61 protein-coding genes and 2 pseudogenes (1 of these 63 only partly in view) are annotated in these 55,973 nt (G+C 60.1%); 50 read left to right on the top strand and 13 right to left on the bottom strand.

Features of this window, described 5'->3' with window-relative positions; translation table 11 throughout:
- The 16 genes from ASE89_RS12560 to ASE89_RS20470 all read left to right on the top strand — a co-directional run.
- Positions 1-1,492: the 3' portion of a ParB/RepB/Spo0J family partition protein gene (locus ASE89_RS12560; protein ID WP_056678226.1), read on the top strand. 767 nt of this gene lie to the left of the window's left edge; 1,492 of the gene's 2,259 nt are visible here — the last part of the coding sequence; its start codon lies off the left edge, out of view; the stop codon is at positions 1,490-1,492.
- A gap of 95 nt (positions 1,493-1,587) precedes the next feature.
- Entirely contained in the window at positions 1,588-2,496 is a 909-nt protein-coding gene (locus ASE89_RS12555; RefSeq protein ID WP_056678224.1) for an ArdC family protein, read from the top strand.
- 15 nt (positions 2,497-2,511) lie between these two features.
- Positions 2,512-3,150, top strand: coding sequence for a DUF6927 domain-containing protein (locus ASE89_RS12550; protein ID WP_056678223.1), 639 nt, complete (start codon positions 2,512-2,514; stop codon positions 3,148-3,150).
- Complete coding sequence (locus tag ASE89_RS12545) at positions 3,147-3,353, top strand: hypothetical protein (protein ID WP_156363476.1); 207 nt, start codon at positions 3,147-3,149, stop codon at positions 3,351-3,353. Before ASE89_RS12550 ends, ASE89_RS12545 begins: the two co-directional genes overlap by 4 nt.
- Positions 3,344-3,877, top strand: coding sequence for a thermonuclease family protein (locus ASE89_RS12540; RefSeq protein WP_056678219.1), 534 nt, complete (start codon positions 3,344-3,346; stop codon positions 3,875-3,877). Before ASE89_RS12545 ends, ASE89_RS12540 begins: the two co-directional genes overlap by 10 nt.
- A gap of 51 nt (positions 3,878-3,928) precedes the next feature.
- On the top strand, positions 3,929-4,534 hold the full coding sequence (locus tag ASE89_RS12535) for a DUF7007 domain-containing protein (protein ID WP_056678218.1): 606 nt from the start codon (positions 3,929-3,931) through the stop codon (positions 4,532-4,534).
- Between the two features lie 230 nt (positions 4,535-4,764).
- Complete coding sequence (locus ASE89_RS12530) at positions 4,765-5,409, top strand: hypothetical protein (protein ID WP_236701759.1); 645 nt, start codon at positions 4,765-4,767, stop codon at positions 5,407-5,409.
- 13 nt (positions 5,410-5,422) lie between these two features.
- Positions 5,423-5,719, top strand: coding sequence for a hypothetical protein (locus ASE89_RS12525; protein ID WP_056678510.1), 297 nt, complete (start codon positions 5,423-5,425; stop codon positions 5,717-5,719).
- 82 nt (positions 5,720-5,801) lie between these two features.
- Positions 5,802-6,062: a hypothetical protein gene (locus tag ASE89_RS12520; protein WP_236701758.1), complete on the top strand. Its 261-nt coding sequence runs from the start codon at positions 5,802-5,804 to the stop codon at positions 6,060-6,062.
- 146 nt (positions 6,063-6,208) lie between these two features.
- On the top strand, positions 6,209-6,469 hold the full coding sequence (locus ASE89_RS12515; protein WP_056678214.1) for a hypothetical protein: 261 nt from the start codon (positions 6,209-6,211) through the stop codon (positions 6,467-6,469).
- Positions 6,470-6,855: 386 nt separating this feature from the next.
- A complete protein-coding gene (locus ASE89_RS12510) occupies positions 6,856-7,146 on the top strand; it encodes a hypothetical protein (protein ID WP_056678212.1) in 291 nt (96 codons plus the stop codon).
- The gene (locus ASE89_RS12505; protein WP_156363475.1) at positions 7,130-7,630 is read left to right on the top strand and encodes a hypothetical protein; all 501 of its coding nucleotides are present in this window, start codon (positions 7,130-7,132) and stop codon (positions 7,628-7,630) included. Before ASE89_RS12510 ends, ASE89_RS12505 begins: the two co-directional genes overlap by 17 nt.
- 180 nt (positions 7,631-7,810) lie before the next feature.
- Entirely contained in the window at positions 7,811-9,262 is a 1,452-nt protein-coding gene (locus ASE89_RS12500; RefSeq protein ID WP_082451476.1) for a serine hydrolase domain-containing protein, read from the top strand.
- Positions 9,263-9,456: 194 nt separating this feature from the next.
- Positions 9,457-10,347: a hypothetical protein gene (locus ASE89_RS12495; RefSeq protein ID WP_056678204.1), complete on the top strand. Its 891-nt coding sequence runs from the start codon at positions 9,457-9,459 to the stop codon at positions 10,345-10,347.
- Positions 10,348-10,413: 66 nt separating this feature from the next.
- Positions 10,414-10,860 carry a hypothetical protein gene (locus ASE89_RS12490; protein ID WP_056678202.1) on the top strand — a complete coding sequence of 149 codons (447 nt, stop codon included), beginning with the start codon at positions 10,414-10,416 and terminating at the stop codon, positions 10,858-10,860.
- A gap of 55 nt (positions 10,861-10,915) precedes the next feature.
- Positions 10,916-11,185, top strand: a complete 270-nt coding sequence (locus ASE89_RS20470; RefSeq protein ID WP_156363474.1) for a hypothetical protein — start codon at positions 10,916-10,918, stop codon at positions 11,183-11,185.
- 212 nt (positions 11,186-11,397) lie between these two features.
- Here ASE89_RS20470 and ASE89_RS20465 read toward each other — a convergent pair.
- Positions 11,398-11,616 (bottom strand): annotated as a pseudogene (locus ASE89_RS20465) (MafI family immunity protein); the annotation flags it as partial.
- A 353-nt stretch (positions 11,617-11,969) separates the two neighbouring features.
- Here ASE89_RS20465 and ASE89_RS12485 point away from each other — a divergent pair.
- Positions 11,970-12,269, top strand: a pseudogene (locus ASE89_RS12485) (aspartate/glutamate racemase family protein); the annotation flags it as partial.
- Here ASE89_RS12485 and ASE89_RS20460 read toward each other — a convergent pair.
- The 5 genes from ASE89_RS20460 to ASE89_RS12470 form a co-directional block, all read right to left on the bottom strand.
- On the bottom strand, positions 12,236-12,589 hold the full coding sequence (locus ASE89_RS20460; RefSeq protein ID WP_156363472.1) for a hypothetical protein: 354 nt from the start codon (positions 12,587-12,589) through the stop codon (positions 12,236-12,238). The pseudogene ASE89_RS12485 and the gene ASE89_RS20460 overlap by 34 nt on opposite strands.
- Before the next feature lie 299 nt (positions 12,590-12,888).
- On the bottom strand, positions 12,889-13,236 hold the full coding sequence (locus ASE89_RS20455; protein ID WP_156363471.1) for a TetR/AcrR family transcriptional regulator: 348 nt from the start codon (positions 13,234-13,236) through the stop codon (positions 12,889-12,891).
- Between the two features lie 54 nt (positions 13,237-13,290).
- Positions 13,291-14,112: a tetratricopeptide repeat protein gene (locus ASE89_RS12480; RefSeq protein ID WP_056678201.1), complete on the bottom strand. Its 822-nt coding sequence runs from the start codon at positions 14,110-14,112 to the stop codon at positions 13,291-13,293.
- The gene (gene bamE, locus ASE89_RS12475; protein WP_056678199.1) at positions 14,109-14,552 is read right to left on the bottom strand and encodes an outer membrane protein assembly factor BamE domain-containing protein; all 444 of its coding nucleotides are present in this window, start codon (positions 14,550-14,552) and stop codon (positions 14,109-14,111) included. Before bamE ends, ASE89_RS12480 begins: the two co-directional genes overlap by 4 nt.
- Positions 14,553-14,601: 49 nt before the next feature.
- Positions 14,602-18,693: a beta strand repeat-containing protein gene (locus ASE89_RS12470; protein WP_330219057.1), complete on the bottom strand. Its 4,092-nt coding sequence runs from the start codon at positions 18,691-18,693 to the stop codon at positions 14,602-14,604.
- Positions 18,694-20,425: 1,732 nt separating this feature from the next.
- Between ASE89_RS12470 and ASE89_RS19885 the strand changes: the two genes are divergently transcribed.
- The 5 genes from ASE89_RS19885 to ASE89_RS12450 all read left to right on the top strand — a co-directional run bounded on the left by ASE89_RS19885 (position 20,426) and on the right by ASE89_RS12450 (position 24,295).
- Positions 20,426-21,151, top strand: coding sequence for a Crp/Fnr family transcriptional regulator (locus tag ASE89_RS19885; protein ID WP_168427663.1), 726 nt, complete (start codon positions 20,426-20,428; stop codon positions 21,149-21,151).
- A gap of 45 nt (positions 21,152-21,196) precedes the next feature.
- On the top strand, positions 21,197-21,532 hold the full coding sequence (locus ASE89_RS12465; RefSeq protein WP_330219056.1) for an ABC transporter ATP-binding protein: 336 nt from the start codon (positions 21,197-21,199) through the stop codon (positions 21,530-21,532).
- Between the two features lie 823 nt (positions 21,533-22,355).
- Positions 22,356-22,856 (top strand): hypothetical protein, encoded by a 501-nt coding sequence (locus ASE89_RS12460; protein ID WP_056678195.1) that lies wholly within the window; start codon positions 22,356-22,358, stop codon positions 22,854-22,856.
- Between the two features lie 29 nt (positions 22,857-22,885).
- A complete protein-coding gene (locus ASE89_RS20975; protein WP_056678194.1) occupies positions 22,886-23,290 on the top strand; it encodes a hypothetical protein in 405 nt (134 codons plus the stop codon).
- Between the two features lie 75 nt (positions 23,291-23,365).
- On the top strand, positions 23,366-24,295 hold the full coding sequence (locus tag ASE89_RS12450; RefSeq protein WP_056678192.1) for a hypothetical protein: 930 nt from the start codon (positions 23,366-23,368) through the stop codon (positions 24,293-24,295).
- 132 nt (positions 24,296-24,427) lie between these two features.
- Here ASE89_RS12450 and ASE89_RS12445 read toward each other — a convergent pair whose 3' ends face one another.
- Positions 24,428-25,486, bottom strand: a complete 1,059-nt coding sequence (locus tag ASE89_RS12445; protein ID WP_082451473.1) for a serine hydrolase domain-containing protein — start codon at positions 25,484-25,486, stop codon at positions 24,428-24,430.
- Positions 25,487-25,711: 225 nt separating this feature from the next.
- Here ASE89_RS12445 and ASE89_RS12440 point away from each other — a divergent pair, with 225 nt between their 5' ends.
- From ASE89_RS12440 to ASE89_RS12410, 8 genes are all read left to right on the top strand, one after another.
- On the top strand, positions 25,712-27,004 hold the full coding sequence (locus ASE89_RS12440) for a hypothetical protein (protein ID WP_056678188.1): 1,293 nt from the start codon (positions 25,712-25,714) through the stop codon (positions 27,002-27,004).
- A 114-nt stretch (positions 27,005-27,118) separates the two neighbouring features.
- A complete protein-coding gene (locus ASE89_RS12435) occupies positions 27,119-27,550 on the top strand; it encodes a DUF3768 domain-containing protein (protein ID WP_082451472.1) in 432 nt (143 codons plus the stop codon).
- Positions 27,551-28,812: 1,262 nt separating this feature from the next.
- Positions 28,813-29,739: a DNA/RNA non-specific endonuclease gene (locus ASE89_RS12430; protein ID WP_056678187.1), complete on the top strand. Its 927-nt coding sequence runs from the start codon at positions 28,813-28,815 to the stop codon at positions 29,737-29,739.
- A gap of 75 nt (positions 29,740-29,814) precedes the next feature.
- Complete coding sequence (locus ASE89_RS20450; protein ID WP_156363470.1) at positions 29,815-29,985, top strand: hypothetical protein; 171 nt, start codon at positions 29,815-29,817, stop codon at positions 29,983-29,985.
- Between the two features lie 26 nt (positions 29,986-30,011).
- Positions 30,012-31,031 (top strand): hypothetical protein, encoded by a 1,020-nt coding sequence (locus tag ASE89_RS12425; protein ID WP_156363469.1) that lies wholly within the window; start codon positions 30,012-30,014, stop codon positions 31,029-31,031.
- Between the two features lie 10 nt (positions 31,032-31,041).
- Positions 31,042-31,803, top strand: a complete 762-nt coding sequence (locus ASE89_RS12420) for a hypothetical protein (protein ID WP_056678183.1) — start codon at positions 31,042-31,044, stop codon at positions 31,801-31,803.
- A 19-nt stretch (positions 31,804-31,822) separates the two neighbouring features.
- Entirely contained in the window at positions 31,823-32,902 is a 1,080-nt protein-coding gene (locus ASE89_RS12415; RefSeq protein WP_056678181.1) for a M4 family metallopeptidase, read from the top strand.
- On the top strand, positions 32,902-33,252 hold the full coding sequence (locus ASE89_RS12410; RefSeq protein WP_056678180.1) for a protealysin inhibitor emfourin: 351 nt from the start codon (positions 32,902-32,904) through the stop codon (positions 33,250-33,252). The genes ASE89_RS12415 and ASE89_RS12410 overlap by 1 nt, the downstream gene beginning before the upstream one ends.
- 22 nt (positions 33,253-33,274) lie before the next feature.
- On the opposite strand, the gene rpsU is transcribed toward ASE89_RS12410, so the two are convergent.
- Positions 33,275-33,475, bottom strand: coding sequence for a 30S ribosomal protein S21 (gene rpsU, locus ASE89_RS12405; protein ID WP_056483632.1), 201 nt, complete (start codon positions 33,473-33,475; stop codon positions 33,275-33,277).
- Between the two features lie 204 nt (positions 33,476-33,679).
- On the opposite strand from rpsU, the gene ASE89_RS12400 reads away from it, so the two are divergent.
- From ASE89_RS12400 to ASE89_RS12380, 5 genes are all read left to right on the top strand, one after another.
- Positions 33,680-33,901 (top strand): hypothetical protein, encoded by a 222-nt coding sequence (locus ASE89_RS12400; RefSeq protein ID WP_056678179.1) that lies wholly within the window; start codon positions 33,680-33,682, stop codon positions 33,899-33,901.
- Positions 33,902-33,960: 59 nt separating this feature from the next.
- Complete coding sequence (locus tag ASE89_RS12395) at positions 33,961-34,230, top strand: DUF1488 family protein (protein WP_056678177.1); 270 nt, start codon at positions 33,961-33,963, stop codon at positions 34,228-34,230.
- Positions 34,231-34,326: 96 nt separating this feature from the next.
- Complete coding sequence (locus tag ASE89_RS12390) at positions 34,327-35,172, top strand: D-alanyl-D-alanine carboxypeptidase family protein (protein WP_056678175.1); 846 nt, start codon at positions 34,327-34,329, stop codon at positions 35,170-35,172.
- A 297-nt stretch (positions 35,173-35,469) separates the two neighbouring features.
- On the top strand, positions 35,470-35,736 hold the full coding sequence (locus ASE89_RS12385) for an antitoxin (protein ID WP_056678505.1): 267 nt from the start codon (positions 35,470-35,472) through the stop codon (positions 35,734-35,736).
- A 14-nt stretch (positions 35,737-35,750) separates the two neighbouring features.
- Positions 35,751-36,140 carry a type II toxin-antitoxin system VapC family toxin gene (locus tag ASE89_RS12380; protein ID WP_056678503.1) on the top strand — a complete coding sequence of 130 codons (390 nt, stop codon included), beginning with the start codon at positions 35,751-35,753 and terminating at the stop codon, positions 36,138-36,140.
- Between the two features lie 447 nt (positions 36,141-36,587).
- On the opposite strand, the gene ASE89_RS12375 is transcribed toward ASE89_RS12380, so the two are convergent.
- Complete coding sequence (locus ASE89_RS12375) at positions 36,588-37,121, bottom strand: hypothetical protein (protein ID WP_156363468.1); 534 nt, start codon at positions 37,119-37,121, stop codon at positions 36,588-36,590.
- A gap of 93 nt (positions 37,122-37,214) precedes the next feature.
- Between ASE89_RS12375 and ASE89_RS12370 the strand changes: the two genes are divergently transcribed.
- From ASE89_RS12370 to ASE89_RS12360, 3 genes are all read left to right on the top strand, one after another.
- Complete coding sequence (locus ASE89_RS12370) at positions 37,215-37,463, top strand: type II toxin-antitoxin system Phd/YefM family antitoxin (protein WP_056678172.1); 249 nt, start codon at positions 37,215-37,217, stop codon at positions 37,461-37,463.
- The gene (locus ASE89_RS12365; protein ID WP_056678170.1) at positions 37,463-37,888 is read left to right on the top strand and encodes a type II toxin-antitoxin system VapC family toxin; all 426 of its coding nucleotides are present in this window, start codon (positions 37,463-37,465) and stop codon (positions 37,886-37,888) included. The genes ASE89_RS12370 and ASE89_RS12365 overlap by 1 nt, the downstream gene beginning before the upstream one ends.
- Before the next feature lie 175 nt (positions 37,889-38,063).
- On the top strand, positions 38,064-38,477 hold the full coding sequence (locus tag ASE89_RS12360) for a response regulator (RefSeq protein WP_236701757.1): 414 nt from the start codon (positions 38,064-38,066) through the stop codon (positions 38,475-38,477).
- Between the two features lie 20 nt (positions 38,478-38,497).
- Here ASE89_RS12360 and ASE89_RS12355 read toward each other — a convergent pair whose 3' ends face one another.
- Both ASE89_RS12355 and ASE89_RS12350 read right to left on the bottom strand, forming a co-directional pair.
- Positions 38,498-38,710, bottom strand: a complete 213-nt coding sequence (locus tag ASE89_RS12355) for a hypothetical protein (RefSeq protein WP_156363467.1) — start codon at positions 38,708-38,710, stop codon at positions 38,498-38,500.
- Positions 38,711-38,982: 272 nt separating this feature from the next.
- On the bottom strand, positions 38,983-39,525 hold the full coding sequence (locus tag ASE89_RS12350; RefSeq protein WP_156363466.1) for a hypothetical protein: 543 nt from the start codon (positions 39,523-39,525) through the stop codon (positions 38,983-38,985).
- A gap of 908 nt (positions 39,526-40,433) precedes the next feature.
- On the opposite strand from ASE89_RS12350, the gene ASE89_RS12345 reads away from it, so the two are divergent.
- The 4 genes from ASE89_RS12345 to ASE89_RS12330 all read left to right on the top strand — a co-directional run bounded on the left by ASE89_RS12345 (position 40,434) and on the right by ASE89_RS12330 (position 43,831).
- Positions 40,434-40,880, top strand: coding sequence for a DUF736 domain-containing protein (locus ASE89_RS12345; RefSeq protein WP_056678165.1), 447 nt, complete (start codon positions 40,434-40,436; stop codon positions 40,878-40,880).
- Between the two features lie 79 nt (positions 40,881-40,959).
- A complete protein-coding gene (locus tag ASE89_RS12340; RefSeq protein WP_082451469.1) occupies positions 40,960-42,048 on the top strand; it encodes a DUF2493 domain-containing protein in 1,089 nt (362 codons plus the stop codon).
- Between the two features lie 576 nt (positions 42,049-42,624).
- Positions 42,625-42,933, top strand: a complete 309-nt coding sequence (locus tag ASE89_RS12335) for a hypothetical protein (RefSeq protein WP_056678162.1) — start codon at positions 42,625-42,627, stop codon at positions 42,931-42,933.
- A 388-nt stretch (positions 42,934-43,321) separates the two neighbouring features.
- Complete coding sequence (locus ASE89_RS12330; RefSeq protein WP_056678161.1) at positions 43,322-43,831, top strand: hypothetical protein; 510 nt, start codon at positions 43,322-43,324, stop codon at positions 43,829-43,831.
- 248 nt (positions 43,832-44,079) lie between these two features.
- On the opposite strand, the gene ASE89_RS12325 is transcribed toward ASE89_RS12330, so the two are convergent.
- The gene (locus ASE89_RS12325) at positions 44,080-44,304 is read right to left on the bottom strand and encodes a hypothetical protein (RefSeq protein WP_056678159.1); all 225 of its coding nucleotides are present in this window, start codon (positions 44,302-44,304) and stop codon (positions 44,080-44,082) included.
- Positions 44,305-44,848: 544 nt separating this feature from the next.
- Between ASE89_RS12325 and ASE89_RS20445 the strand changes: the two genes are divergently transcribed.
- From ASE89_RS20445 to ASE89_RS20440, 8 genes are all read left to right on the top strand, one after another.
- Positions 44,849-45,136, top strand: a complete 288-nt coding sequence (locus tag ASE89_RS20445; RefSeq protein WP_156363465.1) for a hypothetical protein — start codon at positions 44,849-44,851, stop codon at positions 45,134-45,136.
- Complete coding sequence (locus ASE89_RS12315; RefSeq protein WP_056678155.1) at positions 45,126-47,459, top strand: type IV secretion system DNA-binding domain-containing protein; 2,334 nt, start codon at positions 45,126-45,128, stop codon at positions 47,457-47,459. Before ASE89_RS20445 ends, ASE89_RS12315 begins: the two co-directional genes overlap by 11 nt.
- Positions 47,460-47,461: 2 nt before the next feature.
- Complete coding sequence (gene mobF, locus ASE89_RS12310) at positions 47,462-50,722, top strand: MobF family relaxase (RefSeq protein ID WP_056678153.1); 3,261 nt, start codon at positions 47,462-47,464, stop codon at positions 50,720-50,722.
- Positions 50,723-50,774: 52 nt separating this feature from the next.
- Positions 50,775-51,278 (top strand): DUF2726 domain-containing protein, encoded by a 504-nt coding sequence (locus ASE89_RS12305; protein WP_056678151.1) that lies wholly within the window; start codon positions 50,775-50,777, stop codon positions 51,276-51,278.
- A gap of 427 nt (positions 51,279-51,705) precedes the next feature.
- Positions 51,706-52,008, top strand: a complete 303-nt coding sequence (locus tag ASE89_RS12300) for a hypothetical protein (protein WP_056678148.1) — start codon at positions 51,706-51,708, stop codon at positions 52,006-52,008.
- Positions 51,998-52,756, top strand: coding sequence for a hypothetical protein (locus tag ASE89_RS12295; RefSeq protein ID WP_082451468.1), 759 nt, complete (start codon positions 51,998-52,000; stop codon positions 52,754-52,756). The genes ASE89_RS12300 and ASE89_RS12295 overlap by 11 nt, the downstream gene beginning before the upstream one ends.
- Positions 52,757-53,577: 821 nt before the next feature.
- Positions 53,578-54,261: a ParA family protein gene (locus ASE89_RS19870; RefSeq protein ID WP_082451467.1), complete on the top strand. Its 684-nt coding sequence runs from the start codon at positions 53,578-53,580 to the stop codon at positions 54,259-54,261.
- Entirely contained in the window at positions 54,258-54,608 is a 351-nt protein-coding gene (locus ASE89_RS20440) for a hypothetical protein (RefSeq protein WP_132834017.1), read from the top strand. Before ASE89_RS19870 ends, ASE89_RS20440 begins: the two co-directional genes overlap by 4 nt.
- A gap of 83 nt (positions 54,609-54,691) precedes the next feature.
- On the opposite strand, the gene ASE89_RS12290 is transcribed toward ASE89_RS20440, so the two are convergent.
- A complete protein-coding gene (locus ASE89_RS12290; protein WP_056678147.1) occupies positions 54,692-55,795 on the bottom strand; it encodes a hypothetical protein in 1,104 nt (367 codons plus the stop codon).
- Between the last annotated feature and the right edge of the window lie 178 nt (positions 55,796-55,973).

Raw genomic sequence — 55,973 nt, 5'->3', positions numbered from 1 at the left:
GGAAGCGGAAGCCAAGCGTATCGGCGAGGAACGCGGTCTTGCCTGGATCCGGCCTGTCGCCAGCCACAGCACTTGGGATGCGGCCCGCAGCCTCCATCGCATCGCCTTGCCGGTCCAGCCGATGTCGCCGGCCGAGGCACAACGCGTAGACGAGATCGAGCAGCGCATGGGCGAACTGCAGCAGGAGATGGAGAACGACGAGCTCACCGAAGAGGCGTTCACCGCTTGCGACGCCGAACATGATGCGCTTGGCGAGGAACTCGAAGCGCTGCAACGTCGCCCCTCGGTACTCCCCGCTGAACTCGTGTCGCGGGTCGGCGCGTTTCTGACGCTGTCGCAGACCGGTACGATGGTCCTGGATGAGACCTATTACAGCGAAACGCCGATCCGCGTGACGGTGGTCGAGCCGGAACCGGTCGAAGGTGATAACGGGAAGACCGACGAGACGGACGACGGGGTTGCCGACGGCGAGGGCGAGGGCGAGGGCTTGGAACGGGTCCGGGCGGAGCCGACCTTCCGCATCGAGGAGGGCGCAGCGACGCCGGTGACGGCGGGCAATCCCAAGGAGGTCGACCCCGATAACGCAGCGCCGGGCGGCAAGGCACTCAGCCAGGTCCTGAGCGACCAACTGGCGATGCAGCGTCGCGATGTCCTGGCGGCGTCGTTGATCGCCAGTCCCGGCCTGGCGCTGGACTATATGCTGTTCGCCATGGTGGATGCACGGCGCGGCACCTCGTCGAACGACGGCACGACGATCAGCGCCCATGCCCCGCAGGATCCGATCCTGTCGACCAACATGCCGGGATCGCGCGCGCGCGACTACCTCGCCGAGGTACGGGACGGGCTCGATGAATCGTGGGGCGAGTCCGACAACAAGGTTATGCGGTTCGAGGCATTCCGCGCGCTCGACGACGAGGTGAAGATCGCATGGCTGGCGTACATTGTCGCGACGTCGCTGGAGGCCAAGGAGTCCTACGGCTCCAATCGCCAGAACCCGCTCCACGGCCGCATGGCCAGCATCCTAGAGGTCGATGTCGCCAACTGGTGGCGCCCGACGTCGGAGAACTTCTTCGACCGGGTTTCCAAGGGTTCGTTGATCTCGCTGCTTCACGAGGTCGGAGGCCCAGCGCTGTCGAGCCGCCACGCCAGCGAGAAGAAGACCGAGATCTCGGCATCTTGCCAGAAGCTCTTCGCTGGCGAAGCGATCGTCGAGACCGACGTCAAGGAAGCTGCCCTGAAATGGGTGCCGACCGCGATGCGCTTCAGCGACGCTGTCGTCGGGGGTGAGAGCGAAGACGACGGCGCGCAGGGCGATCTCGCGGACCTGATCGAGAAGGACAGCGACGACACCGACGAGGACGATCTTGCCGCCTTGGTCGGTGACGGCCCGGACGACGTCGGGACGGACGGGGTCGAGACGAACGGCAGCGCCCAGATCGAACTCGATCACCAGAACGATGACGATGTGAACGAGATCGTCGCGGCCGAATAGCGGCACGACGGTTCAATTCTGAGCAGCCTCACTGCCGGCCCGCGACCTCGCGGCGCCGGCAGTGCCTTTTCCTCACCGCTAACGAGGACAGCGTCATGACCGCTACAACCCGCGACATTGCGGCCGACATCACCGCCACCATCATCGCACGGCTCGAAGCCGGGACCCTGCCATGGCAACGCTCCTGGTCGGTTACCGGCGAGGGCGGCAGGCCACTGCGCCATGAGGGCGTTCCGTACACCGGAATAAACGCCCTATGGCTCTGGGCGACCGCCGACACCTATGGCTATCGCAGCCGCTACTGGATGACCGCCCGTCAGGCCCGCGAACTGGGCGGCGAGATCAACCGCGATGCGAGACCGTCTTTCTCCGTCTACGCCTCGACCTTCCGCAAGGCCGGAATGCCCAATCTGCTTGGTGCGACCGCTGACCAGATGATCCGCTTTCTGCGTTCCTATGTCGTCTACAACGCCGACGAAATCGTTGGCCTGCCGGACTATTATTACCCGGGCGAAGTCGCACCGACCCCTTTGCTGATCTCAGAACGGCAGGATCGAATCGACGCCTTCTTTGGCGGCATTCCGGCCAAGGTCCGTCACGGTGGTGACCGCGCCTTCTTCCACCCAACCTTTGACTATATCCAGATGCCGCACACCGGCAGCTTCAAGTCAGGCGACGCATACGCATCGGTTCGCGCGCACGAGACCGTCCATTGGGCGGGCCATGCCTCCCGGCTCGATCGCACCTTCGGGAAGCGCTTCGGCGACAACGCATATTGCGTCGAAGAATTGGTCGCTGAGCTTGGCTCGGCCATGATCTGCGGCGATCTTGGCCTCCCGACAGAGCTGCACGACAGCCATGCCTCCTACCTCGCCAACTGGTTGGGGGTGTTGCGCGCCGACAAGACCGCGATCTTCCTGGCCGCGACCAAGGCCGAACAGGCCTTCATCTACCTTCGCGCCTTCTCGACCGAGGCTGCAGCAGAAACGCGGCTCGCCGCATGAACCGGAGAACACGACATGGGTTGGCTCTCGATGACCAGCGCCGGCATGGCCGGCCACCCGAACCCCAAGGCCTATCTCGACGACCAGTTCACCTACAGCCGTGCGCTGGATGGTGGCGGCACGCGAGGGCTGCGCGTTATCGACAGCGCGTTCGTCGGAAACCGCGTCTGGTACGCAGCAGCTGAGATCATTTCAGACGGCGAGCCGCTCTACGTCATCGCACTCGTGTGTCTGGTCCGCTGGAATCCCAAGGCCAGAGACGGATACGTATTTGCGTACAAGGACCAGGAGGAATCGATGGGACCTTGCGAGGCCGGATGCCCGGCCCGGATCCTGCGTCTCCTGTCGCCAACCAGCAAAGAAAGCGCGCTGGATTGGCGCCGCCGTTGCCTCGTTCGGCTAAGGCTGCACGCCCGCAAAATCGATAACGGGATGCGGATCAAACTTCCCCGCCCGGTTTCGTTCAGTGACGGCCATACCGGCACCGAGTTCATCGTCGTGAAATGCGGCGAAAAGATCACGTTCCGGAGCCACAAGGGGCACGGCCACTACCGCATCTCGCATTTCCGCGACCTGGCCTGGTCGGTCGTTCCAGAAACCAAAGTTCACCGCACCGTCTTCGCGGCCCCTACCGCGTGTGCGACACCAGCATGATGGATAGCCCCAGGTCTGCCGACACGCCCCTCTCGCCGCTGCGCCGTGTGCTGTGCAGCAGGTCCAACGCCGTCAGGGTCGCAGTATGGATGCGCCTTGACGGAATTCATACCGACATCGTCGCTACGGGCGACCCATTGCAGCCGTGGCTGATCGTCGAGACGACCGCCGGATTGATCGAGGACACCCGCGCATGCGCCTGACCCTTGTCATCGCTCTTGCCCTTGCCGCCTGCGGAGGAGCCGCCTCCCAGGCCGAAGACCCAGCGCTGATCCGCGCCGACGGCCGCGCGATCGACGGTGACACCGTATCGTTCGACGTCCGGATTTTTGGGGCCGATGCCTTCGAGAAGAGGCAATTGTGCCGAAATACGAACGGCTGCTGGCCGTGCGGCAAGGCGGCACAGGACTATGCGTCGAAGCTCCTGAAATCGGGAAGCAGTACGATCCGCCTGACGGGCAAGCAAAGCTACGATCGTCCGATCGGAACGGTCGAGATCGGGGGGCAAGACCTTGGTGAGAGCATGATCGCCGCGGGGCTTGCCGTGCCGGCGACCAGCTACCTGAAAAGCGACCCTGAGCGCGCCCAGCGTTATCTCGCAGCTTATGAAAACGCCGAGGCCAGACATGCCGGCGTGCATGCCGGCTACTTCATCGATCCGGCGAAATGGCGTCGCGGCGAACGCCTCTCGTGCGAGGCCCGAGGCAAAAGCAGCCGAGAGCGCTAAACCGCGTGGGAGAGAAGGGGGAGGGGAAGGGCATCGATCAAGGAGACGATCATGCCCGCTTTCACTTCGACCTCCGCGCCCGTGCATACGCTCTGGGACACTCCCGATACCGCGATCCAGCGCCTGCCAGGCATCTGGGTCGTTACCACCCCCTCGCATGGTGGCTTTGTCCTGTCGGATGAGCGTCAGGCCGCGATGCCGGACGCGCTGCGCCACGACGGCATCTACTACGAGGAAGACGTCAACTGGTCGCTGGTAGTCATCGGGTTCGAGACCGAGTTCGCAGCGCTGAAAGACCCGCTGTTCGACATCGAATGCAACCTTGCCCATCAAACGGCACGTCACTGGCGGCCGATGCAATACGGTGCCTTTACCGGCGACGTTATCAGCCCAAGCGATAGCTACGTCCTGAAGAAGGTAGCGCTCTACGAGGCCGCGATCGGAAAGATCGGGGTGCGATCAGCGTCCGGAGACTGGGCCGACTGGGTGCCCAAGGGCAAGATCGGCGTCACCGGGCAACGCATCACCGGCTGCGATCATCTGGGCTTTGCACAGTATGAAGGCCCGTACTTCAAAGGCCTGTGTGATGCAGCACGCTACGACAGCTCACGCCCGATCAACACCTTTGCGGCTCTTGATGTCGAACTGGTGCCGTGACGATCGGGAGCGTCGTCGCCCTACCCCCTCTGGCCAACCGAGGGGGAGGGGGCCGACTAAAGTCCGGAAAGATGTTGCCAAAATCCGGCAACATCTTTCCCGAGACGTGCCCAAGCGCCCAGCCCTGAGGGGCTGACGATACGAGCGCAAACCGGGTGTCGCGGGAGAAGAGAGGGGGGTGAAGAGTGTGCGCCAAAAGAGCGCACGGTCCTCATTCGGAGCATGCGTCGATGATTTACGATGTGCCTTTCCGCCACCAACAAGCGCTGGACCCGAGCGCCCTCAACACCGTCGTCGCGACATTGCACGCGATCGGAAAAGCGGTCGACGACTGCCGCAATGCCGGCGTCGATCCCAACAGCGACCCCGCTGTCGTCCTGCTGGCGCGTCACATGGCAACCGTGTCGACCAATCGTGCGCCCCGCAAGGTACTTCGCCAGGCCTGCAGGCGCCGCCTCGAAGACCTGAAGCGGTTCCCGACGCTGCTGGCGCTCGCAATCCGCGGCGTGGAATATGACGTCGGCGCCAAGGAGCGTTTTCATATCGAAGCGACCGAGGCGATGAACGCCCTCGCCGTCTGCATTGGCCTGGTACCGGGGACATTCGAGGTAGTGTCGCTTCAGGGCGAACGCGATCAATCTGGCCATGTCCTGCTGGCGGCCGGCGAGTTTGCCGTCACCGTCAGGATCGGCGCACGCCACGAGGGTCGCGAGGTAGCGTACCGGGCTGTCTGCGATAGCACGAGCCCGCCCAACCACTACGCGCCGATGGCCGATCTGCTGAAGCCGGACCGTTTTGCTGATCGCCTGCGCCGCGATCTGCCGATCGCCGTCCGACCGGTCGCGCCTGTCGCCCCGGTCCTGATCGCCGCCTGAAGGAGTGATGCCCATGCGCATCCAAGACGCGCTCGCGGTTGCACGAGCTGACGCCACGCGCATTGCGCACTTCATGGAGCGACGGGAGCGTTTCCTAGATGCCCTCGACTGGTCGATGCTCAACGAGGATCACGCACGGCAGTCGGCGATGCTCGACGATCTGCTCGAGGGGGATATGGCCGATGCCATCCTTTATATCGACTGGCTGGTCGAGCGGCTGGCTGGTGATGCTGAACAAGTCCCTGGCGTACTCCGCTTTACGCCGCATCCGCGCCCGTGGCAGCTTGCGTGGATCACGCTCGCTTCCTGACCGACTGGGGGATTAATTGATGAGCCGTCATACTTTCACCGGCAACGCCGGTACCACCGTAGCGATCGGTTGGGATCGTCCCTTGGCGACGTTCTTCGTGCAGGTCCTGCGTCCTCACCCGACCATGAAAGGCGAGGAAGACATGGTTGAATGGCAGGGTACTGAGCCCGACGAGCTACCGACCGCGGCTTCGGCGATCGAGATCGCAGCGCGCTACGCCGACCTGCCGGAAGACCTCGGTGCCAAACTTGAGACCGACCGCCTGAAGACGCTGGGCACGGCTGACGGACCAGCGCAACGGGCGGTGCGACCATTCCAGTATCCGGCACCGCCATGCGGATAGCTGACGTACGTGGCCTTTTCTGCACATTGTTTTCCGAACAGGTTGATGAACATTGGTCTGCGGCAAGCGCCGGCTCTGGCCGGCTCGTATGCGATGTTCGGAAAACGGCCGTTTGTTGAACGACCTAACTGGGAAAAGGGGACGCCATGAGGAAAACCAGCTTTGACCAGATCGTGGACGGCATCGACCGGCAACTCCCCTACCTTCACAAAGAACGGTGGACGCACCGTTATGTCGAACTGCTGGATGCCATTCGCGCAACCACCGGCGAGGCGCAGCGGGGCGCTAAGCAAGCAATGCGAGACCACAAAGAGACACAGTTTCACCCCGAAACCAGCCGCGCCTCTTTAATTGCACAGGCCAAAATCGGCTACGATACTTCGGAGAAAGAGGCAGGCTCATCATAGCAACTACTCAGCACGTCGATTAATCGCACGTTTTGCGTACGCCTCAACCGTCAGACTCTGTTTCCCAACGGTGGGGTTTCAAACACTGCGACGAACGGTCTTTCCGCCTCAACGGCGCCGGCCGGCGTGTTCAAACAACCGGCGCCGGATCGCAGCTTAGTGGACGGCGCGATCCGGTAATGTCTCACGATGAGGGGCCGGCATCAATCGGCCACTCTCTTACGCAACGCGAGTCAAACGGCCGTTTTCTGCACACCGATGGCATCATCCGATTCTCAAAAGGGATGGTCAATCGAGAAAGCTTCTTATGCCCGACCACCATCGGCTAGGCGGGGAGCCATGCAATCCATAGCAGATCGGATGAGGATGGTAACGGTGGGAAGATCGTGCCGCTGAAGAACCCGAAGGCGCTGGTCGCGACAGTGCGGAAGCTCCGCTCTGGCACCTTCGCGGCCCATGTATGCGACCGTGAGCCGGATGGTGAAGAGGCCGCCTATCCGCTGACGACATCGAACGCGATCGTCGTTCTGGATTGCAGCCGGTATGCCTATCAGACCTCCGCACTGGTATTTCGCACGCCGCGTGATCGGCCGGCCGCGGCGCTGATCCTGTTCCGGTCTCTGGCGCCGCTTTGCCGGCAGATGGCAGGAACGGGATGTGGTGAACTGGGTGAGTGAGCCGGCGCAAAAGTTCATGGTCGAAACGTTGCTGTTTCTCTGCGGCCTGCTCGTCACCTTCGGCCTGCCGTGGCTCATATGGCGCTGGCTACGCTCCGGCCGACCATCGATCACGCCATTGCCAATCATCGACGATGGTAACGGTGGGAAGATCGTGCCGCTGATCGCCACCTTCAGTGGGTTGCGGGGCCTGCCGTGGATCGGGTTCGCGAGCAACAATCTCAACCCCCGCCTCGTCATCCAATCCGATGGCATCACCTATCGGATCGCAATGCTGCGTTTCCGGGGCTGGGGTGACATCATTCAGGTCGATGTGCAAAGCGTCGGAGCAACGGTGAACCTGAGCTTCGCTTTCCGTGACAGCCTTTTCACCTTCGATGCCGACGTGGGCAGCACCATGCTGGCGGCACAGACATTGGCGTTGTTGCCCGATCATATCGCGCTGACCGATCGGGCAAAGTTACTTCTAATGGGAGCAGGCTGATGCCCGGTCGCCTTTTCCCGCAGATGAACACCCGCTCGACACGATCAGTGAGCTTTCTCAGTGCGATGGTGAAACGGGGATCCACGCATAACGATGCGAAAGACACCTAAGAACGACGGGTGCCTTGCTACACGATAATACCACGTGTATTGCATAGGTAATACACGCGGAGCGAGACTAATGAGCACGTTGATACGAGTGGCGTACATCATGGCCTTGTTGCCTCTCCCCGCAGCAGCCCAACAGGCTCTTCCTACGCCTTCGAAGATTGCTGCGGTTGAGCGCGGACTAACGCCGGCCGTCGTGCTTTCGGGTATGCCAGCCCCGCGCCGCACGATTGAAGCGGAAATGCGCCGGTTGAACGTGCCTGGAGTCAGTGTCGCCGTACTGCACGGCGGCGTCGTAGACTGGTCTAAGGGTTACGGGGTGACACGAGCGGGTGGGACACCGATAACGCCAGTCACACTCTTTCAGGCCGGCTCGATCAGCAAGGCGATCACGGCGCTGGCTGCATTGCGTCTCGTACAGCAGCAACGCTTGACGCTCGACGGCGATGTCAACGTACAGCTCAGGGGATGGAAGCTACCGACCCCACCCGGTGAACACGTCACGTTACGCGAATTACTGTTGCATACGGCGGGAACCACCGTCCACGGCTTTCCCGGCTACGCCTCAGGGGTCGTCGTGCCGAGCGTAGACGACGTGCTTGCCGGACGCGTACCTGCAAACACCAAACCGGTCGTCGTAGATACCAAACCGGGGACGATCTGGCGCTACTCTGGCGGTGGCTACACGGTCATCCAGAAACTGATTGGCGATGTGACGGGCAGGCCGTTCGCGCACGTTTTGCGAGACGAAGTGCTTCATCCCGCGGGCATGATGCGCAGCATCTTCGCCCAGCCGCTCGATGCCGTATCTCTAACGACCGCCGCATGGCCACATGACGGAGCGGGCAAGCCTGTACCCGGCGGACCACACACCTATCCGGAGCTGGCCGCCGCTGGTCTCTGGAGCACGCCAACCGATTTGCTGCGCTACGCGATCGCGGTGCGCGACAGTGCGCGCGGCAAGAAGCATACCATCCTCGAACAACCGGTGGCGACGGAAATGCTGACACCCGGCAAAGGGGGGTGGGGCCTCGGCCTTGAGGTCCACCCGACACCTGCCGATCGCGCTTTCGCGCATGGCGGCAGCAACGAGGGATACGAGAACTTCCTGGTTGCCTATACCGGCTCGGGCGACGGGGTGGCCGTAATGACGAACGGTGCTCAAGGTGGCGAGCTGGGATCGGAGATCACCCGTAGCGTGGCTGCCGCCTATGGCTGGCCTAGCTACCACAGCATCGAGCGCGCAAGTATACCGATCCCGGCTGCAACCCGCGCTCAACTAATCGGCGACTACGCAATTCCTGAACTTGGCTCGTTCTCGATCACCGGGGACGGCTCGGGCTTGGCTATCTCGCTCAAGGAGGGCGTCAGCGAGCCGCTTTATGCATCGGCGCCGGATACCTACTTCATTTTGTCGACCGACTTGTTGCTGCGTGTGGGTCGACGCGAGCCCAAGATCACTGGCCAGTTCGTCATGGGATCGTTCGAATGGCCGTTCGTGAAGGATACGGATATCAAGCCTTAAGACCAGGCGCGCATGGATCAGCGTGTGCGGAGATAGATCGAACCTCCGGATTGCGATCCATTGCAAGAAACTGAACGCCAAGTGCACCGCCGAGAATGGCAGCGGGGCGCTTGGGATGGCGATGCCGGGTTCTCGGTTCATCGCATATACAGTCAGGATCGCCGTTGATCTGACCTGAGACTGGGGGATCAAATATGCTGACATTGGTTATCGCGCTATTGGCTCAGGCCGCAATAACGAAAGCTCCGTCTAAACCTGCCTTGGCGATCGTCACCCGCAGCGGCAACGAATGGCAGCTGGAGTATCGCCTGAATAAGAAAAGCGGCGCATGGCTTTTTCCGGTTTCACAACCTGTATCGGCTACTCAAAAGCCTTGGCGGGAGCGCGCGTGGCGCGTCGTGACGCCCGGCGCCCGTATTGAACGTCGTGGTTCGTATGACGTCCTAGTCCCAACCAATGGCACCTTTGTACCGCTGAAAGTCCGTATCGTATTCACGCCGACCAACGCCACGCTCGACCGGGAGTACGATCCAGCCATTGCCTTCAGCAACGGTGCGACCGCCCTGTATTCAGATCAGTTTGACGTGGTCCCCAGCGACGATCTGAACGCGATCGGCATCAAGGAAGCCGGATTGTCAGTCCAAGATTTGGGAGGATCGCACACTGCGGTGCGCTTTCACGATGTCAGCGGTCCGGTCTTCGCTCAGGGGCGGCGACAAAGCAATCCCGTCTTGACTGGGGGCGAGACGTACGTCGTTTTCGGTTCGAGCAAGGTCGAGGAGAGGGCTGGCGTGGCGATGTTGGCCGACCCGGCGCTGCCGGAATGGCTGAAGGTTGAGGTCGCAGACTTCGCGCCAAACGTCGCCGAGGCATACGCTTCAAGGCTTGGTAGCCGCACCGATCCTCGTCTGCCACTGCTGTTGATGGGCTGGCGTGGTCCAACGCCAGGAAAGGTTATCAACGACGGTGGTGTCCGCCCCGGCCAGATCGTGTTTAATTTCGAAGGTGAGGGCCTGCTCGATAGTAATGAACGTGCTGCGCAGCGGACACGGTGGTTCATCGCACACGAAATGGCGCATTTTTGACTTGGTACGTCCGGGGTCGCCTATCGAAAGCCGTCCGAAGCCTGGATCACAGAAGGCGGTGCAGAGATGATAGCATTCACGCTCTTGGCCGCGACGGATCATGGCTATGCGTTAGCCGAGCTTCAGCATGCAGTTCAGGATTGCATCAACTTCGCGACCAAGCCGGTCATCAGCGCTGGCGAACGGCACGAGAACCGTGCCTTCTATGCCTGTGGCGCGACGTTCGCACTTGCGGCAGGCAGTGCTCAGAAACGTAAAGGAGGTCGAGATTACCTAGACTTCATCCGACCGTTGCTGGATGAACACAAGTCTGATCGGCTTCTGGGAAGCGCGGACTGGTTAACCCACTTCGATGCGGTGTCCGGAAATGGCAAAGCAGGAGGTATCGTCAAATCCATGCTATCCGTAGGAGTCGCTGACCCCGCCGGTGCGATAGAGACGCTATTCGAGCAGACCGGTGTACCATATTCTCGGAACGAAAATAAGCTGACGCTGTCCGCTGATGCGATCTGACGGGGTTGATGAGCCGATAACGGGGACAAGGCAGGTGCCCATCCATCATCGAGGCATGAGTGCGAAACTCTGCGCTTATGCTATTTACATCAGCATTTGCATTATTGTCGTCCAGCTCTGGTTCTCTTATGATTTAGACGGTTTTGTTTCTAGTAGCGAGCCGGCGGACTCGTCTCGTGCATTTCTTGAACTAATTCTCATAGCAGTTGGACTGATCAGCTTATCAATTGGAGCGGCCACACCCTTTTTTAAAAGTCTGGCAGTAAGGTCTACCCTGCTGGTTGCCTTGATCAGCTTAATGATTTTCACGGCCGTTCTTCCCTGACACCCGTTTAGAGCGACTGAGACATTTCAAGAAAACACGGCTGGCGCGTTCTCATAAGGATTGAGTTTTGGGAATGTCTGGTTGGGAAAGAAAGCGGAATAGCGGCTTTTGGAAAGGCGGGTGGTGTTAAACGACGTGGCGTAACGCCTCCGGCTTTCCCGAAAAAAACCGTTGATCAGGAATGCGGTGTAGCAGGTGCGAACAGACGCGCGTTAATGATCGGGCACCATCTCCCACAGCGCTTTCCATGTGATCGGATCGAGAGGCACTCCAAAATCGGTAGCCAGCTCTTCCACGTCGCGATACTCACTGAGGGTCAGTGCTTCAGCATACTCATAAATGTAGGTGCACAGAGTCTCGAAGGCCAACGGCAGCTCATTGTGATCGATATACTCTAGCGCGAAAGCGATGCGCCATTGGTCGATCCTTCCATCAAGGCTATGGCGCCAAAGCGCGAACTCGTTGAGCTATGTCTGACATCGCCAAGTGGTACAGCTCCCCTGATGATGGCGCCAGTAGGCGTCTCGGTATCTCCTGTTCCCGATTGCCCTTTCCCGCAACTGCTGCTCGGAGATGGGAAATCTGGAATGATTGTGCTTAACGAGTGACTGCTTTCAGGCTCGCGGATGGCCAACCCGTGCGTCCGCAATTGGGCTTTCTAGCACGATCCCGCATTTTCACGAGGGATCGAAAAAGAGGACGTGACGGGGTTCTCGAAACTCATATGTGGTGATTAGACGGTACATGAAAGCGGGGAGTACTAGGGCATGAAGACGATTGGCAGGGTCTGACGACGCGGATAGTCGACGCGGTACAACGCCTCGAAGCCGGTGGTGCGGACGTGCTGCCGATCTGCACCAACACCATGCACCGCATGGCCGCCGACGTTCAGGCGGCCTTAGGTGTTCCCCTGCTTCATATCGCTGATCCCACGGCCAGACGCATCAAGGCGGCCGGCTTCAAGAAGGTCGGACTGCTTGGCACCGCGTTCACGATGGAACACGCCTTCTACAAGGGAAGGCTCACCGATCAGCACGGCCTTAACGTGCGTCATTCGTGGTTCCAGCCGATATTAGAGATATAATTGATATCATCAAACAATGATCTCATCCTATCGACGGATTTTGAAGACAAGACTACATCCTTGCCATTTTGCGCATCTATTACCTGCCCACTGACGATCAGATATTCCAGCCACCGCGCACCAGAACCGGGCTCGATCTTGGATATAGTAATTACTTCTTCTTTAGATAATGTTCTATTGTCAGTCTGGGCAACAAAAAGGTTAAGTATTATAATCCAAGCATGGTCATTAAACATACCTTTAGGGAATGTTTTATCGCGAAGTTCACGGGTAGATAATATTACCCGTGCTATTTCCGAGCGCCGCTTATCACCAATCATGCTTTGTACTGATATAAATCAATAATTTAATCTTTGATATACATCATATTTACGGATGTCATGTAAAAAAACACCGTTGATCGTGTAGTATTTTTTGCATTCACGACTGCGATTTATACTAAATGTCTAATCACCCTCAATTAAACTGTTTATCCGTGAACCGGTCTTACTTTAGCGACCAGATTGGCAGTGCCCCAGTGGGCATGATGGTGCCAAGGGGACGGCGGTCAAGAGCCTTAGAATTACCATAGCTTGGGGCAAAGTAAGCCGCTGAATATTTTTGCTAATCGGCAAGCCGTTTAAGGTCGCTCGTTCATGGCGTCGCCACATAGCTCAATCGAATTACCCCCGATTACACCAACGGGTTCAAAATCCGACTCTTCGGCAAAGTAACTCGAGATCCGTTTCAACAAGTCATCTTTATAAAAAAAGTGCTCACGCAGGTCAAGCATCAGTGCGTCTAGATCAGGAAAATATCGGTAAATCGCTGATGCGGTTATTCCGGCACTTTTAGCAATAACAAAGAATCCTAAATATGATATTACGTTCGTCTCTATAGAAAGACAGGCGATGTTAAGCAATTGGAGGCGACGTCGGACGAAGGAAAGTCGCATATTTGGCAGTACTCCGGGATTAAAAGCTACCATAGAACTATCCTAAGAAAAATTAATGACTGTAGAGTCACTATAGGATACACCGCTTTATCTGCCAGCTACCTCGTGCCCTAGAGCTTGCGTAGCCGCAGCTATACCGGCATCTGCCGCCTTGCGGAGCAATTTTCGGCCGCGGATTGGCTCCTTTACGATCCCGGTGCCGTTAAGATACGCCAAACCAAGAATGTAATCAGCTTGGGCATTGCCAGCATTTGAGGCGACGGTAATAAAACGGATGCCATCCTCGGCTTTGCCGTTCGCAACCAAAAGCAGCCCAAGGCGTAGGTTGGCTTCTTTATGGCCCAATGCCGCCGCAAGCCGGTAATAATTCATTGCGCGGTCAGGCGATTGATGTTCGATAGTGCGGCCAAGCTGATACAGCTGTCCGGATTCATCCGTGTTCTGATCGACCGGCGTCGGTGTTGGTGCCTGATTTCTCCACACCCCCGAAGCCTTACCGTTCGAGCGGTCATAGCTGCGCCAGAGCATCGTTGTACCGACCACCAAGTCGACTCTCGCCGCCCTACCGCGCCCGCCGTCGGCCAGCAAAAATCGAGTAGGTATCCCCCCTTTTACGGACCTCGTTGAGACCAGGAAGCCTCTGGCCTCAAGCTGCGCAACTACCGCCATCTTGAAATAGCCGTCGGGCGCATCGACGATCAGAACCGCATCCGGCTTTACCAAGGCCGCCACCTCTCGCGCTGTGTCTTCGGCAAAGACGTGCGCGTCGACGGGTGCCGTTTGAGCGTTACCGATCGAGACAGGTGACGCCAGAAGCGCGAGAACGATGCGTAACGCATGCTTGCGCCAGGCTCGGATGTTAGGCCAGCCGCGGCTGGCTACGCGGTGGTTCCGCCATGCTGACCTCATCCTGCAGCTACCCGGTCAGCACATCCTGAGGTCTGCCACACAACCCGCAGAACGATTGGCCGACGACTGGCAAGCGGTCCTTGCTGAGGAGTTCCAAAGACCACCTGCATCCGGCAGCGCATCGGGTCGTCGCCTGTTGTCGTAAGATTCAGGATGTAATTGAATGTGCGCGTAATGGCCTCGCCAAAATGCGGCGCGCCGACGATGCGGTAGACCGCGTCCTTGTCCATACCTGGCACGATCAATCTGACCATCGAAGGCTGGATGACGATGCCCTTTTTCCGATCATAGGCGGACTTTGTCTTGAATGCGCTGCCATCGACGAGTGGTCGTGGGGATGGCTCAGACATAGTGGCGACTTGGGACAAGGCCGCGCCATTTGGTACGAGGAGGCTCGCCGGCGCGGCCAAGGTAAGGATCAAACTAACACACTGCTTCATGATGTTTCTCCGCTGGAGGAGCGGGTCGCATGACGCGACCCGCTATTCGTCAGAACTGGTACCCGATGCCTGCATTGGCACCGCTGTTTCCACGCGTGTCGCGGTTGACGCCGGCCTTCAGAATGGTGTGGCCGTCGTCGAAGATCCGCGAAACGCCAACTGCGAAGGCGGCCTGACCACGGTATGTACCGACGCCTCCCGCAACGAGGCTCTTGCCCGGTTCGAAGGCTTGGGGAAGCGCCGCTGAAGCCAACGCTCCGGCCGTGCCGGCGTTCGCATCACGCTTGTAGGTCTGTAGATCGAAGTTGACCGCGTTGATCCGTACGTCGGTATACTCATTAGCTGCTGCCAGCGTGCTCGCCAGTCCGGATCCCAGTTGCCCAACGTTGACCGCGTCGGTCGCCAAGGTGCCTGCGGCGACGTTGCGAAGGACGACCGGCGATCCGCCGCTGTTCAGCGTGACCCCAGTGCGCGTTGCATCATCATATTGCACCGCGCTTTGTCCAAGTGTCGCGAGCGCGAGGTTAGTCGCGGCGAGCTGACCACCATTGACCGCCTCTGTCGAACCGGCTGCGAGTAGACCGGCTGCGACGTTCGCCAGCGTCTGTGCGGCGCCTGGGGCAGCACCTGAAGCGCCTGCCGCCACTAGGTTGAGCCGGTCGCCAGTGCCGGGGCGCTGAACGGCTCCGATCGTGCTACCGCCTACAATAGTGGTAAGTGCTGAAATGCTGCTGTTGGTAGCGGCAAGCTGCGAACCGTTTACCGCATCGGTCGATCCGGCAGCAATTGACCCCGCCGCGACGTTCGTTACCGTTTTCCCGCCAGCATTAATCCCATTGGTCGTAAGGCTCGGTCCGCCAGCGATTGTGAGACCGGCCGCGTTGATGACCGTACCACCGGTCGTCAGACTGTCAGCCACCAGGTTCGGATTGGTGGCGATCGTCAGGTCGGTCCCGTTCTGGGCAATCGCGATGTTGTTACCAGCCGTGATCGTCTGCCGGGTGCCAGGTGCGATATTGGCAACTACAGTGCCCGTGACCGTCCCCGTCCCGGTCCGAGCGGTGGTGATGTCAAAGCCCCGGTTTGCGGTAGCGGCCGCGTTGGTGATGGCCGTGTTATAGTTGTCGAACGCACCCTGCACCGTAGTCGCGGTTGTCCCGCCCGTCGTGGTGTAGGTCGGGCCGGTATAGGTACCGTCGGGATTGACGGTCCCGCCGATGACGCCTGCGAACTGGTTCTGCACGCCCGTCAGCTGGCTGACATTGACCGCGTCGGTCGCAGCGGTACCCGCGGCAAGGTTGCCGAGCGTCTGGAGCGCGCCAGGTGCCGCACCCGTGCTGCCCGGCGCGACCAGCGCCAGCCGGTTAGCGGTGCCGCTCTGCTGGACGGGGCCGATCGTACCGTTTGCGAGGTTGTTGCCCAGGTTGGTGATCGCCGTGGTGTTGCCAGCGATGGCGCCGGTGTTTGCCGTAACCTGCTGGTTGGTGGCGAACAGCTGTGCACCGTTGACTGCGTCGGTCGAGGTGGCGGTCAGCTCGCCCTGATGGAGGTTGCTGATCGTCGTGCCGCCCGTCACGCCACCGTCGGTCGAGGCAACGCCTGCAAGTGTCGTCCGGGTCTTGGCCGCGTCATCATACTGCACCGAGTTGTCGGCAACGGCACCGATCGCCTGAAGCTGCCCAAGATTGACGGCATCCGTTGTCGCAACACCAGCCGCGACGTTGGCGATCACCTGGTTGCCGGCGTTGATCCCGGCGGTGGTGACGCTGGGACCGCCTGCGATAGTCAGGCCGGTCGCGCCCAGCGTGGTGGCACCGTTGGTGAAGCCGGCTGTGTTGATGACCGTACCGCCGGTTGTCAGGCTGTCGGCCACCAGGTTCGGGTTGGTAGCGATCGTCAGGTCGGTCCCGTTCTGAGCAATAGCGATGTTATTGCCGGCGGTGATCGTCTGCCGGGTACCTGGCGCAACGTTGGCCACAACAGTACCCGTGACGGTCCCCGTCCCGGTCTGCGCAGTGGTCACATCGAAGCCGCGGTTTGCGACCGCTGCCGTGTTGGTGAGCGCTGTATTATAGTTGTCGAACGCGCCCTGCACCGTGGTCGCGGTCGTCCCGCCCGTCGTGGCGTAGGTGGGCCTGGTATAGGTGCCGTCGGGATTGACGGTACCGCCAATGACCCCGGCGAACTGGTTCTGCACACCCGTCAGCTGGCTGACGTTGACACCATCCGTCGCAGCCGAGCCCGCGGAAACGTTGGTAATTCGGCGTTCGGCACCAGCTCTACCAATGGACACCTCTGAGGTCGGGGCAGCAGTACCAGTGGCGTAACCGACACCCGTAGGAGGCGCAGTACCGGTCCGAGAACCTGCACCGAGCGCTAACGAGTTGTCATAGAGAGCCCTTGCCGTATTGCCGATCGCGACACCGAACGTGCCGGGCGCCTGGGCATCGGAGCCGATCGCGATCCCGTAGTCCCCGGTAACGATGGCTCCACTGCCGATTGCCAGACCAAGGAGGCCGGACGACCGTGCAAGTGTACCGATTGCAACTGCCGCCTGCGCACTAGCGTTCGTGTTTTGCCCAATCGCAGTCGCGCCACCGCCGCTTGCCTGGGCGTTGTTGCCGAAGGCCAGTGCGTTCGCGCCCGATGCCGTCGCCGTCAGGCCCAGCGCCGCGGACGATGTGCCCGACGCGACGGCATTCAGACCGATAGCGGCGCCGTTCGTGCCGCTTGCAGTCGCCGCGTTGCCGAGTGCGAGTGCATTTGCGGCCGTGGCGCTGCTGCCACCGCCGACAACGATGCCACCCGCACCAGTCACTGTGCTACCGTTGCCCGCGACGATCGCGTTCTGCGCATTCACCGTGTTGGTATTGCCGAACACGGCAGAGCCCGACGCATTGGCAGTACTTGCCAATATGTTGTTGGAGCCGTGGACGTTGATGGCGTTACCGTTACCGGCTGTGTTCGGCCCATTCACCGTGTTGTCGTTGCCGGTGACGAACGTGCCGTCGCCGTTGATGATGTTGGGGTCGCCGACCGCGTAAGACGCGGTGCCGGTGACGACGTTGCCGGTACCGAACGCACCCGAGCGCTCACCAGTGACCCGGTTATTGTAGCCGACTGCAGTGCTGCTCTGCGAATTTGCGACACTGGCCGTACCGATCGCGACGCTATTTGCGCCCGCCGCGCGCGCACCGCTCTGGACGACACCGCCAACCGTGCTGCCGTCGCCTCCACCAAGCGCAACGCCGTACGCACCGGTTGCCTGCGATGCGCCCGGAGAGAGGAAGCCACGGGTGGCACCACCCAGCGCCAAGGCACCGATACCGCTCGCATTGGCGCCCTGCCCCAGCGCGATTGCGCCGTTGGCGGCTGATGTGGATTGACGTCCGATCGCGATCGAAGTCAGCCCAGTAGCAGTGGCAGCGCCTCCTACCGCGATGGATCCGTCGCCTGACGCGATCGTCTGGAAATCATCGCGCACGCCGATCGCGATCGAATTTTGAATAGTCGCCTTCGCACCCGCGCCAAGCGCCGTCGAGGCTTCAACGGCCCTGCTCGCGCTGCCTAGAGCTGTGCCCCCGGTCGATGTCGCATTCTCGCCGATCGCGACCGCGTTATAGTTGACCGCAGCGTTCGTCGCACTGGCGCCGGTGCCGATCGCGATATTGTTGGTGCTTGCAGCGGTCGCGGAGTCGCCGATAGCAATTGCCGAGTTGGCTGCGGCTCTCGATCCCGAACCAACTGCCACGGCACGGATACCCGACGCAGTCGCCCCGGCGACGGCGACAGGAGCATTGGCCCCGCCCTGGGCGACCGTGTCACGACCACCGATCGCAACCGAGTTCGATCCCGAGGCGACCGCCGTAAGGCCAGTAGCCGTTGCGCGTGTCGACGCGCTAGCTCCATACCCGACGGCAACTCCACCATCGCCCGTTGTTGAGGAAAAGGCACCCAAGGCCGTCACACCAAAATGGTTTCCCCCGTCGGCGCTGCATCCCAGCACGCTTGAATAGGTGCCGCTGCCGTCGACCGGGTCAGTCTGGGCGGGGCGTGCAATACCATCAGGCCCAGTGTCCGCACCCGCCGTGCACGCCGTCGTGCCATTATAAGTGTTGGCGGTGGCGCTCGTGGGGTGCATGAGCCCTATCCCGAACGCGCCAACGGCTAGCATGGCTGAGACGGGCAGGTTCGTGTAAAGCGCCTTTGCAATGATCTCGGCTCGGCCACCGACAATGCCGACCGGCGTGTTGGCTGCGATATGATCCAGACGTAACGCCGGGGCATTGGTCGGATGGGCAATGCGGTGCGTGCCGCGTTGGGATCTGCCCAGCAAGGCCGAGCGCCGACGTCGTGCAAGACGGTTGTCCCGGCTCGTGGTAAGGCTGCTGTGCTCGGTGGTCATCAGGTGTCTCCGATTCAAAATAAAGGGTGGTGCCGAAGAAGCTCTGACGATCGACCAGGGCTCTGCGAGCGTTGGGTGCCGGGCTTTCGGAGTTCAGGCGGGCGCGTTCGATCTGCGCGCGCCACACTGCAAAAGGTGCAGGCGAGTTTGGGTAGTCATCACTGGAGTGGTGCGCCTGCTAGCGGCGCAGCGCTCGCGTTAGGCAGCTATTGTGCGTAGGTGGTGGTCAGGTCGACGACGACACATGTGTTGGTACCAGTAGGAACCAGAAGCGTTTCGGTCGGTCCCTGTTGCATGACGGTTACTCCAACGAGTTGGCCGCGCGCTTGTGCTCTGGTCGCCATCGCTTTGCTAACGGCGTCACAGGATAAGGGGCTCGGGACAACCTGCACCGCAACCAAATCACACCGCCCAGGCGAAACTGGCGTCGCAACGATTGTGCTCACACCCAAAGGAATTGGTTCTTTAGTTGGGTAACGCTGCGCTACTACTACATTGACGCTACGCTGATTGCCGCCTTTGGGATTCCAGTTCGATAGTGTGTCGTATTGGCTCGCGCCCGCGAGCACGGTTGCTCCAGCTGCATTAATCTGGGTGCCACACGCTGCCGCGCCATTTTGCCGCAGACGAACTGCAATATCAGGCAGTTGGGTTATCGGGGAAAAAGCGTTGGATGTTACCGCAGTGGCTCGCGGAACATTACGTCCTGGTGATAGCGCAGCAGCGTGCGCATCCGCGGACATAGCGACGAACAAAATGTTCGCGATCAGAAAACCTGCGCCCCCAAATATTGTACAACGACTAAGCAAGTCCATTGGTACCTCCCTGCCACTATATCTCCCCCGGGCGGCCTCAGCATCTGCTATTCAGCATTTCGTGTTCCAGGAGAACCTGATAAATATCAGATACGCTCGTTATGGTATTTCACAATTAATAGAATTTTAAAAAACCAGTCCTGTGCTAATAAGGCGACTTTCATCATAATATTCAGCCATTTTGGCTCGAATGAAATCTGGATTGAGCTCAAAACCGTTGTTGTTGAGAAATTTTGGCTTAGGCTCATTCAGATCGAGGGCGACCACTCTGGCGAGCGAGAAGGCCGGTAAGAAGGAAGCCGCGAACTTCCAACAACGGTTAGCAACGCGGCGGAAATTCTTTATGTAGCAGGAGGCGTTTTTAACGCGGTGACGGCTACGAACTCGGTGTTCCTCGTAGCGAGTGGTTTGCTCTTACGGTTGCTCGTAGCTGGTAACGGACACGAACAAGTCACTAACGGCATCGCATATTTTGTCTTAATGCACGTTATGTACAGAGCCTTGATATTCGTAAGTATCAGAAAAAACAGACTTTATAGTGTAGATGATTTATATCAATCGCAATCGTCATGATATATGTCTATACACATATTGCACGATTTAACAGAGACCAGAGTTATCGCCTCCGGGAGGCAGCTTGCTTTGGAATATGTATGGAAAACGCACTGCCGGCGTTGAGATTATTGGTTGACGGTCTCGAGCGCTTTGAACCGCTTACCGTGGACGCACGGGAAGCTATATTCCAGACAGATTGCGTCATACGATCATACGCCGCCGGAAGGTATGTGCTACGTGAAAATGATCGAGCAGATTTTATTGGCGTGGCGGTAGACGGTTTTGCTTACAGCCACAAACAGACAAACTCTGGATCTAGACAAATACTGTCGGTCATTATGCCAGGATCAACCTTAGTTCCCGAGAACATATTCCTGAGCAGATTGGATTGTAGCGTTCAAACGCTTACGGCGTTCGAGGTAGGTCTAATACCTCGCAAAGCGCTAAGAGATCTCACCATGTCATTTCCAGAAATCGCAACGAGCTTTGGTACAATGCTTGCGCTCGACGCCGCAATTTTTAAGGAATGGATGCTAAACATTGGCAGGCGAGATGCGCGAGAGCGAGTTGGCCATTTGCTGTGTGAAATGGCTGTTCGTTTGTCGAAAAGCCGATCGCCAACAGATCTGAGTTTTAACCTGCTTATGACCCAGGAACAAATTGGTGATTCGGTGGGACTTACTGCTGCCCACGTTAATCGAGCAATGAAAGCACTATATAGTGAGGGTTATTTGATTAAGGAAAAGACTCTTCTGAAGTTTCCTCAATGGGAAAAACTCTGCGTCATGACCGAATTCAATCCAGAATATCTAAGTTACAGCTAATCGCGTTATCAATAAATCGAAACGATCTGGCCCCGTTTAGGCCCATTGCGCGAGGCGCTCGGTTTGAACGCATTGCTCGACCGCTGGATTGGCGACTGCTCGGCCGGTATGCGGCAGCGGATCACGATCGCCCTTGCGTTCGCGCGAGGCCACACGCGGGTGATACTGGACGAGCCCTTCAACTGGCTTGACCCCGTTGCCGCGTTCGATCTTCGCCAAGCGCTGCGTGCGATGGTCGGCAACGGACTCACGCTGATGACCGCCCTTCACGATCTCGGAACGCTCGCGGTCGCGTGCGACGCCGGCATCATGCTCGCGAGTGGCGACGTCGCAATGGAACTGGACAGGCGCCTTCTCGAAACTGCCGCTCAAGATCCGTAGGCATTCGAACGTCAGACCATCGACCGGTTGAGGGCAGCATCAGCACCGTAGCGCACCAAGGCTACCGGCTAAGCTCAACACCGGGCCCATTCTCAGAATTCGAACGTTGACCGGGAAACCTGACTTGTCGATCCGGCTGACAGCCGCAGACGGGCGCGCTTTCTCAAAATCTGTTCCCAATTTGAAATTCTCGAAATTGCGAATTTTGATGGCAAACTGGGAAAGGTGCCGATCACTCTTGGGCGGATATGGGGTAACGACTATACCCAAACCTGAAGCCGGGTGCTGATGTACACAACACCCTCAGCAGCACCGTCCGTGTATGTTCAACAAACGGACGTTTTCTGAACAGATGCTTCCCATCTCCTTAGATGCTGTAAAGCCACGCGTTCACAGATAGTTAGGCAAAGCGACCGTTCAACAAACGGGTGTCTGTGAACGGTTCAACGCGAGTGGTTGCAAGCGATCGGGGCAAAGCGGAAAATAGGTTCGAGCGTACCTACCCTAAACGCGGCCCCGAGGCGGCTACATCCGGGCGTTTGCCGTCTGAAAACTCACGCTGCGAGCGTCGCTTCTATTCGATCCCCCCGTGCGCGCCCGAAGACTTTAGTGACCGCTTTGTCCCAGAAAGCATCGAAGACGGCGGGAAATATTGTTGGCATCGCGGATCTACGACAAACGGGGGTGTTTTGCGCCGTGTGAGCAGGCCGACAGCTTTTAGCGTATATCTGATCTGTTCTATGTCCTGACCCCGCTTCGCGGCGGTGAGAGGGAAGGGGGATGGGTTTTCTTTTGATCCAGGTGGATCAAAGGAGAACCTCCCATGTCCCACATCATCGATATTGGCGGCGCGCCAGCTAATGAGGAATGCGCCCAACTCGGGCAAACCATCGACTTCGAGACGGCCAATACGCACGAGGTAATGGCCTACAAACTGGCGATGATCGCGCGCCACGGCATGCCACCGGAAGGATGCAAGCTGATCGTCCACACCAACCTGTATGACTTCGGTATCTATCGGACGCTCGCCCTGAACGTTGAGGACGAAGACAGCGAGGCGGTCGCGGCATATGCGGAGGCCGTAGAGGAGGGGCTTGGCTCCTGGATTGAGGCGGGCTTCACAGCACCCATCACCTACACCGGCAAAGTGGCGAAGATCGAGCGCTCTGACCATACCGAGATGGTAATCGGTGCCCTCCTGACGACACGGCCGAACGCTGACGGGACGTTCCCAATCGCCGACTTCGCGATCCTTTACGGCCATCTAGCAGCGGCCTTCCCACAACAGGCCGAAACGGCGCGCCAGCGTCTCACCGCCGCGTAATCCCGCCTATCCTCTGGAGGATTGAGCCAATGCTGATGCTGCAGTCGCAGACTGCCGAGATCGTCTCGGCGGGCGCGTTTCCCGCCGTCCGGTCTCCGCGTGCTCGTGGGGCCGTGGAACTGGACCACTTCGATTCCACCGACATGCGCTGCTGGCTGACGCGTGGACGCTCGGTCGAGCAGGCGGCCGAGCTCGCCCGGATCTGGCGATCCTATCCGGACCTTCCGCCGACGGCGCCGCTGGTTGACCGAATGGCGCGGGGGCGCGAACGGATCGCCGCTATGAAGCCCTTGAATGACGCGATCGCCGCGAAGACGGAAGCAGAGCGGCAGAACCGCAACTTCGCCTTCATGGCATCGCGCGCTCAGGACGGGACGATCACCGATAGCGAGATTGCTATCCTGCGTGGTCGGGATCTCCACGGCTACGATTAGGATCTCGCGGTTGCCTATGCGAGCGGCTGGACCGCAGCCGAGGCCGGTTGGGAGCATTGCTTTTGCGCCGATGGCATGCGCCGGCAAGAGGCCAAGCGGGAGGCCTACGACCGGGGCTTCGCCGATGCTGGAGGCGACCAGGGCGACCTATTCGACGCCGCGCGCCGCAGCAATCTCGCCACCATGCGCAAGGACAATCAACGTCCGATTGAGACACCGCCTCTGGTCGCTCGACCGGCTCCGAGCAGCTGGCCGAAGCCGAACGACCATGCCCGCCCAACGCGGTGGTCGCGCCGTTTACTTATCGTCGCGGATGCCGCGATCGAGGAGGTGACGCCGGGATTGATGCGGGTGTCGGGTCTGCGACTGATCGACGAGGTCCGTGCCAGACACGGGACCGAGGCCATGACGATCGTCACGATCGATCGCCATGCTGGCTTCGTCGTGAACGACTGCCCGACCGAGATGAAGGCTCCTATTTCCGCAATGTGCGCAGACGAGATCATTGCGGATCCTCGCAATGGTGACGCGCTGCGTGCCATCCTCCGCGGACGCGAGATCGATGATATCTTGATCGCGGTACAGGGTGACTACCTTCGCATCGTCGACGCCTTTGCCAGCGCTCTGCCGTTGTGCGCGAACATCGAGCGATCGCGCAATTCGCTCTTGCAGCAGCGCGCCCATCTGCGCTGCTGGCTCGACCGGGGCTACGACGGCACCGACAATCTCGGCGCCGGCCACATCCGCTGGGGCAAGGCCGTCAAGGGCCTGACTGGTAAGCTCGGCGAGTTTACTGCTCGCCATGTCGGGCCCGCGCCCAGGCGTGGCCACCTGATCCGCATCGAGGCCGAAGGCGGCACGCTCGCCAAGGGCTACGCGACCTCCATCGGTGATCGTCTGGCGCCCGACATTATCGTCTCCAACAAGATGAACATCCGACGCGAGATGGCCACGGCCCTGCGTGCCTTTGGCGGCGCAACCCGCCTGATGCACGCATGTGGCTGAGAGCGCTGCCCCCTTCTTACGAGTGTACGCATGAGGACTACCACGCCCGGTATCCGTGACCTGGCCGTGATGACCAAGGCCGGCCGGCATATCGTCGACATGTGATAGCAGCGTCCCCCTCGATAACGCCGTTTAAGCGCGGGCTATGGCTTCAACCCAGGTGCCAAGCTGTGATTGCGCTAAGTCCGTTGTGTTGAAGATCACGATCGTTTCGCTCTGGTCGAGCCGATGCGCGATGTGAGCGCGATACCCTTGAACCTTGCCTGTCTCCCAAGCCCAGAGTGTGCCGTCTATGGGATGCACACGACCGCCAAGGGCATATTCCTGTTCCGGCCATCGGATTGTCGTAAGTTCACGCCGTGAAGCTGCGCTCAATAGCGAGCCATGAAAGATGCCATGTGCCGCACGCACTGCGTCACGCACGGTTCCGGCCGCATTGCCGCTTGCCGCAACGAACGGCGGGATCGGATCCATCTTACGCACTGGCGGCGATGCACTGCCGTAGGCAGCAGCCAGTTTCGGCATCGGGGGTTGGCCCGATTGCGCGAACCCGGTAGCCGACATGCCGAGTGGGCGAAGCGTCTGCCTCGCGACTACCTCAGGAAATGACTTTCCGGTCAGCCGTTCAAGAATCGCCGCAACGATCACCCAATTTATTGCCGCGTAGTCCCATCCCTTGCCGGGCACGAACGACAAATCACCACCACCGAAGCGCGACAGTATAGCTGCCGCGCTCGCGGTCGAAGTTCGTAGCGCCGGCTCTTTCCCAAGCTGGCGGCTCAATAGATCCGGGATGCCACTGGTGTTCGATAGCACATGCTTCAACAGCACCTGCTCGCCCGTATCGTGCCGGAACTCTGGGAGATACGCAGTGACTGGGGCATCGAGCGACAACCGCTTCTGTTCAACGAAGCGAAGCACGGTAACGCTCGTCAGCCACTTCGATGCAGAGCCCCATTTGAATTGGGTGTCGGGTAAGATAGCCTTACCTGCTTCTACATCGGCCATGCCGACGTACCGAGCATGCTCGATCTTCCCGCCCCGGGCGTAGGCGAACGAGCCATTGAAGCTTGGCGGTAACTGGATCGCTTCGATTGCGGCGCGCTTTGCAGCGGATGATGGCTTCATCGCCAACGCGTTCGTTGCACCAAACGCTAGGCCGCTCGCCATCAACATACGTCTATCGATCATGCAGTCCCCCCTGTCTATTCAGTGACATATGCGACGAAAACCTCCCCGGATAGCCTGTCCGGTGCCGGTCTCATTCGAGAATGTCAGAACGCCTGAGTTGAAATCTTGACCAGTCATCAGCCTGTCATGGAGGGGCGGCGTACCCTTCTAAACAGCTAAAACGGCACAGGAGAGGAGAAGGATTGGGGGAGGGAGACCAGAATAGACCGGACAGGACCCTTCCCCATGCGCATCCGCTACATCGCTACATTTGCCGAGACGATCCGGACCGACCCGATAACGCTCGCTCGCGAGTATCTCTCGGCACGTGACGCAACCGATCACGAGTTTCAGACTGACGAGGCACGGTCGGCCTATGTCGACGTCCTGTCGGCGCTGGGTCGGTTTCAGCACAAGTCCGCGTTCGCACGGGCGTTGGCGCACCTCGACGTCGGCCCCGAGGCCTTGGACATTACGCGGCAGCACAACGGTATGCGCTCGATCACATGGTCGTTTGGGGAAGGGCCGACGTTCCCCGGCTTCACCGATGACACGACCTGGAACGGCTTCCTCAACGTCCGTGTACCGGTCTCGGCATGGCCTTACGTGCTGACCGAGCTGATAGCCGGCGCCGATGGGGATGCCGACACGATCGAGGCATATCGACGGATTGGCACCGCCGATGGTCTGGTATGTCTGTCCAACGGTTTCGCCACCCAAGAAGCAATGCCGACATGGCCAGAGTTCTTTCCTGACTATCCAGTCGATACGATGGTGCCGATCCCGTCTGAATGGTCGGAGATGAGCTGGCGTCATGAAACGGCGCCGAGCTTTGGACCGTGCGTTGGTCCGATGGGCGAGGCCGCACAGATTTGGGTCGACTACGAACTACCGGCGATGCGCGAATTTGCCGAGGCCGCGAGGTTCACCTTCAGCCGGCGTGACGCGATCGGTGAACTGACGGTCATCTACGAAGGCGATGACTATGCCGAAGCCCTTGGCCATATCGCGATTGAGACGCTTGCCTGCGCGTTTGCTCACCTCCTCGCAGAGCAGCTAGGTCCCGCCGAATGGCGCGAGATGCGAGTGGAAAACCGGACGATCGAGGCCGGCGTCTGCGCTTCGCATGATTTCCTCGACGCTAACATGGTCATGCTAGCGGCGTGGCAAGCTACGCGCTCGCCGGCGATCGTCGCCAATGGTGATGCTGATGGCCTTGGCACTGAACTCCACCACGTCAACGCGGCCTGGGAGGTCGCCACCCGCTATTATCTGACAGCCTCCAGCGAGGGGAGTAGGTTCGACGATTGGCGTGTTACGGGCCGCGATGTGCAGAGCTTGGCCGCTGCGGGGCACGATCTGGCGACGATCCCACCTTCGGACAGCGCCGGCCGGGTCTACTCGGTCGGCTTTGTCCAGACACATGGTACTTGTTGGATTGTCGATGTTGGCAACACCAGCCAGAGCTTCGACCACCTCATCGATGCAGAGGCTCACCTCTGGTCCGTCTTCGCGTCAGACGAAAGTCGCCACGCCTGAGCGACATCGACCTTTCTCCGTGGCCGATCGGGTGGGCCCAAGGCTCAAGGAGGGAGGGAGGGGGGGTGACAGGCAGATGCGGGGAATGGCCCCGCCAAGCCTGAGGACACCGCCATGCTCCCTGCCACGATCGCCACCAGCGCCGCGCCCGAAGCCACTGGCAAGGATTGCCGGCTGCTCAACGGATCGCTGGCGAGCACCGGAGCGCGTCTGGCGTACATCGCCCGTCTCAATGACCGTTGTCGCCAAGGCCTCGACCGTACCGCTCGGATCATGGTGACGAGGACCTGCCTTGGCACCTTCGCTTCCGGTGACGGCACCATGGAGATCGTCGTTCAAGCGAGCCTCTACGCCGCCATCCGCCACCATGTCTACGCCGATGCGGATGCGGCCGAACGGGACCGCGGCAATTTCGAGTTCGAGGGGACGACGGTCTACTTCAAGATCGACTATTACGACGCTGCGTTTCAGTACGGATCGGAGGATCCCGCCGATGCCAGCATCACCCGGCGTGTGCTGACGATCATGGTCCGAGAGGACCTCTGACATGGTCACGGCAACACTGAAGCATCGCCGCCTGGACCTAATGTCATTGCTGACGCCTGGACCAGTCGACGAGAACTGGGAAGCCGAGAAAGCATGCTGGCGCTGCTTCGTCATGGGCCATGATAACCCCAGCGGCCGGCGCGGCAGTAGTCTGCGCGCTGCGTGGCAACGCGGTTACGACGCTGCCTCCCAAAGTCGGGATCCAGTAGGGTTGATGCTTTGAAACGACGAAACGGATTGGCCGGGATGTAAAGAATTGCAGACCGTCCACTCACCGCGGACTCTTGCCACGGTGACGCCCCCCGCCCAATCCTTGCTGGACGGGGTCGCTCGTAATGGACCTGGTTCGCGAAATCCCGATGCGATGAGGGCGAAGAATATTACGATCAGGACCGGCGTACCATACGTTACGGTTTAGAATAATACCTCCGTCGATCAGGTCGCGTAAGTGGTCTACAAATACTAGTAGCCCAGGGTAGAGTCGGACGATGACCCTTTATATTCAGGTCGTAGGGAACATACTTAACCGCGATCGCTTTCTTCTTTAAGAATATAGGATAGTGAAAATGTGGATTTTGACATCGATAGCAGCTGCAGCCCTGATTATTCCGGGTGTAGCGATGGCACAGACGACCGGGAGCACCACCGGTGGCACGACAAGCGGCGGTATGAGCGGATCAGCGACTGATACCATGAGCGGGGGAGCGTCGACCGGTTCTATGGATCAGACGAACCCGACGCCGAGTACATCAGGGTCGACCGCAACGACACGCACGCAGCATGGCACGAAGGCCCGCGGCAAGACGCGTGGCACAACGTCAGGTACGACGAGTGGCACGATGTCCGGTACAACCGGCAGCACGACTGGCGCGGACACGATGGGCGGTACGACTGACGGCACCGCTGGTTCGATGAGTGGCACGAACCCTGGCGGCACAATGGGTGGCACGGCCGGCGGTACGATGGGCTCCACGACAGGGGGAACGCCCGGCACTACTCCGCCGCGCTGATCTTACCCATTTGTTTAAATGAAAGGCCGGGCGAGCGATCGCCCGGCCTTTTCGTATTCGTTCGAGAAAAAATCACGGGAAGGGTCGTAACCGACAGCTTCGGCTGCCCTTGATTGTGCAGTGTCAGGTAGCGGCGCATCAATGCAACGAGACTGCCACCTTGCGTCTCTATGCGTTTGTCCGCGACGCGGATGTCATCACAACACGACGGATCGAGCGCACCTGCCGTGAAACTCTGAGGAGCTGATCATTATGATCGACCTGTCATATAGACCCCGGTTGGCCGACCTTAGGACGCTCTCACCTCAAAGTCTCGGCTTACTGCCCTTCGAACGCGAAGGAGTAAGGACGTCCGACGCTGTCGCGTTCCAGGGTCGGGCAGGTTACGACGCAGATTTTCTCCCCAGCTTTGCCGTGCCGCTCCCTGATACCGGTGCCATTGCTGGGGATGTGCTGCCGGTTACGGGCAGCGATGGTGACCGCCTCGACTACGAACACTTCTCGATTCTCATGTCGAAAAGCCGGCGTCTTGCCCTCTTCACCGCCGTCAATATCGATGGAAGCGCCAGCGTGTCGGTACCACGTGGCGGAGATCCGTGGGCGTTCGACGGCCGCATTCCCGAAGAGGCCCAGGCGGGGGATGAGCTATATGCCGATAACGATTTCGATCGCGGCCATCTTGTGCGACGCGAAGATCCCAACTGGGGACCGACCGCCAGCGTAGCCAACCGCGATACCTTCCATTTCACCAACTGTGCGCCACAGCTCTCGGTCTTCAATCAGCGATCCTGGCTGAGCCTCGAGGACTATATTCTCGGCAACACGCGCCGGGTCGGCGAACGTGCGACCGTTTTTACGGGGCCAGTGTTCAGGGGCAATGATCCGGTTTACCGCGGCGTCGCAATCCCGCTGGCCTATTGGAAGGTAGTAGCCTTCATCCATGACGATGGTCGTCCATCGGCCTCCGCGTATCTGATCGATCACGATGTCGACCTGGACGCGCAGTCGCTCCTGTTCGGCGCGTTCAAGACTTATCAGCGATCAGTCCTCGCGATAGAAGGCCTGACGAACCTCGACTTTGGGTCGTTGCGGGAGTTCGACGGATTCTCGAACGAGGAGAAGGCGACCGGCGACGCTGTCCGGGTGCTGATTACCGAGGCCGAAGATATTAGGCTGTAACGGCCGCAAATAGCGCTGTCCTACAAAGAACATATATGGAACATCGGCGGTCGGATCAACAAGGAGAGTCGGACAATGACCGACATGATCGACGGCCCCATGCTTGTAGGTATTGCAGCGCTCATCACCAGCGTCGTCAACATCATCACCGCTGTCCGCGCGCGTGATCGGCCAGCAGACCGTTCGCGTGTGCGGACGATCCCGCGGCGTAGAAAGAGAAGAGAGAATCGCAGTTTAGGCGCATGATGCCCCAAAGCCCGAAGGAGACCGTTATGCGCTGCCGCGTCATTTCCCTTCTGCCTGTCCTAACAGGCCTGCCTCTTCTGGCGGGATGTGCGACAAACGCGATTCAGCTTGAAACCGCGGGGACGGCCCAGGCCCGAGGCCGGGAGGCAGCCCTCGCCACGACGGCCTATTTCGACGCGATAGAGCTGCGCCGTCGGGAGGCTGCTGCAGCGCTGGTCGCGAGCGATCCAAGCTGCCTGCCGGCCACCCCGCTCCGCATCCAGGTGCCTACGGCACCGACCGTCCCGCCCGCACCTCTATGCCTTGCGAACGAGGCACCCGCCCCTGGCTATACGGCGGTCGAAATCGACATTGGGAGCAGTCCACGAGCGGTACTGGAGCCACGTGTCGCACTGCTCGCCACAATTGGTGGATACGCTGATGCGCTAGCGGCCATTCTCGACGCCCCGAAGGCCGACGTATCGGCCGAGATCACTGCGTTTGCCGATCAAGCCGACCGGCTGGCCCGGTTCACGAACTTTGTCGCCGGCACTGACCTGCCAAACGTCAACGCGGCTGTCGCCAGCGAACAAGGGCAGAGCGTCGTCGCGCTGATCGCGTTTGCCAACGACCTCGTGCGCGAAGCGCGGCAAACCGGCGATGTCCGTGCATTGGTTATCGAACGCGGCGCCATCGTCGATCGCGCACTGGCATCACTGTCTGTTCAGGTCACGGCCTGGGGCAGGGGGGCGGCGCGCAACGCCGACGATCTCTACGGCAACGCGCTGTTCCGAACCTACCTTCGCAATCGCACCAGTCTGACGGCCGAACAGCGCGAGCAGCTTGCCACCCGTGTTTTCGCCGCCCGCGAGGCCGCGAAGCAGGGGCCCGTGCGGGCGGCTGAAGTCGCAGACGCGATTGATCTCACCGCGAAAGCCCAGGCCGGGCTGAGGGATGCCTTGGCAGGTCGCTTATCGCTGCAGCAGCGCCGCGCCGCGGCTCGGCTGAACATCGATCGCATCACCCGCGCGCTCGGACTGATCGCGTCGATCGCCACCCCCGCCTGAGGAGGATCCGATGACCACCTTTACCCAGGCCGTGGAGGCTGCAGACGCGCTCATCGATCAGCTTCAGGGACTGACCGAGGACCCCCGCTATCTCCCGCGCTTCTTCGATACGATGTTCGGCTTACGCACGGCGCTCGGTAACGCACGCGATCGGTTCGCTTCGGTGCACAGCCCCGAGGCCGTGGACCGACCGGCATTCGCCACGATCCTGGATCGCAGCGAACAGGCGACGATGATCGGCGCCGCGCTTACTCCCGGCGATGCCGAGGTGTCGCGGTACGCGGCAGCCGTACAGCGCGCGATCGCGGCATTTGCCAATGATGGGGTGGCGTCCTCGCTGTCAGCCCTGCGCGGCACGCTGCGGCTTCGACGATCATCAACGCCGTTGATAAGGCCCGGGCGCCGGCCTGATCCAACGCCCGAGCCATACTACACCAGCCTAGTGAAGCTATTCCCGGTTGAGGCGGTAACGCTTTACCCCCTCGCCATAGGCATCGCGGGCAACGACATCGTCATCCGCTTGATCCTGATCGCCATCATCACGCTGTTCGTCATCGCGCTGCGCTGGTTTGGAACGCAGGAGGAGAGTGGGGGAGATGCCGACGTGCTGGCAATCGGCGTGTCGGTGATTTCCTTCGAGCTCTACGCCGCCTCGCTAGGCGGCTTTGGCTACCTTCCGGGCGGCCCGGCGCAGACCAGCCAGTTCCTCGCGTTCATAACGATCATGTGGGTCGCGCTCGTACCCTTCGCGCTCCGCCACCCTCGCCGCTAATCGATAAGGAGACACGATCATGTGCATGTCCACGCATCGGCATTCGCATCACTGCATCCTGCCGCCCTACATCCTCTCCAAGATTGCCGAGAACGGCTCACCTGCGCTGCGGGCCATGGCAATGCACAGCCTGATGATCGACCCGACCATCCGGATCGTGCGGGCCAGCACGGCGGGGCCCGTCACCGGAGATCTCGCCCGACGGCGGTCGGCTGCGGGCAACCTCCTTGTCCCCAGTCCACTTCGAACGATCCGAGACGCTGGCGGCGAACCTGAAGCGCCTGGTTCTGTGGTCGTGCGGCGTGAAGGGGAGGGACCGACCGGCGATATCGCGGTCGACGAGGCGTATGAGGGCTTGGGTGCAACGTTTGCGCTGTTCTGGGAAGCCTATCAGCGCAACTCGATAGACGATGCCGGGCTGCCGCTCGACGCCACGGTCCATTACGATCAGGACTACGACAACGCCTTCTGGGACGGCACCCAGATGGTGTTCGGCGATGGCGATGGCGAGCTGTTCAACCGCTTCACGATCGCGCTCGATGTCATTGGTCACGAGCTCACGCACGGCGTCACCGAGAAGGAGGCAGGGCTCGCCTACTTCAATCTGTCGGGGGCGCTTAACGAGAGCATCTCTGACGTGTTCGGCAGCTTGGTTAAGCAGAAGCTCCTGAGCCAGACGGCCGACCAGGCGGACTGGCTCATTGGTGCCGGACTGCTTACTTCCGCGGTCAAAGGCGTCGCGCTGCGGTCGATGAAGGAGCCCGGCACGGCCTATGAAGATCCCGTCCTCGGCAAGGACCCACAGCCGGGCCACATGGACGACTTTGTCCGCACCAATCAGGACAATGGCGGGGTTCACATCAACTCCGGTATCCCCAACCGGGCCTTTTACCTGGCCGCGACGACGATCGGTGGAAACGCATGGGACCGTGCCGGTCGGATATGGTACAATGCGCTGCTGGACCCCAATACGCGGGCCAACACGGACTTCGCCGGCTTTGCCCGCGTCACCATCGACGTCGCGGGGCGTTTGCACGGTACGAACAGTGCCGAGACGACAGCCGTCGCCGAAGCATGGACAGCGGTTGGAGTGATCTAATGCAGATGGGCAAGGCTTGCGACGAGACCGTGACGGGCGAAGCCCGGGTACGGATCGAGGGAGGCCTCGCCCATTTTCCGGGGCTTGCGAAGGAACAGGCCATTTCGTTCGGCGACCTTGCAACGCCGGACCGCCAGGAACTCACCAGCCTTGCCGACCAAGCTGACTTCTTCGGTTGCGAGCCATCGACCGATATCGCGAGGCCGGATGCACGCACGTATACGGTTGGCCTGACGATCGATGGACGAAGCCGAGAGATGCGGCTCGCTGAGCCGATCCGTGATCCCGCAATGGCGAAGCTCGTCTCCGTTGTCCGCCGCCTGAGCAAACAGCATCCGCCAACACGGTGACGGTCTAAACAAACCCTGGGGCTTACTGATCCTTCTCGGCACGCTTGCGATCGGCCTTGCGCGCTCGGCTAACGGCCGCTGCGTGTTCGCGAGCGCGCTTCTCCGACGGTTTTTCGAAATGGCGGCGCAGCTTCATCTCGCGATAGACGCCTTCGCGTTGCAGCTTCTTTTTCAGAACGCGAAGAGCCTGGTCGACGTTGTTGTCGCGGACGATGACCTGCATGAAACCTGACTTTCGAGATTGCGTCGATGATTAAGACAGCCATGCCTATAAGCCCTGTAGGCATGTGCCAAGTCCATGATGAACTTGCCGGATTCAAACGCAGTTATCTTGCGCGAACGTGACTAATTCTGCCCCATGCTGGAACGGCGTCTAGACCGCAGCCCCTAGGCATTGACACTGATCCACCAGGCTGGAGAAGGCCCCATGACCAATTCCGACGTGCCTGCCTATCGTGTTCAACTGCTACCGGCGCCGATAGTAATCGACGCGAATGGCCTCCCAGTCGCGAATTCCCATGTGGTCGAGATCGTATTTCCAGGGGACACGATCGATACGACGCTGGGGAAGGTGAACACGATCGTCGGACCGGGAACTGCCAAGATCATCGTTGAGGACGCGACGTACCGCGGGATCAGCCTCTGCTGAGTTTGCGCGCTGTGTAGCCTTCGGGCAGGGGAGCCTGCCAACCAAGGAAGCAGTAATACATGGCGAACCGTCTCACGATTGATCAGGACAGCTTGGTCGACAACGACCGCGAAAAGCAGGTCGAGTTTACCGCCGACATCGACAGCGACGACCGCGACTTTGCCGTGAAATACGCCGTTTTGCGTGAAGTGAGCGGCGACGAACCAGACAATGACGCCCTGGAACTGTTCGAGCGGTTCAGCGACGAGATACTCGATATCTGCGCTGATCTCGCCGAGCTGCGGCCAACGGCCAATCTGATAACAGTGACAGAAAGCGACCTCGAGTAGCGATCGCTCCGAGGAGCCCTTCGAAGCGCGCCGCTTAAGGCAGCAGTCAGGTCAGGTTTGGCATCTTCAAGGCCCATTGAGGATACCAACTTCGGCATGTTTTTCAGTTCTTTACGGCGTTTGCAGATCGGTCTTATCGTTGCCAGCTTGGCATTCGGCCTGCCTGTGCAGGCTGCATATGCCCGATCACGTGTTTCTGAGATTGTGGTCGATGCTTCAACCGGTACCGTTCTGTTTTCACAGGCACCCGATGCGGCGAGACGACCGGCTTCGCTGACCAATCTGATGACGCTTTATCTCGCATTCGAAGCGCTTGCCGATGGCCGCTTACGACCAAGTGACCCTTTGCCGATTTCCCGCCGGGCGGCGCGCCAGCCGGCGACGCATTTAGGGATAGCCGCAGGTGGGAGAATCAAGGTCGGCAAGGCGCTGGACGCTATCGCGGCGAATTCGTCGAACGACCTGGCCTTTGCCGTGGCCGAACGCATTGCTGGCAATGAGCCGAAATTTGCCAGAATGATGACGGCAAAGGCTCGCCAGCTTGGGATGCGGAATACGCGGTTTGCGAATGCATCCGGGCTGACCAGCGCCGGGAACGTGACGACGGCGAGCGACATGGCGAAGCTTTCGCGCGCCATCGTCAGGCGCTTTCCGCAGCAATATGCCCGGTTCAGCAGACGTACGACTCAGTGGCAATCGCGCCGCACTGCTAATCACAACCATCTGCTCGGCCGGGTCGCAGGCGTCGACGGTATCAAGACCGGGTACACGTCCGACGCCGGCTACAATCTTGCAGCATCGGCGATGCGCCGAGGTCGGCGTATCGTGGTCGTCGTGTTGGGTGAGACCAGCGTTTCGGCGCGTGATGCGCGTGTTGCCAACCTGATAGAGTTGGGCTTCACCGGATCGAGATCGAAGGCGCGTCGCATACGACGGCGGTAACTTCACGAACGGCCTTGGCGTCCCTCAGCCACGAGCATCGTTCGGATCGATAATATATCTTATGTTAAATCAGTAAGTTAGCGGATATTCGGCATCGATTTTGCATGGCTTGGTTCCGGCTTTCGCCGAGAGCCGTCTCAAGCAGCAACCCTGGCCACGACCGCATAAAGCTACGCGCTTCCCACGCCGAGGCCACCTGGGATGGAAGACACGGACGTAACTACGACGCCATCGCTCATCGCGATTGATAACGTCAGCCCAACAAGGTATATACATGGCATATGCAAAGGAGGCGTCGTGACCCAGACATCTGCTAATGTCGACGTGCGCGAAGCCAAGCTGTTTCGCAACAATCGCAGCCAGGCAGTGCGAATTCCCGCCGAGTTCGAATTTTCGGGAAGCCGTGTGCTCATCCACAAGGAAGGCGACAAGCTTATCATCGAGCCCGAACCCAAGGCCCGTCTTCTCGACATCCTGAAAGGGCTAACCCCCCTCGCCTCTGAGGATCTGTTTCCAGAGGATCTCGATGCTACGCTGCTCCCGCTCAGGGCCGTCGACCTGTGACCGGGTCACGCTACATGCTCGATACCAACATCGTTTCCGACCTCGTTCGAAATCCGCAAGGCGCGGTGTTCGATAAGATCGTCGAGATCGGAAGCGACAATCTGTGTGTCAGCATCATCACCGCGGCCGAACTGCGCTATGGTTGCGCCCGTAAGGGGTCCCCTCGCCTGCTCCAGCAAGTCGAAGCCATTCTGGGCGGGCTCGAGATCCTTCCGCTCGATGTCCCGGCCGACGCCGAATATGGGGGGATCCGTGCCGAGCTTGAAGCCGCTGGCAAACCGATCGGCCCCAACGACCTCCTGATCGCAGCCCATGCCTATGCACTAGGTGCCACGCTGGTCACCGCTAATGTCGGCGAGTTCACACGTATCCGGGGTCTTCGTGTGGAGAATTGGCTCGTCTGACGCCGACGGCTCCGCTTACGAAAATGGGGCCGGAACCGATAGCAGCGGTCCCGACCCCGTCGATCGAAGGTTCCTCCGTCGAAACGGTGGATAGACTGGCTTAACGCATCTGCGTCGAACCCGGTCCACCACCGTCGATATACGGATCGTCGTCAATTTTCCATGAACGGGCCTTTCGGCCGTTCTACCCGCCATACGGCACTTCACCCGAAGGACTTCACCCCGAAGGGGCATCACCATGACCGTCATTGCACTTTCAGCCCGACGCAGTTCACTGAGTTCACTCGAGAACGCCTACGCCGTGGCTATTCAGCTTCGTGAGAGCACCGGCGTCGACCAGTTCGTAGTCCGCACCGACAATCCCATTCAGCCTTTCCGTGTCTCCCGGTGCCGGCCACATCACCCGGAGAGTCTTCTCGCCCTGGTCGCCTGACCGGGCGACTATCGTCAGCCCTCGGTCGTCACGTTGGCCATGATCTGCACGGCCGTCAGGCTCTCGCACAGCTGGGCGTTCGTGGCGTAAATCACCGCAAGCTTCTGCTCGCGCATCACCATGCACATCCGACCACGACGGTACGTCAGGCTCTGCAACCAGGCGAGTTCTGTAATCGCCTGCTCGATAGGCGTGTCGTATAGCAGGTACCAAAGCCGCATCTGGAACGGGCTCTTGTCGCGCAAGATCTCTTCGAGATCCTTGTGCCCCTCGCCACGGCCCATGCCGTTGCTCGTTTCGCTCGCCAGTGCGGTGAACGCTTCCTGCATCTCCGTTATCGCGAAATAGGCAACGTCGAGGCCGATCCCGATCGTGGCGCCCGCCAGCACCCGCCGATCGGTCGATATTTCGGGGTCGCCGTTATTGTTGGTGCCGCTGTTGTTCAGCACGTCATATAGCGGGAGGTCATAGTCGTACCCCCGCATCATATCCTGCACTTTCATCATGTCCTCCTTCGGGTGAGGCTTGGGATTTGGCAGGATCGTCAAGCGATGAAGTAATACCCGGTCGCGTGACAAACATTGACAATTCCGCTGCCTACGGCAATGTCTGTACGTCACGACAAAGAAGGTCAAGCCGCCATGCAAACTTTTTCCAGTCGCGACTTCAATCGCGAACCAGGTCGCATCAAGCGGGCCGCGGTTGATGGCGCAGTCATCATCACCGAACGCGGCCGACCAATCATGGCGGTCATGCCTTTTGCCGAATACGAGCGGCTGAAAGCGCCTCCCGGCAACATCCTCGACGCCCTCGACATGGACGAGGTCGGAGACATCGAGGTCGACTTCAGCAGGGCACCATCGTTCCCGCGTCCGGCGGTGTTCGACTGATGTACTTGCTCGACACCAACGCCCTGTCCGAGCTGCGCAAGCGGCGCAGCGGAAAGATCAGTGCAGCCGTCGAAGCATGGGCCGGTAGCGTCGATCAGGCGGACATGTTCCTTTCGGTCATCACGATCATGGAGATCGAGCTTGGCATCGCACTGCTCGAACGGCGCGATACGCGGCAAGCCGGCGTGTTGCGGCTCTGGCTACACGACAAGGTCATGCCCGCCTTTGCCGGGCGCGTACTCCCCGTCGACACAACGATCGCGCTGCGCTGCGCGCGGCTGCACGTTCCGGACACCAAAAGCGAACGCGACGCCTGGATCGCAGCGACCGGCCTCGTACACGACCTGACGATCGTCACCCGAAATGTCGTCGACTTCGCAGGCACAGATGTTACCCTTTTGGATCCGTGGACCTACCCTCAGTGAAAGCCAGGAGACGATCATGAGATCCATGCACCCACGAACGGCCCTCGCTTTTGGTGCGGTACTTATCGGGGCCTCGGCAGGCCTTCTCCAGGAAGCGATCGACGCCCGTTCCACAAGGTAAACAGGTGTGCTGCATGTGCTTTGTATCGGAGCCATTTTCGCAAATGGCGGGTTGATGCGCATGACCTTATCAACAATCCCCTACGCTCTGGCCGTCGACGACGAACCATTCATCCTTATGGATATAACTGGGATCCTCGAAGACGCGGGTTTCCGCACTTACGAAGCCAGTAGCGGCGATGCCGCGATCGCTATGCTTCCCGAGTACGCCCACACCATCACCCTTCTTTTTTCGGACGTCGACATGCCGGGTGACACCAACGGGTTCGCGCTCGCGCGCCACGTCGCCGAAAACTACCCCTGGATCGAGATTGTCATCGGTAGCGGGCGCGTCAGCCCGGAAACTGGCGACCTTCCAGAGAAGGCGACGTTTCTTTCGAAGCCGTTCAACGCGCAGATGATCCATGGCCATCTTCGCGAAACCCTGCCCGATGGCAAGTTGCCAGAACCGCTCAAGAACGCGGCCTGAGCCGCGTAGGACGGCGTGGTTCAGACGTCGTCGCTCTCGACCGGCGTCGTCACGCCACGTGCTACGAGCGCGTCAGTCAACTGACGCCTGATGCTCATGCCGTTCAGGTGGCTGAACACGCCCTCATAACCCTCGGCGGTAAGGCGTTCTCGAATGTCCGAAACCGAGCGACAGGCCCCTTCCCTGGCCAACTGGAATGCCCGCTCAACCGTACCGATCCGCGTGTCGCTCACTGTCCCCCCCCGGATAGCCAATCGATCGCGCGAGATGCGGCTGTCAGCTTTCGCTGGTTAACGACCAAAGTTTATGCGGTTCAAGCCTGTTCGCGGTTGCAAAACGATGTTCGCAGATGCAGCATGGCTACGCCTTTCAGGCATCCTCTCCTAAAAACTATCCGGGCCGGCTCACGCTGGCCCTTTTTTTGTCTGCCGAACGCCACCCGGTGCGCCTGACAATATCTTTGGCACCGCCGTGGTCTGAAGGGATTCAACCCAGCTTGATATCGCTATCGATGCTTGAGCCGCGTAGCCAACACCCTCGTCTCGCGCGCGATCTGCTCTTCCATCATTGGCCAAATATCCCGCGCCGCGGCGCAATAACCTGACCAGTCCGCCTCGATCGACGTCGTCGTCCACTCGGCAATATGCGCGCGCGAAAACATCCGCTTGGTTGCGGTTGCAAAGAGTAACTCGGACAGCTCCGTCCTTAAGCCATCGTCGGCATCTTTTAGCAAAGTTGGAACGATCACCTCGCTGACGTACCTGGACCGCGACAGGCTGGACGCAGTCAACTGTTCCCGGGCGTCCGCCAGATCACGACTGTTCGGGTTTTCCTCGTTGCAATGCCGTCTGATTTCGCGAAGGCCATCCATGATGTCTCGATGATGCCCTTCCAATGTGCCGAGCATCGCTTCCCGATTCATTTTTTTACCCCTCCCCTGCCGGACGATCATACATTGCGAGGCATCTGCTTCGTGTTTTCGGCCAGCGTCGCTGTGACGTTCGCCCTTTTCGATAGGCCACTCTAAAGACTTGATTGATGGGCTCAAGCCAAGCTTTTCCCCTACGGAAATGTGATGCTTTCTTGTCGATGGGGCCGTCTCGGATGTGGCTTATGGGCCGGGTACAGCCGACTGAAATCTTCGAAGAGTTGAAGGAAAAATAGAAAGGGTTGGGACATCCCGCCCAAGAGGGCGGGACCGTTCAATAGTCGGCAAGAGCCTCCCGGAGCCCCGCGAAGAGCGGGTCTCCGCCCTTCGGGTACAATCACTTGTCGGGCTCCCGGGGCACGCGGACAGGGCTCGTGCGCCAGGTTCGCGGATGGCCTGGGGCGGGTGTGTCGATCTACCCTGCCCTCTTGTCTAGGACCATGACCACCGCAGGCAGCCTTCGGCTGTGGAATCATGCGCTAGGCGCATGATGTGTGCTTTGTGGGCCTGTGTTCTCATCACACCCTTCGCCGTCTCTCAGTGTCTCGGCGTGGCAGACCCGTCCGACGGGGTCGGCGTCAAAGGGGAATTGTCCGCTGGAGCGGACAATGCTTTTATTTGATTTGAAGACGCCTCAACAAGAATACCGGGCCTGAAGGCCCTACGGTTTCCACCGCTAAAGCGGCGGAGCCTCCGTCATTCGTGTTGACCCCGCTAGCCGTGCCTGCCTCTTGAGCCCCTGCGAGGACGGCTCCGGGTGCGATGAGAACAAAGGCCGGGCCTTGCCCATAAGCACGGTAGAAACAGAATTGCTCGCTACCGCGATCAATGCGTCTTTGATTTGTTATTTACGCCCCCTAGTCGGGGGCTTCTTTATGCTCGGACTCACCGTGTACGATGATTAGGCGTCAAGTAATCAATCAGGTTGGTCAGATAGAGTGGAGGGGATAAAAAGAAGATGCCGGAGGGGAAAGCCCCCAAGCACCGGCAAACAGGGGGATAGGACCCCGCAACGTGGAGTGAATACTATGAAAATTGGTTCTTTCAAGTCGGTCGGCGGTCAGCTCCTCGGTTCGGTCGCAACGGCAACCATCGACCTCGCGCGCCTTGGCCTCCGTCCCGTCGAGAGCATGAACGACAAGGCCCCCGCGTTCGAGATCATGGTTTTGAACGTCGCGAAGCGTTGGGTGCAGATCGGCGCGCTCTGGGAAATGACCAGCAATAGCAGTGGCGAAGTTTTCTATCAGGGCAAGCTGGACGACCCCAGCATCAGTGAACCCCTCCAGATCATGCTTTTCGGCAATAACGAGGAAGGTTTCCGCGTCGTCTGGAACCGCCCGACCACGCGCCGCGAAAATCTGGACGGCACGCGCCAGAACCGCCGCAAGGCATCGGATGACGGTTTCGGCACCGGCAACGCCACCGACAACGGCCAGCTTTCCGAGCCGCTAAACGACGAAATCCCCGCGTTCTAAGACCACCCAAACGGGCGGGGAGAGGGGTGCAACCCTCCCCCGACCCTAGCCGCCTACCCCTGCCAACGGAGTCAGACCAATGACGAAGAAAACGACCTCCCCGCGCCTTACCAGCTCTGCCGACTTGGGCGAAGCCATGAACGGCACCAACGCCACGCCCGCGACCGACAGCGCGTCCGACGACGCGACCGACCCCCGCACGGCAGAGATTGCCGAGAGCATGGCCGAAGACACCGCGACAACCAATTTTCAGGAAGCGTTCGGCGACGTTGGCGCGCTTTCGATCGTCGAAATGGGCGACGAGCGCGCCGAACTCGACATGCCCGAGCCGATCGAGGCGCAGCACGATTGCGCGGCGATCATGGCAACCCTTTTCGACCTGTTCCGCGACACCCGCCTAGAGACCAGCGCACAGGCGATCGCTTGGGGTTTCGTAAACTCGTTTCACTACGAAGCGCAGAAACTGGAACGTGAGGAAGACACGCTGTGTCGCGACCTTGGCGAGATGACGCGCCGCTATGATCCGTCCGAGATTTACGCCGTTGAAATGGAGGAATTGCAACTCCGCGCGCAGACCAAGACCGAACAGCGCGCCGCCATCGAATGCATGCGCGACTATGCCGCCGACTGCTACCGGGCACAGTCCGGCCACCCTTGGTCCCCCGCGCGCGGATCGAAGGTTTCCAGCGGAGGGACCGCAAGCCAGATTGCCGCCCTCGATTTCCTGAAGGCCCGCGCGCAGGACCACCGCGAAAAGCGCAACCCCACCGGCCCGCTTGTCGTCTTTTCGGGCGGTCAGGAGTGGCACGACTTTAAACAGCTTTGGGACCGCCTCGACCAGATCAAAGCCCGTATCCCGCACATGACGCTTTGCACCACCGCGCAGCGTAAAGGGTGCGACATGATCGCGGCAGCATGGGCCGCAAGCCGTGGCGTTACCGTGGTTGCCTTCACACCGCAGACGGGCCGCTATGGCAACCGCGCCGGGTTCGTTCGCAACGAGCAGCTTGTAAAACTCGCCCCCGTCGAAGCCATCGTTTGCCAAGGTTCCGGCCTGCAATCGAACCTGTTGCAGACCTTGAAGGACGCCCGCGTCCCGACCCACGCCTTCCGTATCGACGGACAGGCACCGGCACCGACCGCAACCAAGCGGCAGGCAATCGGCTAACCCTATCCGGGCGGCGCAGCCGAGAGCGCGCCGCCCCTCCCCTTTCCTTGGCAGGAAACACTAGGCCAGCGGCGGGCGAAATCCCCGCGCTGGCCCCTTTTTGTCAGCGTTGCTGTGGGGGGAACCCTACGGTTCCCCCCATGCCAGGCGACCGGCCGCGCGACGTCCTTGGCACGGCCCCGTCGGGCCGCACCTGGACGCCGCGCAGCCGGTCGCCTTCCCCCCTCCGGTAATGCGCTGCCGCAGCTTGAGAAGCATCGCGAACGAGCTGCCCGACCGTCCGGTTTGGGGCTGGCGCGGGACCCGGCTCGCTCGCATCGGTCAGGCCCTTCAGCCAGCCCTTCGCTACGCCTCGGCCGGGGCAGCGCCAGTGCGGGCATCAAGCCCGCCCTGGCGCTGCTGCCGCGGGGAAAATCTATCTCAAGTCGTCCTATTATCCCGGGCGGCGCGACAAGCCTCAAGGGACGGCAGGGCCCCACCATTTTTCTGCGAAAAATCGTTGCCCCTACCGCCGCTAAAGCGGTCGCAAGAGCGATCCCTTGACCCTCGCCGCGCCGCCCTAATCCGGAATGCGTCTTGAAGAAGAAGGAGGACGATATGCAAGTCGCGTTGTTCAGAGCACTAAGATCGGCTAATATAGACGATGAGGCAGCGGCAAAGGCAGTCGTCGTCGTCGAGGAGCAGATCGACATGGCCGTGGGTCGCGCAATTGAGCCGTTGAAGCAGCAAATCGCGGGTCTGGAGGTAAAGCTGGAAAGCGGCCTCAAGGGTATGCAGACCTCAATCGACGGACTTAAATGGTACATCATCGGGCTCGGCTCACTGATGACGGGAGCAATCGCGATCGGGGCTGCGCTCACCGCCTACGCCCAGTTCATCAAATGACCGCGGGAGGGGCTTTGGCTCCTCCCTTCATCGTCTAATACTCAAAGGGCCATCCGGGCGATCGGGTGGCCCTTTTCCGTTGCTGGTTTCGACGGGCGTGCGGCGCCGGCTCGCTCGCTTCGGTACGGCCCCGTCGGGCCTCCCCTGGCTACGCATCGGCCGGGGAAGCGCCGGTGCGGGCATCGAGCCCGCCCCGGCGCTGCTGACGCGGTTTTCCAACGTCTGACAGTCATACCCTGCACGCCTCGCTCGCCTGCGCGCAGCGGCCTTTCGCCCGTGCGCTGACTACGCGTCGCGGCATCGACGGTGGTGCTCGATCACAGGCGTCGCGAAACCTCTCCGGAGAGGAGGGAGGGAGAGATTTGCGGTTTCAACGAAGGATGTCACTATGACCATTACGTTCCGCGTCGAAGACGGCCGCGCCATCCTCGCGCCAATGGCGGCAATCATCACTCCCGACCAGCTCGCATCGCTACGCGATCTGCTTGCCGAGCAATCGCTCCGGTTGGGTTTTGCCATTTTGCTCCCGGGCTACGGCGTCACCGGCGATCCGTGGTTTGAGTTCGACGCCCGCGTCTGCCATCTGTCGCTCGCGACGGTCTCAAAATGCTTCGATCACGACCCTTGTGTCATCGCAATTTTCGACGAGGCTCAGTTCCTTGGTCGACGCGTCCGGGTGGCGCAGACTGAACCCACTGGCGACATTACGATACGCCTCTCTCTGAACCCGGATGCGGCCCCGGAAATAGCTCTCGCAACCCCCCACGCGCTGGCGCTGTTAGACGGCCTTGGGATCGACCGCATGGTCGCCGGCATGGTGCCGATGACGGAGCTTCGCCGGAGGCTGACGGATCCCCGCATCAGGCGTCGCCTCGATTCCGATCCGGACATGGCCTAGAGCATTGAAACGCTGGCGACGATGGCGGCACTGAAACCGATCGAAGGGGAGTACCTGCTGGCGTGGATCTGATCCGTCCCCGTTATCTAAAACGACCGCATGGGACGCCCAGCCTACCGGCTGGCGCGTCCCTTTTTTTTGCCTGATGCCGCCAAGCCGGCGAGGCCCCCCCCCTGCCGAAAAGAGAATGGCCGCACGAGGTAGCAAACCCGTGCGGCCATTAGCGTGGGCCTCGGTCTCGAACCGTCTCAGGCTTTCGCCGTGAGCCGCTTCTTGACCTCGTCCACGCCCAGCGTCTTCACCGACTCCATCAACCGCTCCAGTCGATCCAGCGGGAGCTTGAGCAAACCTACCTTCTCGACCGTCCCAATAGCCGTATCCCGAAGCTTCCTCAGATGCGCCTTTCGGCGATCTGCCAGCTTGCGTTCCTCGGCCTCGATCGCGGCCATTTCAGCGTCCAGTGACTTCGCCATAATACTTGCCTTTTGGTCAGGCTGATCGGGCTCTGAACGGGACCGGTATAGCCATCGATCAGGCGAGGGAAAAGCGCCAACCAACGACCAGCTTCTAACACCAAGGGAAACCCGATGACGATCATCGCAGAACGGTCCCAAGACACCACGCCAGAGCAACCAGTTCGACCGTCATTCCGCCGCGAAGGCGGGCCTCTGCCCCGCGGAAAACCGAGATGCCATCATATCGATACGAAGGACGGGGGAGATCAAATCGACACATGGGAATCGGGACTACAGTAGAGCACACCCTTGCAAGCTTTGCTTGCTTTTCCCGTTGAATATCAGGACCTTAAAAAGACCATGATAGTGTATACAACGTCTTACAGTTTGTCTTACAACGTATTACGCCTCAAAAGCGCAGATTTCCGCCGTTTCCCGCGTAAGACACCGTAATACGGCTTATGCCCAAACCACGATATCGAGCTTGTTGTAGCCGCATTCCACAGCTATAAGGAACGTCCTCCTAAGGACCTATCAGCCTCTCTGCTAGGAGGCTGGTTACTTGAGTACCTCACGCCCTTATACCCTTCGGGTAGCCGGTGAACTGCGTGCCCGTATAGAGGCAGAAGCAGCCAAACTGGAGTGCTCGCCGTCGGACCTAATTCGTCGGGCGATCGAACAACATCTTGATGGCCGAAAGCTGCTTGAAGGCAGCGAGCGACGCCACTTGCGCGTGACCGAATATATGCAGGTCGCGCTCGATGCGATCATCCGCGAAAACCACCCGGAATTGCGCGAGACGCTCGTCCTCGAAGCCGACCGTCGCATGAAGCTTCATCATGGCGCGTGACGACCCAAAAGCGCCCCGCGAGGACATCCGCAACGATCGGCGTCCGATCCCCCAAAAGCACCATAGCGCACGTGGCGAAGCGCCTCGCAATTCGGGCAACTTCACCCGTGGCAGCCAGCTTCTCAATACCCAGGTCCTGATGTGGCTACAGGGTGCCAAAATGCCGATCTACATGTGGCTTGGCACTTTCGTCATCGCCTACTCCACGATCCTCTCGCTCACCCTCGACGAGAACAACATTCAGCTCATTTCGATGCGCATCCTGTCCGGGCTGTGGGACTGGATCTCGTTCGACGAGATGAAGCGCATCAACCTCCGTCTGCCCGACGACAGCGTGCGCCACACCTACATGGGCTACGTGCCTTACGTCCCGGAGGTCATCCTTGCATGGCACAAGGCCGTGAAGGGGTTCATGGGCTCGGTCGCGATTGCCTCGTGCATCACCATCCCGCTGTCGATCTGGTACGTCGACTTCTCGGCCCGTCGCGGCAAGGCGATGATCCAGGAACGCCATGAGCGCGGCGCCATGCTGGTCGAGCGCGATCTGCTCTATTCCGAGATCGCCCAACACAACAGAATCGAGTTCGTGAAGGAGGCCGCAAAACTCTTTCCGGACAAGACGCCGGAACAGGTCCTGAAGCTGAAGTTCAAGGCCCGCAAGATGGGCGGGATCCACCACCCCTACACCGTTGCCGGCATCCCGTTTCCACACCGTCTCGAACAGTCACATTTCATGACGCTCGGCACCACCGGTTCCGGTAAAACGACCGTGTTCCGTAAGCTCCTTCGTGAGATGCGCGAACGCGAAGATACCGCCGTCGTGTTCGACCTGACCGGGGCCTATGTCGAAGCGTTCTACGACCCGACACGTGACACCATTCTCAACCCGGCCGACGCACGGTGCCCGGCCTGGACGATCTTCAATGACTGCCGAACCTATAGCGAGTTTACCGCAGCCGCTGGAGCCCTGATCCCCTCGGACGGCGGGGCGGCCGATCCGTTCTGGGCACTCGCTGCACGTACCCTTTTCATCGAGATGTGCATGAAGCTCATCGAGAAGGGACTGACGTCCAACCAGGCGCTTGCCGACAACCTCATGACCGCTGACCTGAAGCTGGTTCACAAGCATCTTGCCAACACCATCGCCGACCCCATTACGGCCCCCGAAGCGGCCAAGATGGCAGAGTCGATCCGCGCGGTTTTCAATACGAATGCGCAGGTCCTGCGCTTCCTGCCCAACGACGGTCCACAATACTCGATCAAGGACTGGATGACGTCCGAGAAGAAGCCTGGCTCGATCCTATTCATAACCTCCAACTACACCGACCTCGAGATGAACCGGGCACTGCTCACGCTCTGGTCGAACCTCGCCATCCACGCGCTGATGACGATGAAGAAAACCCGCAACCTGCGCACCTGGTTCGTGTTCGACGAACTGGGCGCACTCCACCGCCTTCCGGCTATCGAGGACGGCCTCCAGACCGCCCGTAACTTCGGTGGTGCGATGGTGCTCGGGTTGCACTCGTTCGACAAGCTTACGCAGGTCTACGGCGAGGAAAATGCCCGCAACCTGTCGTCGCTCGCACGCACCAAACTGATCCTCGCCGCAGCCGACCTCGACACTGCTGAACAGGGTGCGCGCTACATTGGTAACCGCGAGATCCGGCAGATGGATGAGGGGTACAGCTATGGTTACAACAACACCCGCGACGCCTCGACCCTGACCCCCCGTAAACAGATCGAGCCGCTGGTCATCCCCGATGACATCATGAATTTGCCCAGCCTGCACGGCTTCGTGAAGTTTCCCGATGGCTTCCCTGCTGCACGCATCCGCCTGGAATGGGAACATTACTCGACCGTCGCCGAGGGCTTCATCGAGCGGAAACCGGCTAAGCCGGACGAGCCTGGAAGGGGGGGTCGCGGAGGTGGTGGCAAGCCGCAGAGTGGCGACGACGATGTTGGACGTGGCGATGTGCCCGGTTTGACAGAAGAAGAGGTTGAGCCGGCAAACGTGGCCAACACCTTCGCCACTAATATCCTGTCGCAGCCGACTGAGAACGAGGTCGACAATTCGCGCGACGCTACACCGGTTGAAGCCACCGCCAGAACCGAACCGCCGGTGCTCGTCCAAGACATGCGTGAGCGTTCCGGCGATGACGATCGCAAGGACCGCGAACGGTCTCTGGAGGGTAAGTCCGTCCAGGCGCGCAGTGAGGACCAGCAGCGCCAGAAAGACGATCCTACGCCGACCGGAGAACGGCCGGAGGACCTGTCGATCCGGGAGGCGCGCGATGCCTTCCCTGATGACGGATACGGGATGTAACGATGCACTCGATCGCATCCGTTAAATCGGCATCCGGCGCCGCAAAATATTTCACCAAGGACGACTTCGTCAGCGGCGAATATTACACCGACGAGAAGGCCGGTGACGTCAGCATGTGGGGCGGTGAAGGCGCTACCGCAGCTGGCCTTACCGGCACCGTTTCGCAGGAGGCATTTGCAAAGGCGCTGAGCGGTGAGCTGCCATCTGGTGAGAAGGTCGAGGTCAGGGACGGTCGGCGTCCCGGTTTCGACCTGACCTTTTCCGCACCGAAGTCGGTGTCGGTAATGGCCTATATCGCTGGGGATAAGCGGATCCTCGGCCCCGATGGCGCCCAGACCAAGGCGGTTCAGCAGACCATGGCCTGGGTCGAGAAGAATATCGCGGCCGGTCGGATCACCAAGGACGGCAGGACCGAAACGGTAAAGACCGGGAATCTGGTCTATGCACTGTTTCAGCACGACACGAGCCGGGCGCTCGATCCTCAAGCGCATATCCACGCGATCGTTGCCAACATGACGCAGATGCCCGACGGCAAATGGCAGGCCCTGGACGCCCAAAAGCTATGGGCCAGCAACACCGTCATCGGCTCGATCTACCATAGCTTCCTCCGCAACGAGTTGGAGAAGCTTGGCTATCAGACCCGGATGGACGGTAAGCATGGCACGTTCGAGATTGTCGGCGTCCCAAAAGCGGTTCTGGAAGTCTTCAGCCAACGACGCGAACAGATCATGGAAAAGGCGGCCGAGCTAGGCATCGTCTCGCCAAAGGGTCGTGATGGCGTAACCGTCAACACGCGCGATCCAAAGCTGAATGTCGAAGACCGCGACGGGCTCGTTCTCGACTGGATGGCGAAAGCAGCGGAGCAAGGCTTTGACGGCAAGAAACTGCTCGAGGGAGCGTTAAAGAACGCCGCCAAGGCGGAGCAACGAGAGAACGCTGGCCCGATAGGGCGCAGCTACACCGTAATCGCGGACGCCGTGAAAGTCGCGATGGATACGGTGTCGGGCTTGCTCCGGTCACCGGACCCACTGGTCGACCGCGGTTTGGTTCGTCTGGCGCAGTCCACCGGCCAGGCTAATGCGCAGCTTGCTCTCGCCTCTGCGATCCGCAGTCTCAGTCAACGCGAAGCGGCGTTCGATAAAGACAAGGTCGCCAAGAAGGCCCTCGACTTCGGCCTCAAGGGCGTCACCATCGATCATGTCGAGGCGAGGGTCGAGCAGCTCACCGAGAAGGGCAAACTCCTATCCGGGGAGATTACCCACCAGGGTCAGAAGGTCGAGGCTGTCACGACACCGGAAGCGCTTCGGACCGAGGAGAGCATCCTTGCGCGGGTCCAGGCGGGTGAAGACGCGGGTGCTCCGATCGTGGCACCCTCGGAAGCGCCAGACCGGCTGCAGGCCGCCTCCCCTCACCCCCTGAACGAAGGACAGCTCGCAGCCGCTACGCTGATCGTCTCGACCTCGGATCGCATCGTCGCGGTCCAAGGCATCGCCGGCGCCGGTAAGTCGACCATGCTGCAGGCGGTTGCCCGCGTCGTTGAGTCCGAGGGCAAATCGGTGATGGGCCTGGCATTCCAGAACAAGATGGTCGCGGACATGAAGGAAGGCATGGCGCGGCCGGACGCCATTCCCACTCGCGAGATGTCGGTCGATCAGATGCAGGATTCTGGGGTCAAAGCCGAGACGATCGCTCACTTTATCTGGCATAACGAAAAGCACGTCACCAACCAGAACACGCCGGAGGCTCAGGCGCGTCGTGACGAGCTGAAGAATACAATCATCGTCGTCGACGAGACGTCGATGGTGTCGAACCGTGACATGCTCAAGATGCTGACGATCGCAGAATCGCTCGGCATCGAGAAAGTCGCACTGATCGGCGATCGCCAGCAGCTCCTCCCGATCGATGCCGGCAAGGCCTTTGCCATGATGCAAGCCGACAAGATCGGCATGGCTCGCATGGATGACAACCTTCGCCAGCAGACTGACCAGCTGCGCACGGTCGCGGCGCTGGCCAACATCGGCAAGGCGGGGCAGGCCATGAAGGTGCTTGGCGACAAAGTCGTCGAGCATGAGGATCCATCGGCGCACGCGTCCGACCTGTGGCTGACCCTGTCGCCGGATGAACGTGCCAACACGGCCATTTTCGCGTCGGGCCGCGAGACCCGTGCAGCGATCAATCAGGCGGTGCAAAAAGGCCTGAAGGACGAGGGCACGCTCAAAGGTGACGGGCTGTCCATTGCCGTCATCCAGAACGTGAACATCGAGCGTGAGGACCTGCGCTACGCCAAGACCTACGAGAAAGGGCAGCGGCTGGAGATCAAGGGCTCGGTGCCGGAGCTTAAACTCGAACGCGGTGTAGCGGAGGTCCGGCGAACCTTTGCCAACGGCAAGGTCGAGATCGTAAAAAACGGTAAGTCGATTAAGTTCAGTCCTCAGAAGATCGATCCGATGATCGACAAGGATCGTATGTCGCTCGCGACGATCGAGACGATCCAGATTCACGAAGGCGACCGGATCCGGTGGACGGATAACGACAAGGAGCGCGGCATCTACAATGCCTCGCTGGCCACGATCGCGGGCATCGAGAACGGTAAGGTCACGGTCGAGCTTGCCAACAAGGACCAGGTCACGCTCGAGCAGAACGATCCGATGATGCAGCGGATGAACCTCGCCTACGCGCTCAACATGCACATGGCGCAGGGCATCACCGTCAACAAAGCTATTACGGTGATGCAGAGCTTCGAGCGTAATCTGTCGAACCAGCGGCTCTTCAACGTCGGTGTCACCCGTATTCGCCTCGACCTGACCATGGTCGTCGACAACCAGCAGAAGCTCGAGCTGCAGCTGGATAAGAACCCCGGTGACAAAACCTCATCGCTGGAAAGCCTCGGCCGCCTCGATATCGATGGTGCTGCTGTACAGACCAAAGCGGCTGACGATGCGCTCACCAAAGCAATGGAGAGCCTCGACGAGGTGAGCAGCGAGAAGATCCTGATCGATCCCGCCAGCCTCGACATAACCGACCTGCCGCCAATGGGCGCGTCGACAACCGACTATTCCGACCTCAAGAACGTCGATTGGGAAATGCCGTCGATTAAGGAAGGCCAGGACGCCGATCGGCGTGATGCTCGCGCCGATCGCAAGGACGACGAGCTCGGCTTGCCTCCACGCGACATGGACGACCTTAGCGCCCTGCCCGCGATGCTCGGATCCGGCGAACAGATCCGCGGCCTTCCCGAGAAAAACCTCAGCTTGGATATGTGAGCGCAGACATGACGATGGAAAGCTATCCTCTCTCTACAAAGGCCCTCTAACCATGGACAAGCATATCGCGATCGTGATCGCCTTGCTTGGCGTGCTCATGATTTTGAAGGCGCTAACGGGCGCTGGCGCTGGCATCGGGGCCAGGCGACCGCTGGCCAAGCGGTTCATGACCCCTCGCGAGCTGGCAATGCTCGATATCCTTGAACGCTGCCTGCCCGAATACCGCTTTCACGCGCAGGTCGCGATGGGCGCGCTGCTGAAGGCCCCTCCCCGACTGATGGGCAAAAGCCATCCTGCCGATCGCAATGCCTTCTCTCAGAAAATCATTGATTTCGTGGCGCAGGACCAAGCAACCGGCGCGATCGTCGCGCTGATCGAGGTCGATGACGCGAGCCACAATGCGCAGCGAGACAGCCGGCGCGACGCAATGACGTCCCATGCCGGCTACCGCACAATTCGCATCGGCCGCCCTGTCCAGCCCCGGGTCCATGAGGTTCGGGTCGCAATCGCGCCGCTTTTCCAGGCTCACGCCATTCAAGGGAACGCTTCGTCATGAACATTGCCGTCGTTCGCAGACTTCGTGCTTTCGAGTACAATTGGATGGCCTCGAGACTACGCTTAGTCCCTATCAGAACAGTGTGCCCAACGACACATCGGGAACAGCGGGAGGTGAGCCATGGGGCTGGCTGACCGCGACTATATGCGAGCGCCACCCAGGCAACGTGGCCGTACAACCCGTCTCGATGCCGCGCCGACCGACGGTGTCATCTGGGAGGCGACGGTCAATTCTTGGCCTGCAGCCAGACCGCGACACCGCCATCGCCGCCTGATGGGGCTGGCACTCTGGATCTCGGGCGGGACTGCCGTCTTCACGGCCCTGTGGGCGATCGCCTGCGCGATGATCGGAGCCCAGTGGCACGGCCAAGGCACCACCTTCACGCCGCACACTACGCAAAGCAATTCACATACCGAGGAGGGTAATCATGCAGCACGCCGAAAGTGAACCGTCGTCGGCCGAGCTGCTGACGCACGTTGCGCCGTCCGACACGGACTTGGCGGACAGCTTCCGGACTCAGTCATTCCACCTGATGCAAGCGCATCCCATCGCCGCTGCGCATCTGGTGCTGGCTGCCGCTTCGATCGCGCCCACCTGCGCGGCCGAGCAAGACGTCGCTGACGAGTTTTCGTTCGTCATCGTCGATTTCGCGCAACAACTCGGTGTTCTCCACCGCCGTGCCGTCAACAGGCGGGCAAAGGAAAACGCGGGGACTGGTCATGGGCATTGATGACCGCGACTATATGCACGAACGCTATCGGGACCGTCAGGGAAAGGCCGCCGCCAAAACAATCTGGAACGATCGCAAAGCAAGCGTCGAGCATCCGCACGACAAACAAGGAAAAGCGGTACCGCTTGGCAGCGCGAGTTGGATCGGAGGCGGTGGCAACGGCAGCGGAGTTGGCCCTGGCTGGTTCGATACAGCCAATCGTCGGTTCGAATATCAGAAGGACCGGCGTCGTCCGAAACGACATGACCGGACGAACCCAGCGCAAAAATGGATATTCCTCCTATGCGCGATTCCCATCTTGATCCCCGCCTACCGTGAGGCAAAACGCTCTGGCTGGTTTCACGATCGCGTGGCTGAACTGCCCTTCCCAGCGTCCGGAACCGTCACGGTCAATAATAGCGTCGATCCAAAGTCGGCGACGTCGAAAATTGGGGTGACAGCGGCGGATGCAAATGTTGTCGTACAACTGTTTGATCGGAAGACCGACGTGCACGTCATCTCCGTCTATGTGAACCGCAACGAGGATGTATCCGTGCCGGTGCCACCCGGCACTTACCGGATTAAAATTATCGAAGGGGACAAATGGCACGGTCCGACGACGTGGTTCGGTACATCGACCACCTATGAGACTGTGGTGCGACCGATGGTCTTCTCACGGCGAACCAGTCGGATGATCGACTTACATCGGTCGCCGGCCGGCAACCTGCACACCAGCATCAACTTTGCCAACCCAAAACCGCTCAATTGAACAAGGGGAAAACACATGAACCGGATACTCGCAAGCCTTGGGATGCTTGCGATCGCCCTCCCCTCCCCTCAAAAGCTCGTTAAGGGCGGCAACGGCATTGTTGGCGACATGGAGGTGTCTTGCGTTGACCGATCGCTAGGGACAATCGCGCTGAGCTAGAAGCGTACGCGGTGAACCCTGCCGACGGGCTCTTTGCCGTTATGGTGGCTCTGATTTGGGTGGCTGACGCACAGAGCGGTGGATCCCCGGGTGTTCCCCCCTCCCCCTTTGCTGAAGCTGTTGGTGTCATAGTCGGGCGATCCCCTGCCCGTCGCCTGCGGAGAGGGTTAGATGGCCTTCAGCGCGAGCGGCAGCTTGCTGCGGGTGGATCGGTCGCTGGCGCAAACAATCAGGCTGCGCTGAAGGCGGCAGATTACCTATTGCATGCAAAGCTGCTCTTTTCCGACAACGATCCTGGCAGCAGCGGTGGCCGTCTAACTCCAGCAGGCCACAACGTACGCCAGTGACGAGGGTGGATATCCGCAGGATATCCATCTGATTTGGCCACCATATGGATATCCAGTTAATATTCTTTGGGTGGCGACCATCTATTGGACACCATATCCATATGCCACTATATCCATATGGCACTATAGACATAGGCTACCATATTCATATGCAACCATATCGCTAGGCGATGCAAAGGCTGCCAAAAGGATATCCATCGTATATGTATTGCGCTATCAATAGGGTTGCGATAGGCGTCCGGCAGCCTATGCGTGGCCAATCGATCGCAATAGGCAATTAGTAGCCTAGTAAAATGTTAATGAGGAAACGCAGGCATGCCAGCGATATCAGTAGCAAACCCGAAAGGGGGTGCCGGCAAAACGACCCTTACGTTCATTCTCGCTGGGGAGTTGGCTCGCAGCGGCGCGTCGGTTGTCGTCGTCGATGCTGATCCAAACGCGATCATAGCGAAGTGGGGCGCCAGGCGTACCGCTGAGGGGAGGGCACTTCCGTTTGAGATCGTAGCAAGCCCTAAAGAGTCAGAGTTAGTAAAAGTGCTCGACGCCCTCACAGAGAAGAACGACTTTGTTTTAATCGATCTTGAGGGGACTGCTTCGCGAATGACATCACGAGCGCTCGCCCGCTCTCACTTGGTACTGATTCCGTTCAATCTCTCGCCGATTGACGCAGAATTAGCAGCTAATGCCGTTGGTTTGATACACGAGGAGGCGGAAGCCTTAGGCCGCGTTATTCCGTACCGCCTCGTCCGGAGTCGTGACAACGCGGCGATTGAGACGAAATCTGCGAAACGAATTACCTCAGCAATCAAGGACGCTGATCTACCCTTGCTCAGCAAGGGACTGGTAGAACGAGCGGCTTACCGTGACGTATTCGATTTTGCATCAACATTGGAAGAACTGACCGATGAAAAGACTTCAGGACTTGCGGCAGCCAAACGAAACGCATTCGAAGTTGCGTACGCAGTCGTAGAGGCTGTGCGTGAGGAGACTGACCGATGAGCGGTTATGGGTTCAAGAAGCCTAATGCGGCATCGGCTGACGAAGTCGCCGACAAACTCAATCTTTCCGGCCTCTCGAAAGCGCCCCTTCGTATCGATCGTGTGAGAGAAGAGGAGGCAGTTGCGCGTGGCGCCGCAATGGGGTTCGTCGATCGCGCCCAGGGGGAGGGCGAGAGTGTCTCAGCTCGACCTAGCCGACGTCGGCGGGAAACCGTCGCTCAGGGAAATCTCTTTATTAAGGGTCCACAAGAAACACTCGACTGGTTCGTTGAATTTACCAACGAGCGTGGTCACCGCTCTTATTGGCAGGCACTTGAGGAACTGCGGGCACTTACCACGAAGGGTTAGGATCCTTCTAGGCACCGAGCCTCCTGCAAGTAAGGCAAGCGAACGGGCTAATAATCTTCGTGGGTATCCAAAAATCGCACTGGCTAGTTTCGTTTATCGAGACTCCGTGTGAGGAGGCGGTCAATCTCTGCCATTGCGATATCAAGATCCGCAGCCGCTGCACAAAGCGGACCGTGATCGAGGGACGCAGACGGCGACGGAGACGAACCGGGGAGGGCAGGGGATACCAAACCTCCCGTTTCGAGCCCAACGAGTCTCGCAGCAGCAAGCGCGCGCGCCTGGATATCGGCACCGGCGCGCGACAAGCTAAGTGCGCGCATGAGCTGCTTGCGCGTGGTCGGACCGAGCGCCGCCAAAAGCGTCCAAGCCTCAAACGCACGGGCGTTGCGGGATAAGCCGGCGAGGGCCTCACGACCGCGACCCAACACCGACTCTATGCGCTCCAAATTCGTGAACGCGGCCAACGCTTCATGCGTGCTATGGTCGACGACCGCGGCAGCCCGCTGGGCATCCGTGACATCGAGGCGAAAGGCCGTGCGCGGGACTATCCCGGTAACCTGTGGGACGATGCCGCGTGCAACAAGCACAAGGTTCAGGGCCCAGCATCCGGCCGGCTCGGACGCAATGTAATGCCGCATCGATCGGGAGGGCAGGGGGAGAAGCGCCTCATGGCCAGAGCCTTCGGCGAAATCGGGCGCGTGGATCAAAAGGTCGACCGCAGCCGCAGCGCGCGCCAGCCCGTGGAGCGGATGATCCGGACCAACGTACGCCACTCCGCAGGCGCCGGTGAGGGGGCCACCGGCAGCCGCCTGCGCCACCGCGTCCTGGGCGGCGTTGAGCAATGCCAGTGCATCCGTCTCGAAACCGCGCGTCGCGTTGACCATGCGAACGACCACCGTCGCAGCGTCGGCTATTGCTGGTTCCCCGTGTGCAGCAAGCCAGAGCACGACGGCGTCGCGGCGGGGGTCGTCGGTCAGGAGGATCGACAGGGCGTCTGTAGAGGGCTGATGGGCGGGGCCGACGTCGCCAATGCCGGCATCGCGTCGATACGCGCGCCACGCGTCGGCCACGGTCGCGAAGCTCGCAACCTTGCGCATTTCTGGGGAGGCAAAGCGGATAGCACCCGCCAATCGACCGAGCGCGTAGCCGAGCGAAGCTTGATCAGCGGACATCATCGCGCCAACCATATGCTAGTAATCACACAATCACTAGGCCGTGCTATCTGCCAACTATATGCACTAACCATAATCGGATATTATGGTAATTATAACGATGTGCTACAAAGGCGAAACGCAGGGTAAATTGGAGCAGCCGGCAGGCGTCGCATGAGTGAGATTGTCGTTCACCGTACAGACGGGGAGGCGC

Origin of the sequence: Sphingomonas sp. Leaf30 (assembly GCF_001422525.1) — a bacterium.
GTDB lineage: Bacteria > Pseudomonadota > Alphaproteobacteria > Sphingomonadales > Sphingomonadaceae > Sphingomonas > Sphingomonas aerolata.
The sequence above is the reverse complement of the archived record's forward strand: the minus strand, read 5'-3'. Positions and strand labels throughout refer to the sequence as shown.

What these genes read in the sequence shown, in the direction of transcription:
- ASE89_RS12525 (WP_056678510.1), top strand. Translation starts at nt 5,423, where the DNA reads ATGCGCATCCAAGACGCGCTCGCGGTTGCACGAGCTGACGCCACGCGC.
- rpsU (WP_056483632.1), bottom strand. Translation starts at nt 33,475, where the DNA reads ATGCAGGTCATCGTCCGCGACAACAACGTCGACCAGGCTCTTCGCGTT.
- ASE89_RS12345 (WP_056678165.1), top strand. Translation starts at nt 40,434, where the DNA reads ATGAAAATTGGTTCTTTCAAGTCGGTCGGCGGTCAGCTCCTCGGTTCG.
- ASE89_RS12500 (WP_082451476.1), top strand. Translation starts at nt 7,811, where the DNA reads ATGAGCACGTTGATACGAGTGGCGTACATCATGGCCTTGTTGCCTCTC.
- ASE89_RS12305 (WP_056678151.1), top strand. Translation starts at nt 50,775, where the DNA reads ATGGACAAGCATATCGCGATCGTGATCGCCTTGCTTGGCGTGCTCATG.
- ASE89_RS12445 (WP_082451473.1), bottom strand. Translation starts at nt 25,486, where the DNA reads ATGATCGATAGACGTATGTTGATGGCGAGCGGCCTAGCGTTTGGTGCA.
- ASE89_RS12330 (WP_056678161.1), top strand. Translation starts at nt 43,322, where the DNA reads ATGACCATTACGTTCCGCGTCGAAGACGGCCGCGCCATCCTCGCGCCA.
- ASE89_RS12390 (WP_056678175.1), top strand. Translation starts at nt 34,327, where the DNA reads ATGTTTTTCAGTTCTTTACGGCGTTTGCAGATCGGTCTTATCGTTGCC.
- ASE89_RS12495 (WP_056678204.1), top strand. Translation starts at nt 9,457, where the DNA reads ATGCTGACATTGGTTATCGCGCTATTGGCTCAGGCCGCAATAACGAAA.
- ASE89_RS12555 (WP_056678224.1), top strand. Translation starts at nt 1,588, where the DNA reads ATGACCGCTACAACCCGCGACATTGCGGCCGACATCACCGCCACCATC.
- ASE89_RS12340 (WP_082451469.1), top strand. Translation starts at nt 40,960, where the DNA reads ATGACGAAGAAAACGACCTCCCCGCGCCTTACCAGCTCTGCCGACTTG.
- ASE89_RS12460 (WP_056678195.1), top strand. Translation starts at nt 22,356, where the DNA reads ATGTCCCACATCATCGATATTGGCGGCGCGCCAGCTAATGAGGAATGC.
- ASE89_RS19870 (WP_082451467.1), top strand. Translation starts at nt 53,578, where the DNA reads ATGCCAGCGATATCAGTAGCAAACCCGAAAGGGGGTGCCGGCAAAACG.
- ASE89_RS12290 (WP_056678147.1), bottom strand. Translation starts at nt 55,795, where the DNA reads ATGGTTGGCGCGATGATGTCCGCTGATCAAGCTTCGCTCGGCTACGCG.
- bamE (WP_056678199.1), bottom strand. Translation starts at nt 14,552, where the DNA reads ATGAAGCAGTGTGTTAGTTTGATCCTTACCTTGGCCGCGCCGGCGAGC.
- ASE89_RS12365 (WP_056678170.1), top strand. Translation starts at nt 37,463, where the DNA reads ATGTACTTGCTCGACACCAACGCCCTGTCCGAGCTGCGCAAGCGGCGC.
- ASE89_RS12515 (WP_056678214.1), top strand. Translation starts at nt 6,209, where the DNA reads ATGAGGAAAACCAGCTTTGACCAGATCGTGGACGGCATCGACCGGCAA.
- ASE89_RS12470 (WP_330219057.1), bottom strand. Translation starts at nt 18,693, where the DNA reads ATGCACCCCACGAGCGCCACCGCCAACACTTATAATGGCACGACGGCG.
- ASE89_RS12395 (WP_056678177.1), top strand. Translation starts at nt 33,961, where the DNA reads ATGGCGAACCGTCTCACGATTGATCAGGACAGCTTGGTCGACAACGAC.
- ASE89_RS12440 (WP_056678188.1), top strand. Translation starts at nt 25,712, where the DNA reads ATGCGCATCCGCTACATCGCTACATTTGCCGAGACGATCCGGACCGAC.
- ASE89_RS20455 (WP_156363471.1), bottom strand. Translation starts at nt 13,236, where the DNA reads ATGGTAGCTTTTAATCCCGGAGTACTGCCAAATATGCGACTTTCCTTC.
- ASE89_RS12430 (WP_056678187.1), top strand. Translation starts at nt 28,813, where the DNA reads ATGATCGACCTGTCATATAGACCCCGGTTGGCCGACCTTAGGACGCTC.
- ASE89_RS12360 (WP_236701757.1), top strand. Translation starts at nt 38,064, where the DNA reads ATGCGCATGACCTTATCAACAATCCCCTACGCTCTGGCCGTCGACGAC.
- ASE89_RS20470 (WP_156363474.1), top strand. Translation starts at nt 10,916, where the DNA reads ATGAGTGCGAAACTCTGCGCTTATGCTATTTACATCAGCATTTGCATT.
- ASE89_RS12300 (WP_056678148.1), top strand. Translation starts at nt 51,706, where the DNA reads ATGCAGCACGCCGAAAGTGAACCGTCGTCGGCCGAGCTGCTGACGCAC.
- ASE89_RS12420 (WP_056678183.1), top strand. Translation starts at nt 31,042, where the DNA reads ATGACCACCTTTACCCAGGCCGTGGAGGCTGCAGACGCGCTCATCGAT.
- ASE89_RS12400 (WP_056678179.1), top strand. Translation starts at nt 33,680, where the DNA reads ATGACCAATTCCGACGTGCCTGCCTATCGTGTTCAACTGCTACCGGCG.
- ASE89_RS12545 (WP_156363476.1), top strand. Translation starts at nt 3,147, where the DNA reads ATGATGGATAGCCCCAGGTCTGCCGACACGCCCCTCTCGCCGCTGCGC.
- ASE89_RS12425 (WP_156363469.1), top strand. Translation starts at nt 30,012, where the DNA reads ATGCGCTGCCGCGTCATTTCCCTTCTGCCTGTCCTAACAGGCCTGCCT.
- ASE89_RS12370 (WP_056678172.1), top strand. Translation starts at nt 37,215, where the DNA reads ATGCAAACTTTTTCCAGTCGCGACTTCAATCGCGAACCAGGTCGCATC.
- ASE89_RS19885 (WP_168427663.1), top strand. Translation starts at nt 20,426, where the DNA reads ATGGAAAACGCACTGCCGGCGTTGAGATTATTGGTTGACGGTCTCGAG.
- mobF (WP_056678153.1), top strand. Translation starts at nt 47,462, where the DNA reads ATGCACTCGATCGCATCCGTTAAATCGGCATCCGGCGCCGCAAAATAT.
- ASE89_RS20440 (WP_132834017.1), top strand. Translation starts at nt 54,258, where the DNA reads ATGAGCGGTTATGGGTTCAAGAAGCCTAATGCGGCATCGGCTGACGAA.
- ASE89_RS12410 (WP_056678180.1), top strand. Translation starts at nt 32,902, where the DNA reads ATGCAGATGGGCAAGGCTTGCGACGAGACCGTGACGGGCGAAGCCCGG.
- ASE89_RS12450 (WP_056678192.1), top strand. Translation starts at nt 23,366, where the DNA reads ATGCGCCGGCAAGAGGCCAAGCGGGAGGCCTACGACCGGGGCTTCGCC.
- ASE89_RS12435 (WP_082451472.1), top strand. Translation starts at nt 27,119, where the DNA reads ATGCTCCCTGCCACGATCGCCACCAGCGCCGCGCCCGAAGCCACTGGC.
- ASE89_RS12380 (WP_056678503.1), top strand. Translation starts at nt 35,751, where the DNA reads ATGCTCGATACCAACATCGTTTCCGACCTCGTTCGAAATCCGCAAGGC.
- ASE89_RS12550 (WP_056678223.1), top strand. Translation starts at nt 2,512, where the DNA reads ATGGGTTGGCTCTCGATGACCAGCGCCGGCATGGCCGGCCACCCGAAC.
- ASE89_RS20975 (WP_056678194.1), top strand. Translation starts at nt 22,886, where the DNA reads ATGCTGATGCTGCAGTCGCAGACTGCCGAGATCGTCTCGGCGGGCGCG.
- ASE89_RS12315 (WP_056678155.1), top strand. Translation starts at nt 45,126, where the DNA reads ATGGCGCGTGACGACCCAAAAGCGCCCCGCGAGGACATCCGCAACGAT.
- ASE89_RS12415 (WP_056678181.1), top strand. Translation starts at nt 31,823, where the DNA reads ATGTGCATGTCCACGCATCGGCATTCGCATCACTGCATCCTGCCGCCC.
- ASE89_RS12540 (WP_056678219.1), top strand. Translation starts at nt 3,344, where the DNA reads ATGCGCCTGACCCTTGTCATCGCTCTTGCCCTTGCCGCCTGCGGAGGA.
- ASE89_RS12535 (WP_056678218.1), top strand. Translation starts at nt 3,929, where the DNA reads ATGCCCGCTTTCACTTCGACCTCCGCGCCCGTGCATACGCTCTGGGAC.
- ASE89_RS12295 (WP_082451468.1), top strand. Translation starts at nt 51,998, where the DNA reads ATGGGCATTGATGACCGCGACTATATGCACGAACGCTATCGGGACCGT.
- ASE89_RS12325 (WP_056678159.1), bottom strand. Translation starts at nt 44,304, where the DNA reads ATGGCGAAGTCACTGGACGCTGAAATGGCCGCGATCGAGGCCGAGGAA.
- ASE89_RS12480 (WP_056678201.1), bottom strand. Translation starts at nt 14,112, where the DNA reads ATGAGGTCAGCATGGCGGAACCACCGCGTAGCCAGCCGCGGCTGGCCT.
- ASE89_RS20450 (WP_156363470.1), top strand. Translation starts at nt 29,815, where the DNA reads ATGACCGACATGATCGACGGCCCCATGCTTGTAGGTATTGCAGCGCTC.
- ASE89_RS12490 (WP_056678202.1), top strand. Translation starts at nt 10,414, where the DNA reads ATGATAGCATTCACGCTCTTGGCCGCGACGGATCATGGCTATGCGTTA.
- ASE89_RS12530 (WP_236701759.1), top strand. Translation starts at nt 4,765, where the DNA reads ATGATTTACGATGTGCCTTTCCGCCACCAACAAGCGCTGGACCCGAGC.
- ASE89_RS20460 (WP_156363472.1), bottom strand. Translation starts at nt 12,589, where the DNA reads ATGATTGGTGATAAGCGGCGCTCGGAAATAGCACGGGTAATATTATCT.